We start from the raw sequence: 55,861 nt of genomic DNA on the forward strand, positions 1-55,861 counted from the left end.
CGCGTCGATCCGCGGATCGGATCGGATAGAAAGCGGGGCTGTTGCGATTGCGTTCGAAAACGGCGCGACGGGCACTATCAGTTTTGCCGACACCGCACCCAGCCCTTGGGGATTTGAAGCCGGAACCGGCGAAAACCCGAACATCGGCACGACCCATCAGGACATGATGTGGATCACGGGAACCAGCGGCGCTGTGAGTTTTCCCTCCATGACTCTGTGGCGTGGAAAGGATTGGGGCACTGCGGCCCAAAAAAACCAACTTACACGACCGGAACAACAACGCGCACCGCTTGAAGCGCAACTGGATCACTTCCTTGACGTGATCAACGGCGTCCCTCCACTAATCGATGTCGAGGATGCAGCCCGGACGCTCGAGGTCACATCATGGATCGAACAGGGGCTGAAGGCGCGAACGGCTCGAGCGCGGGCGCCGGCCTGATTGACATGCGGCCCGGCAAAATACCGGACCACCCAAAGACCAATGATTATCCGTCGGGCAATATGAGCATTCAAACTGCAAAGCCGCGCGCGCCAGACACAAGAATGAAAACCAGACACATTCACGGAAAGGGAAACCAATGAGCAAACCATCAATCGGGTTTATCGGCTTGGGACTAATGGGCGGAGCCATGGTGAGCCGACTGTTGGACCAAGGATACTCGGTCGCTGTATTGGGAAACCGCGACCGCACATACCTGGACGCCGCGATTGACCGTGGCGCCCGCGAGATGCAAAACGCCCAAAAACTGGCTGAAGCCAGCGACATCGTGATGTTGTGCATGGGCACCTCGGAACAGGTCGAAAGCCGTATGCGCGGCGCAGATGGAGTGATCGCGGGATTGAAACCCGGGGCGATCGTCATCGACTTTGGCACCTCGCTTCCAGGCAGCACACGCGCCTTGGCCGAGGAGGTTGCCGCAGCCGGCGGAAGCTATCTTGATGCGCCGCTTGGCCGTACGCCTACGCACGCGCTAGAGGGCAAGCTCAACATTATGACTTCCGGCGACAAGGCTGCCTTTAACAAGGCCGAGCCGACACTGAAAGACTTGGGCGAAAACGTTTTTTATCTTGGCCCCGTTGGGTCCGGACACACGATCAAGCTGATCAACAACTTCTTCGGAATGACCGTTGCGAACGCGATGGCCGAAGCCTTTGCCATGGCTGATATCACCGGTGTTGACCGTAAACAGGTGTATGACGTTATGGCCGCAGGGCCTCTGCATTCTGGAATGATGGATTTCGTCAAAGCCTACGGCGTTGAGAGCGACCCAAATCAGCTGGCCTTTGCCATCAAGAACGCGGCAAAAGACCTTGGGTATTATGACCGTATGGCACGCGATGCAGGCGTTTCCAGCGTGATGTCGCAGTGCGCGCTTTCGGCGCTGAATGATGCGCGCGACCACGGTCAGGCGGATGATATGGTTAGCCAGATGGTTGACTACTACGTCAAGCGTTTCAACACCTGATCGATGGCCGTCTCCGCCAACCCCACCGCTGACCTGCCGCGCCTTGGCATTGTGCTGATGCTGATGGCGTGGCTATTCTTTTCGTTGGTTGACCTTGGGGCCAAGTGGTTGGCGTTGGCCGGCGTGCCGGCATTTCAGTTGGCGTTCATGCGCTACGCGGGGCACTTTGTGATCTCTGTGGGTGTGATCGCCAAAGGCGGGATTGAGGCCAGCCGATTCAAGACCGACCATCCATGGCAGGTCATTAGCCGGGCCTTACTGCTGATCTCGGCGACCGTTTTCAACTTTTATGCCTTGCGGTTTTTGCCTCTGACCGTCGTGTCGGCAATCATGTTCTCAAGCCCGGTCATCGTGTGCTTCCTGTCCGTTTTCGTGCTGAAGGAGAGAGTAGGACCATGGCGTTGGGCGGCTATCATCCTGGGCTTTCTGGGGGTGTTGGTTGTCGTGCGGCCGTTTGGTTCGGCCTTTCATCCGACCATGCTGCTGATCGTCTATAACGCCACTGCGCTGGCCTTGTATTCGATCATGACGCGCAGGCTGTCCGGGGTTGTTGCGGTGGATACCATGCAATTCTACCTCGGGCTTACCGGGACGGTGGTCCTGCTGCCCTTCGCCATCTGGTTTTGGGTCCAGCCGGAAAACACCTGGAGTCTGATAGTCCTGATTAGCCTTGGCGTCTTTGGCTGGTGCGGGCATCAACTGCTGACTAACGCGCATCGGTTCGGAACGGCGAACCAGTTGATGCCATTCACCTATTCGTTCCTGATCTACGTTGCGATCTGGGGCTATCTGTTCTTTGACACTGTACCGGACGCATTCACGTTGGCAGGGGCTGCGCTGATCATGGTTGCCGGGCTCATCATCTGGAAAAGAGAAAAGAAATGACGCGAATTGCCTGCATCGGCGAAGCAATGATCGAATTGTCCATGCTGGAGACCGGCGCGAAGTTGGGCGTCGCCGGGGATACGCTGAACACAGCCATCTACATGCACCGCGCGGCTCCTGATCTGCAGGTGGAGTATGTGACATGTCTGGGCGACGACCCGTTCTCAGGGCGCATCGCGGACTTTGTCGCCAGCCATGGCATCGGGACATCCGGCATCCGCATCATTCCCAACGCTTCTCCGGGACTATACGCGATCACGACCTCTACGGACGGTGAACGCAGCTTTACCTATTGGCGCAGCGAGGCGGCCGCCCGCCAGCTTTTTGCCGATCATGACTTCAGCTCGCTGAAAGGTTACGACGTGCTGTACTTGTCAGGGATTTCCGTGGCCATTCTTCCGCATTCAGTAAGGCTTGCGCTTCTGGACTGGCTCGAAGGCTCTTCAGTCCGGTTGGTCTATGACAGCAATTTTCGTCCGCGTCTTTGGGACAGCGCCGAACACGCCCGGCAGATCAACCAACGGCTTTGGCAGCGTGCAGATATTGCCCTACCATCCATCGACGACGAGATGGCACTGTTCGGGGAAAGCGCGGATCAAGTGGCGGCACGCTTTACCGATCATCACGGTGTCGGTGCATTGAAACGCGGAGAGGATGGCCCTCTGCCCATTGGTCAGAACATTGACCAAACCTATGAGCCTGCCAAAAACGTGCTGGATACCACAGCGGCGGGCGACAGTTTCAACGGTGGGTACCTCGCAGCCTTGCTGACAGGAAAATCGCAGGCCAAGGCCCTGATGGCCGGACACAATCTGGCGTCCACCGTTGTTCAGTTCCGCGGCGCGATCATTCCCGGATAAGTGACGCGAGATCCTCAGCGCCAACAAGGTCCAAAAGTGGCACTACCGGATCTGGCTGTTTGACAGCCGAGGCGATTTCCAACGCGCAAGGATCGTTCAGCGTCCTGCCCTTGGCGGTCTCGGACATGCAAAAGGAGATCCAGGCCCGCATCCCTGCAATCACCGCCTGAGAGCTGGTCTCACGGAGTGTGGGAACAAACCGATACGGCAGCTTTTGGCTGCCATCCATCGCGATTTGGTCCAGACGGTGCGCCAGCTCGAGGTTTTCAAAGCGGCGCAACAAAGCCTCGGCATAGTCCGGAACCTGTACTTGCAGTGCTGCGGGCAGCGTTGCGCCCGCATCCTTCATCAACTCGGAAACCAGCGGGCGCAAAACCGGGTCTCGAACCGCTTCGTGGACGTAGGTCAGGCCTCGCTCCAAGCCGCCATAAGCCAACAGGGAATGGGCACCGTTCAACATGCGCAGTTTTCGCATCTCGTGCGGGGCTACGTCATCGACCAGTTGCACGCCCGGCCAATCTGGGTGCGGACCGGCGAAACTGTCTTCGATCACCCACTCCGAGAACGCCTCGGTCGGAACAGCCATAGGATCGCCGCTGATTGCGCGAACGGCGTCCGTGGTAGCCGGGGTGATCCGGTCGACCATCGCGTTTGGAAAGCGAACGGCATTCCAATTCACGTCCAGGCCGGCTGCATTCGCAAAATCGGCAACTGCCGTTCCGAGCGTTTTGCCGTTTTCCATGCGATTGTCACAGCTTAGCACCGTTACTGGCTTGCACCGTTCCGCAAGGCCATAAGCTAAAAAACCGATCAGCGTCACAGGCCCTTGCCCTGCCAGATCGGCGGCAATCGCTGGGTCCTGAAGATTCAGATTGCCCGCGGCGTCCAAATGGTAACCTTTCTCGGTGACGGTCGCCGAGATGATCTCGGCATCCGCCATCACATCGAAAATCTCTGTGCGATCATTGGGCACGACCAGAACGTCACGCAGAGCTTTGATGCGCCGGACGCCCTGCCCCTGTACGCACAAATCGTACTCGAAACCTTGTTGGGCCAATCCATCCCGAACCGAGGATGAACGCAGGCTGACGCCGACAACGTCCCATCCGCCAGCTTGATCCGTGTAGTCCAGCAAATGCGCCCGGGCGAAGTTTCCAAGGCCGAAGTGAAGAATTGTACCCATCTAGCTTTGCAATCCGTAAACTTGTTTCGCCAAATCGACAGCCAGCAACCGCGCAAGATGCTCAGCACTATCCCGACCGAAATAGCCGCGCGCAACCTGATCGGCCAAATGAATCGCCACTCCCCGTCGCCACAGGTCGTGCCGTGCAGGAATGGACAGAAAAGCCCGCGTGTCGTCATTGAATCCGGCCAGATTGTAATATCCGGACGTTTCAACAATCTGATCGAAATACCGCGCTATACCGGCTGGGCTGTCGTGGAACCACCAAGGCGGCCCGATCCTAAGGCACGGCCAATGTCCCGCCATGGGCGCCAGTTCACGGGCATAGGTGCTTTCGTCCAATGTGAAGAGTATGATGCGCAGTTCCGCCGAGTTTCCGACCCGGTTCAAAAGCGCCTCAAGGCCCGTGACCCAATTCATCGCGATTGGAATGTCGGCCCCCTTGTCCCGTCCGAAGTCCCGCATTACCGCGTCGTTCGTGTTGCGCTTGCTGCCAGCATGTATCTGCATGGTCAGACCATCATCGATAGACATCTGCGCCATTTCGATCAGCATATGTCCATAGAACCGGCGCGCGCCTTGTTCTGTACCTTCCCGCCGTCTCAGCCGTTGGTACAGCGCATCCGGGTCGTCCAGCCACTCGGTCTGCACACGTTCGATACCGTGGTCGGTGGCCGTACAGCCCAGCTGGATGAAATAAGCCCGCCGCATTCGCAGCGCGTTGAGGTAGCCATCGTAGCTGCCCAGATCACAGCCCGTCAGCTCGGCCAACTTTTTCAGGTTTTGTACGAACTCCGGGTCCGCCCCATCCAAAACCCCGTCTGGGCGGAACGTCGGAACAACTCGCCCACCCCAATCGCTTGTACGAATCTCCCGATGCTCAACGAGGCTGTCGAGAGCGGAATCTGTGGTGGCCAGAACCTCGATCCCAAATCTGTCGAACAAAGCCCTCGGACGAAATTCAGGTCGCGCCAACTTTTCTGAGATCTCATCGTAAACCTGGTCTGCCGTGCGCGAAGACAACTCCTCAGACACGCCCAGCGTTTCATGCAGCACGTAATTCATCCAGATCCGGGATGGCGTTCCCAGGAACAGATGCCAGTGCTCGGCAAAAGTGCGAAAAACGGCGCGAGGATCCTTCTTTCGCCCCTCTTCCCCAATGCCAAGTTCGGACAAGGGAACGCCCTGCGAATAGAGCATACGGAACACGTAATGGTCGGGAACCACCAGCAGTTCTGCCGGGTTGGGAAACGGCGCATCGGTTGCAAACCACCCCGGATCGCAGTGACCATGCGGAGATACGATCGGCAGGTCCCTGATGCCCAGGTACAGGTCTTCTGCCATGCCATTCAAATTACCGGTCAATTCTGCCTCCGATACTGCTGCCCGAAATTGTTAACACAGTTTTTAGTGGTTGCATCTTTCCCGTTCGAACCCGCAGACTGACCGGGTGATCCGGGGGAATGAATGAATATTGCGCTGATTGGTTTGGGAATGGTTTCGGGTACGCATTTGGCTGCAATTCGGGCATCGGATCAAGGCCTCAATCTTGCTGGCGTCCTTGGGCGCAATCCTGAAAAAGCAGCTGAGTTCGCGCAGCGAAACGACACCCGCGCGTTCAGCTCGGTCGAGGAAATCGCAAACGACCCAAACGTCGACTTTGCGATCATCGCAACCCCGCCCGATCAGCGCACAGAGTTGGTTCGGGTTCTTTCGACCGCTTCGAAACCGATCCTGATGGAAAAGCCCATCGAAAGAACGCTGGCCGCCGCGACAGCCATTGTCGAGCAGTGCGAGGCCTCTGGCGTGCCGCTGGGTATCGTCTTTCAGCACCGCGCCCGCGCCGCCTCGCAGGCGCTGAAATCAGCCATTGAACAGGGTGAGCTGGGCTCGATCGCCACGGTGGAGATCCGTGTCCCTTGGTGGCGTGATCAGAGCTACTATGAAGAGCCGGGTCGCGGCACTTACGCACGCGACGGAGGCGGTGTCATGATCTCGCAGGCAATCCACACGCTTGACCTTGCGATGTGGCTGCTGGGGCCGATCTCGGGCATTCAAGCCATGATGAGAAAAACTCCGTTACACGATCTCGAGGCCGAGGATTGGGCAGGTGCAATCTTTGAAACAGATAGCGGCGCAGTGGGTACCTTGATGGCGACAACGGCCGAATATCCCGGGGCCGCAGAGTCCATCACCATCCAGGGCACGAACGCCAAAGCGAATCTGGAGTCAGGTGTCCTGACCTTGACCACTTTCGATGGTCAGAAATCCACGTTTGGCGAAACGTCCGCCACAGGCGGCGGGCCCGATCCCATGGCGTTCACCCATGAATGGCACCAGGCGATCATAGAGGATTTTGCCAACGCACTCGCCGGTGTAACGCGACCCATGGCCACCGGACGCAGTGCCCTTTTGACCCACGCCGTCATAGACGCGATGCAGATCGCCAATCGAACCGGCCAGAAAACACGAGTCATCTCATGAGCCTGACCTGCGTCGCCCTTGGCCTGGACCACCGCCATATCTATGGCATGACCGAAAACATGCGCAAAATCGGAGTGGACTGCGTTGGCTATTGGACAAAAGGCGATCCGGAAACGCTGGCGGGCTACGTCAAAAGGTTTCCCGATATTCTGCGGCTGGCCCGACTGGAAGACGCCTTAACTTGCGGGGCGGATCTAGCGCTGATTTCGGCAATACCGGCAGATAGGGCCGCTTTGACAATCCGCGCCATGCAAAACGGCATGGACGTCATGAGCGACAAGCCGGGCTGTACGACGTTCGAGCAACTCGACCAGATCAAACGGGCGGTTGCGGACACCGGTCGCATCTGGTCGGTGAATTTTTCCGAAAGGTTTGAAACGCCCGTCAGCACCCGGGCGACCGAGTTGGTCGAGGCCGGTGCCATCGGGCGCGTGATCCAGACGGTCGGACTTGGCCCGCACCGATTGAACCGGGCAACTCGTCCGGAATGGTTTTTTCAGCGTGAACGCTATGGCGGTATTCTGACCGACATCGCCTCGCATCAGATCGATCAGTTCTTGCACTACACAGGTTCGGAAACCGCGGAAATCACAAACGCTTTTGTGGCGAACTACGCAAACCCCAAAGATCCCGGATTGCAGGATTTCGGAGAGCTCAATCTACGAAGCGAGAACGGCACCGGGTACATCCGGGTTGACTGGTTTACGCCGGATGCCCTGCCAAACTGGGGAGATGGTCGCCTGACGATCCTGGGCACCGAAGGCTATATCGAGTTGCGGAAATACGTTGATGTGGGTGGAGCCTCGGGAACAGACCATCTGATCCTAGTCAATGGTGAAACCTGCCAAAAGATCGACGCATCTGACGCCGGCCTTCCCTACTTTTCGCGCCTGGCCGATGACATCCGTAACCGGACCGAAACCGCGATGATCCAAACCCACTGCTTTACGGTCATGGAACTGGCATTGCACGCGCAGGAAATGGCGGAACGCAAATGATCAACATTGCGATCCTTGGCGCAGGTATCGGTGCGCAACATATAAGCGCACTGGAACGGCTTGACCGCAAATTCCGCGTAACCGCTGTGGTCGATCAGAATACGGACCGGATCGAACAGATTCGACAGAACTCGGATTTTCGATCTCTGACCAGCATTCAAGACGCACTGGATGATCCGGAGATTGATGTCATCGACATCTGCCTGCCGCCCCATCTACATGTGCCGACCACTCTTGCGGCATTGGCCGCAGGAAAACACGTTGTCTGCGAAAAGCCCCTTGCGACCTCGATGCAGGATGTGGATCGGATCGCGGCAGCCGCCCACAGCACGGGCAAGCATGTGTTTCCGGTTTTTCAATACCGGTGGGGCCCGTCACTGGCCCAATTGCGCCACCTGCAACGCGCCGGCCTGACCGGAGCGGTCCAAACTGCCGCGCTTGAAACCCATTGGTCCCGAGGGGCAGATTATTACGCGGTGCCGTGGCGAGGAACATGGGCCGGTGAACGCGGCGGCGCAGTGCTTGGCCATGCCATCCACAACCATGATCTGCTGACACATATCGCGGGTGATATCGCCTGGGTGTCAGCAATGACCACAACGCGGGTCAACCCGATCGAGACCGAAGACTGCGCCGCGATCTGCTTTGGCATGGCTTCCGGAGCTTTGTGCACAAGCAATATCACACTAGGCGCCGCCACGGACGAAACCCGCCTGCGGTTCGTCTTTGAAAAGGTGACCGCCACCTCTGGCACGGAACCCTATGCGCCGGGTCAAACGCCTTGGACATTCGTTGCGCGGGACCCGGTGGATCAAGCCGCTATCGACGAGGCCCTTGCAGCCGCCGCTGCCGAACCAACAGGTTTCGAAGGGTTCTTTACCGAAATCGGCAAGGCGCTGCGGTCCGAGGCAAATTCGGCCGCTACGCTGCAGGAAGGCGCCGCGTCCATCGGCCTCGTGACTGCGATTTATTACGCGGCGCGCACCGGGCAGCGTGTTGCCCTTCCCATCAAGCCCGATCACCCGCTGTATGAAGGATGGCTGCCATGAAACAATGCTGGCGTTGGTTCGGACCCGATGATCCGATCGCTCTGGCCGATCTACATCAAGTCGGGGTTCAGGGCATCGTTACTGCGTTGCATCACATCCCGCCTGGACTGCCCTGGGACGAACCGAGCATCGCCGATCGGCAGGCAGTTCTGGCCGCTGCCGGGTACAGTTGGGACGTTGTCGAAAGCCTGCCCGTCTCCGAGGCGATCAAGACGCAGTCCGCAGACATAGCCGAACATCTGCAGGCGTATAAGTCCAGCCTCAGGGCCCTGTCCGCCCGTGGCGTCAAAGTCGTGTGCTACAACTTTATGCCGATTCTGGATTGGACACGCACCGCCCTTCGCTCCCCGCAGCCGCATGGCGGAACGGCCATGCTGTTCGACCTGACTGATTTTGCAGTTTTCGACATATATATTCTCGAACGTCCGGGCGCGTCGGAAGACTATTCCAACGACGTCCAGCAAACGGCCGAGGATCGCTTCTTACGCCTGTCGGATGAATCCAAAGCCCAGTTGCAGCACAATGTCACTGCGGGGCTGCCCGGCGCCAACGATCAGTGGAGCGTGCAGGACGTGCGCTCTTTGTTGCGGACATATGCCGAGATAGACCGTGACCGGCTGCGCACAAATCTCATCGACTTCCTGTCTGAGGTCGCCCCGGTAGCTCAAGAATTGGGGTTGCGCTTGTGCTGTCACCCGGATGATCCACCCTTCTCGTTGCTCGGTCTGCCGCGGATCATGTCCAGTACTGAGGACTACGGCGCCGTGCTGGATGCGGTTGATGTGCCCGCGAACGGCGCAACCTTTTGTACCGGATCGCTGGGTGTTTCCTCCGAATTCGATGGGCCGGACTTCGTACGCAGGCATGGCGGCCGGATTCACTTTGTTCACTTGCGAAATACCCGACGCATCGCGGGGTCGGACAGACAGAAGCCGGATTTCTATGAGGCTCCGCATCTGGAGGGAGACACCGACATGGTCGGCACCATTCGCGAGCTGATGAACGAACAACGCCGCCGCAAATCTCAAGGGCGGGACGACTGGCAAATTCCGATGCGACCCGACCACGGACAAGAGCTGCTGAGCGATCTGGGCGGACACAGCACTCCTGGCTATCCGCTGATCGGACGAATGCGCGGGCTGGCGGAACTGCGCGGCATCATGACGGCGTTTTCCTGACACGTCGGATCAGGCTGTTTCTTTCCGTCCGTAACACTTCTTTGCTTGCCTGTGCGCGGTATTCCTCGTTTACTTACGTCACGTAAACGGGCAGCGGGGTGTCTTCCGGACTCGCCCGACGTCTGTTCAAGACGCGTGAAACTCCCGCGAAAACCGATGCCTGGAGGCATCAATTTTCGAAACGTCTACCAGACAGCAAAGACGGAAGAACGGGAGGAGTCCAAATGAAAACCACAGGCGTAATAGGTCTTGGCGACATGGGCAGCGGCCTTGCCAAGAACCTGATCAAGAATGGCTTTGAAACATCCGGTTTCGACCTGAGCGAGACACGCATGGCGGCATTTACCGACATGGGCGGCCTGCCCAAGGACAGCGTGGGACAGGTCGGTCGTCACGCCGCCAGCGTGTTTGTCATGGTGATGCACGGAGATCAGGCCCGCGATGTCATTCTGGGTGAAAACGGACTGGTTGCGAACATGGCCGAAGGCGGAACTGTCATCCTGTCGGCGACCATTACCCCGGCCGAAGCAAGCGCCATCGGGCATGACATGGAGGGCTCCGGCATCCACCTGATCGACACTCCGGTCTCGGGTGGGTTTCCCGGCGCGCAGAACGGCACATTGACGATGATGGCTGCCGGTGCCGCTGATGTGCTGGACCAAAACGCCGAAGTCATGCAGGCAGTGTCGGCAACCATTCACCGGGTCGGAGAAAACGCCGGTGACGGGCAAACCGTGAAAGCCTGCCTGCAATCCCTTATCGGGTCGATCTTTTCCGCCACATTCGAGGCTGCGGCCCTGGCGGCCAAAGCCGGTGTCACCGGTCAGGCATTGCTTGACGTGTTCTCATCCTCCAGCGCGGGGTGCGGCGTCGTGAATACCGCCCTTGAAAACATCATTGATCGCAAGTTCGAGGCTACCGGTAGTCATATCGCAACTATGCACAAGGACCTGACGATCTCTCTGGCACTGGCCGGTGCGTTGGGCGTTCCTATGCACACTGCCTCGTCCGCAATGCAGATCTTTCACGCCGGAAAAACCAAATACCCGAACGGCGACAACTGGGTGTGTACCCGCGTCATCGAAGAGATCGTTGGCGCAGAATTGCATCGCTGAGAGGACAGGATATGAAACTAGGTGTGATTTGCGACGGCATTTCCCGCGATCTGCGGCAGGCCGTGGACGTAATGGACGAATTCGGCCTGGACTATGCAGAGCTACAGTTCGTGGGCGACACCGAGGTCGGGGACCATTCCCCGCAGGAAATTGCCGAGATCGACGCGCTCTTGCGCGACCGGGGCAAGCTTGTGTCGTGTCTGTCGCGCCATATCTTTGCGGGGATGACAGCTGCCAACAGGCCCGGCGACAACCTGCACACCCGACACATGGACGCCTTGAAACGCGTGATCGACATGGCGCATATCGTGGGGTCTCCGCTGGTTCGGATCATGACCCAACGAAAAGAGCAGATACTCTGGGGAAAAAACGGCGCCGAGAAGTGGAACGTGGCGCATGGGGTATGGGACTCGATGCCGCCGCTGATCGCGCCGGCGGTTGAACTTGCCAGGGCTGAGGGCGTGACGCTTGTCGTAGAAACCGGAAACGGCACGCTGGTCAATTCCAACTATACAGCCCGCAAACTGATCGACGAGTTGGATGCAAAGGATGCGTTGAAAATTCTTTGGGACCCCGGAAACAATTGCTGGTGCCATGAACTGGCATACCCGGACGGTTACGAAGAACTGCGCGGCGGCTATCTGGGGCACATTCACATCAAGGACGTAAAGGTCGACACGCCACGGGCAACGCTGGAAGTGCGCCGCATGGGGGAAGGTCAGCTTGCGCCTCTGTTCCAACCCATCGCGGACGCGCTCAGATCCGACGGCTATGATGGCGTGATTTCCTTCGAAAGCGTTTATCATCCCGGCAACGGAAATTTCGAAGATGGGTTTCGTCTGTGCATAGACAGGTTCAAAGGCCTGTTTGCATGAATGAAAGCTTTAGCGTGTTACAAATTAAATTCTTAAGCCTCAAAGTTGAATGCCGAATGGGGTGCGGAAAGCTGGGCGTATTCGCGCAAAATCAAGGAAAGGATCGGATGGATGAAGCAAGAGTTTTTTGACTTGTCCATTGAAACGCCCGGCAAATCCCTCACCGACATCAGCGGGGTGGTTCAGCGTACGGTGTCTGAACATGGATTTGGCTCGGGCCTACTGACCCTTTGGTGTGTCCATACAGGTGCCGCGCTGTTGGTACAGGCCAATGCCGATCCCGAGGTGGTCAAGGATATCGAGACGTTCTTCGAAGAACTGGTCCCCAAGTCACCAGGCAAATATCACCACCGCCCGACCGAAGACGACAACGCGCCATCGCATCTGCGCGCGCTGGTGACGCAAACGCAGGTGTCCATCCCGGTCGAACAGGGGCAACTTCCGCTGGGCCGCGTACAAAGCCTGTACCTGTTCGAACACCGCGAGGCACCCAAGACGCGGCGATTGAAGGTGCACTACATCGGGACGTGATGCCTTGGGTCCCGTGGCGCGTTGACGGTGTTACCGCCCCATCCAGCCCCCGTCGACAACAAGGATTTCACCGTTGACGTAGTCCGACGCTGCAGAAGCCAGAAAAACCACGGGTCCGGCAAAATCACCAGGCGTACCCCAACGGCCCTGGGGTGTTCGTTCCAGAATCGACTTCGACCGAACCGGATCGTCCTGCAAAGCTTGGGTATTGTCGGTCGCGATGTAGCCGGGGGCGATTGCATTCACGTTCACACCCTGCCCGGCCCATTCATTGGCCAAGGCCTTGGTCAGCTGTCCAATCCCACCTTTCGACGCCGCATATCCGGGAACGGTGATGCCGCCCTGAAACGTCAGCAGCGATGCGGTGAAGATGATCTTGCCCGAGCCGCGCGCCAGCATTTCCTTACCGATCTCGCGAGACAGAACGAATTGCGAGGACAGGTTGACCTCAATCACTTCGTCCCACCAGTCGTCCGGGTGTTCGGCGGCTGGCTTGCGTTTGATCGTGCCGGCATTGTTGACAAGGATATCAGGGGTTTGTCCGTCGGCCCTCAACTGATCAATGAACCCATGCAGCGCGGAGCGGTCCGAGAAGTCGCATTGGTAAGCCCGGAAACTGCGCCCCATCGCCGTGACGGCTTTTTCGACCTCCGAGCCGGACAGCTCGAGCGAGGCGGACACTCCGATAATATCAGCTCCGGCCGATGCCAATGCCTCGGCCATGCCGCGCCCGATGCCGCGTTTGCACCCGGTCACAAGTGCCGTTTTTCCCGTCAGGTCGAAACTTTGCAAAACACTCATGAACGCGGTCCTACTTCGATCAGGCTTTTCATTGCGGTTGGGCTGCGATCCAGTGCTTCGAACGCAGCCTGAATGTCTGACAGAGGGCTGACGTCGGTAATCACAACATCCGCGTCCACTCCGCCCGAAGCGACAACTGCGATCGCCTTCTCGTAATCCTCCGGCTCATAGACCCGAGCACCGATCAGTTGCAGCTCTCGCCAGAAGAATTGGAACAGGTCGATATGGGGTTTTTGAGCATGGATCGCGACCATCACGATCCGGGCCCGCGTCGCGGCAACCGCTGTCATCGCATCAACACCGGGCTGCGTTCCCGATACCTCGAAAACTACATCCGCCCCTTTGTCGCCCGTGCGCCCGTTGATCGTGGCCACCAGATCGGTTTCGATTGGGTTGATCGTGTCAAAACCAAGCTTTTCGGCAATGGCCAAGCGGTTTGGGTTCACTTCGGAAATCACGACGTTTCCGCCCGCGTCCCGCGCAACCATGGCAACCAGGATGCCGATCGGGCCGCCGCCGATGACGACGACGTCCTCGCCAGGTTGCAGGCCAGACAAGCGCACATCGTGGCAGGCAACGGCGACCGGCTCGATCAGCGCCGCGTGATCCATGCGCAAGTCATCCGGTAGAACGTGCAAGGTGTGGGCCGGAACGGTCCAGATCTCTTGCATGGCACCATCGGTATCGAGGCCGAGAAACTTGAGGTTCTGACAGATATGCTGATGCCCCCGTTTGCAGACCGGGCATTCTCCGCAGTGATCCAGCGGTCGGACCACGACCTTCTGGCCGGGTTTTACCGTATCGACGCCCTCGCCCACCGCTTCGACGACACCTGACATTTCATGTCCAATCACCCGATTCAGGCCGACACGGGCATCCATGTTGCCGTGGTAGACGTGCATATCCGTCCCGCAAATCCCACAATAGGCAACGCGAACAGCAGCCTCGCCGGGGCCCGGATCCGTCGCTTGGGCTTGCTCTACAACAAAGCTCTTGTTGCCCCTGTAGTATGCCGCACAGATCGTCTCGGTTGTCATGTATGCATCTCCATGTGTTCCGCATTCAGTTTGTCCCAGTCGAATTCCACTCCGGTTCCCGGTGTATCCGGGGCCACGGCCATACAGTCTTCCACAACCAGCGGACGGGTCGTGTACTGATCTATCGGGAATGAGTGTACTTCTAGCCACCCTGCGTTGGGTTGCGCGGCAACAAGGCTGACGTGCAGCTCCTGCATCCCATGACTGCAAACCGGAATGTCGTACTGTGCGCTTAGCCCGGCCACGCGCAGCCAACCGGTGATCCCACCGCAGTTTGAGGCATCGGGCTGGATGAAACTCAACTTCGCGTCATCAAAGGCGTATTCGAATTCGTGAATCGTGTGTAGGTTTTCACCCATGGCAAGGGGAACGCCCGTGGCTTCGGCAATTCGGCCATAGCCTTTGTAATCGTCTGGAATTGTCGGCTCCTCGAACCACAGGATATCGCAGTCGGCGAACCCTTGGGCGGCCTCGATGGCCTGCTCGACGCTCATGGAGTAATTCGCATCGACCATGAAGAACCGGTCCGGCCCCAGCATCTCGCGCACTGCCCGGGCACGTGCAAGATCGTCGACCAGATCCGGTTGCCCAACCTTGATCTTGACCGCGTTGAACCCACGCGCAAGGTAGCCTTCGGTCTGCCGCAGCAGTTTCTCCAACGAGAAATTCAGGTCGATCCCGCCGGCATAGGCCTTGCACCGTTTGGACGCTCCACCAGCCATTTGCCACAGTGGTGCATTCTGCGTTCTGCCACGAATGTCCCAAAGGGCAATATCCACGGCCGAGATGGCGAACGATGCGATCCCGCCCCGTGCAACGTAGTGCACATGCCACTGCATGGCATCGTACAGGCTTTCGATCTGTTCGGCGTCTTGCCCAACCAGGAACGGCGCCAGGTCATGCTGGATCATCGCCAGAATGGCATGACCGCCCTTGCCGCCCGTATAGGTATACCCAACCCCCTCGACCCCATCCGTCGTTTGAATGGTGACGGTGATCAATTGAAAGAACGTGTGATCCCCATGTTTGGCATCGACCAGGACTTCGGCGAGCGGGACGTTGAACAGCCGCGCTGAAACACTTTCTATGCGATTCACGAACCCAAGACCTTCTGCTGCCTGGCAATAACCCGAGACTGTAAAAGGATGACCGCAAAAAGAAAGCCTCCACGTATGACCATCTGCCAATAGGCGCTGAAACTGATGGTCCCCTGACCGTTTTCAAAGTTCAGAACGTTGAAGACCAGCCCCAGCAGCAGCGCGCCGGCCACCGTCGCGGGGATCGACCCCATTCCACCCGTCAACAGAGTGCCGCCCACAACGACGGATGCGATGGCCGACAATTCCCATCCGATGCCCTCAAGGGGTTGTCCGGCTCCAAAGCCCGAGGCCAGAAAGACGCCAGCCAGCCCTGCGCAGCCGCCCGAAAGCAGGTAGACGAAAGCCTTGGCGCGATTCACCTTCAGACCCATGAGGTTCGAGGCATCCTCGCTGCCACCGATCGCCAAGACGGTCCGTCCGATGGTTGTTCTTTCCAGCACCAGCCACAGTACCAGCGTCAGTCCGGCCACTATGACTATTGCCCATGGAAACAGACCAAACGCCTGCCCCATGCCAAGCTTGGTAAAGTTCGACCCCCAATCAACCGAAATTGTCTGGGCGCCCGAAATCACCAATGCGCCGCCTTTTGCGGCAAGCATGGTCGCCAGTGTGGCGATGAAGGGCGGAATCCGAAGGATGATGATGCAAAAGGCGTTGATCGCTCCGAAGCCCACCCCGGCAAGCACGGCCCCCGGCAGCGCAACCTGAATCCCGTATGGGCTGAGATAGGCCGCAACAACCGACGTAAAGGCCGCAACGGATCCAACCGACAGATCAATCCCGCCGGTCATGATCACAAAACACATACCCAGCGCAATCGCGATGAACATCGCGTTGTAGTTCAGGAAAGACGAGAAATTGTAGGCGCTACCAAAGTTGTCATAGCGCATCAGCCCAAACAGGATCAAAGCCAGCAGTGCGATCCACACCGTCACCGAAGCCGAATTGCGCCGAAGGTACTTTCGCAGGTCAAAAGCCGTTTCATCCAACATCGATCAAGCCCTCCGGAACTGCTGGACCCAGACGGCCAGGATAATAATGACCGCTTTGGCGATCAGTGCAACTTCGTCCTCCACCCCGTTGGCCAGCAATGTATATTTGACCAGCTGGATGATCACGGCGCCCAGTATGGCACCAAAGATCGGCGCCCGTCCGCCTTGTAAAAGAGCCCCGCCAACGACAGCGGCCGCGATGGCGTCAAGCTCCATCAGATTGCCGTTGCGCGCGGCGTCCGAGGCCGAGTTGATCGCAACCACGATCAGACCAGCCAAGCCCGCAAGCACCGCGCAGATGACATAGGCCCCGATCTTGACCCGCCGGACGGGACCACCCGCCAGATAGGCCGCGCGTTCATTGCCGCCGATCGCCAGCAGGTAGCGGCCCCAAGTGGTTCTGGTGATAACCCAGAACAGCACACAGGCAATGGCCAGCGCCAGCCAACCCTGGAACGGCAAGCCAAGCACCTTGCCGGTTCCAAGATAACTGAATGAAGGGTTTGAAAATGTCTGCAGGTTGCCATTCGTCAAAACCTGGGCAATACCGCGACCCGAGATGAAAAGAATGAGCGTCGCAATAATGGGCTGCACGTTCAACACGGCAACCATCACGCCGTTGAATACCCCGCATAAACCCGCGACGAACAGAGGCAGGACAATGGCCAAAATGACGCCAAGCATCGGATTGGCGGCGCCCAGATCCGACAGAAAGATCAGCGGGGCCAACGCCCCCGCCAGAGCCATGACAGCGCCAACCGACAGATCAATTCCACCCGTGGCGATGACCAGCGTCATACCCATGGCCACGATGGCGATCGTGGCAACCTGGCTGATATTCACGAACAGGGTCTGCAGCTGCAGGAAATTGGGGGTGAAAAACGCGTTGAACACCAGCAGGGCGACCAACGCGGCGATACCGCCATGAAAGCGGAAGGGCATCGATGCGACCCGTTGCGGCAACTTCATTGCGCGGTCCATGAACCAGTTCCTTCTTCATGATGCGCAAGCGCGCGCACCAATATGTTCTCGGTAATCCCGGGGTTGGTCAGTTCCTTGACCGAGCGCCCTTCGTGCATGACCACGATGCGGTCGGCGCCTTCCACCAGTTCTTCGAATTCCGAACTGATGAGGACGACGCCAAATCCTTTCTCGACATAAGACCGAATGAACGATTGGATCTCTCGCTTGGCGCCGACATCTACGCCTCGGGTCGGTTCGTCCAGTATCAGGATGTCTGGCTGCGTCGCCAGCCAACGGGCAAGCAGCACCTTCTGCTGGTTGCCGCCGGACAACTCGCGAATGGGTTGGTCCATATGCGCCGCCTTGATGCCCAGATCGTCGATGAAGGCCTGAACGATCTCGCGCTCGCGGGCAAAATCGATCTGACCACGGCTGGCTAGTTTCGGCAACAGGGCCAACGTTATGTTCTCACGCACGGACATGTCGGGAATAATCCCTTCGGCCTTGCGATCTTCGGTCAGAAAGCCGACCCCGTTTGCTATCGCTTCACCCGGTCCGGACGGTTGCCCGACCGCACCGTGTATCTCGATTGCGCCGCTGAGTGCTCCGTCCACTCCGAACAAGGCCCGCGTCGCCTCAGTCCGGCCTGAGCCCAGCAGCCCGCCCAGCCCAACAATTTCCCCGCGGTGGAGCGTGAGGTCGAAATGCGTCAGTCGTGGGCCAGTCGAAACAGAGTCGGCCCGCAGAACGATATCGCCTTTCTTAGCCTTGGCGCCGGCGAAGTCCGTCAAACCGTCTGCCGCAATCTCGTCCTTGTTGCGGCCCAGCATGTCCGCGATCATTTCCAGCTTGGTCGTGTCCTGGACATTGCGAGTGCTGACAGTGCGCCCGTCGCGCATCGTTGTGACCCGATCGCAGATCTGGAACAGCTCATCGAGGAAATGCGAGACATACAGAACGGACACGCCCTGTTTCTTCAACTCGCGCACCACACCGAACAAAACCTCGACCTCGCTGGCATCAAGCGACGACGTCGGCTCGTCCATAATGACCAGCTTCGCGTCCAGCGACACCGCTCGCGCTATCGCGACCAACTGCTGGATCGCAGTCGAGAAATTCCCCAGAGGCTCGGTTACGTCGATATCTATGCCAAAGCGCGCAAGAACCTCGCGTGCGCGCCTGTTACACTCGCGCCAGTCGACCAGAAAGCCCAGGCGTTTGGGCTCGTACCCCATGATGATGTTCTCGGTCACTGACCGCAGCGGCACCAGGTTGAGCTCTTGATAGATTGTGGCAATTCCGTATTTCTGCGCTTCGCGCGGGGTAGAAATGCGGCTTGGCGCGCCCGTCAGATAGACGTCACCGGCATCCCGGCCGTAAACTCCGGTAAGGACCTTGATCATCGTCGATTTGCCGGCACCGTTCTGCCCGATGAGTGCGTGAACTTCGCCGGGTGCTATTTCCAGACTGGCCTGGCTGAGTGCTGGAACCTCAGCAAAAGACTTGTCGATCCCCGACATCGAAACGAGCGCGTTCATGATATCTCGTACTCCAATTGCTTGCGGGCAGCGCTGACACTCAGCCAGCACCACCCAACAGGGAGAATCAATAGGCTTCGTCGATGTGATCAGCGGCGTTGTCTTGCGTAAAGATCCGGTCTTCGACCTTTACCCACTCAGGGATCTGCTCGCCCGCCGCATACTTCTTCATGACATCACAAGCCAATGGGCCAAAGAAGGGGGAGCTTTCTACGGTCACGCCCATCTTGCCATCGATAATTGCCTGAAGCGCATCACGCGTTCCATCAATCGAAACGATGGTCACGTCCTCGCCTGGCTTGCGGCCGGCCAGTTCCAGAGCCTGGATCGCGCCGATCGCCATCTCGTCATTGTGGGCGTAGACCACGTTCACGTCGGGGTGCGCCTGTAGCAGGGTTTCCATCACCTGACGACCCAGATCGCGCGCAAAGTCACCGGTCTGAGAAGCCACGATCTCAAAGCGGTCGTCCGCTGCGATCGCGTCGTCGAAACCCTTTTTACGGTCATTTGCAGGTGAAGAACCAGTTGTGCCCTCCAACTGGACGATAACGCCCTGGTCGCCGTCAAAATTGTCCATCAGCCATTGCGCGGCCCGGTTGCCCTGATCAATGAAGTCCGATCCTAGGAATGCTACGAAATGCTCGCCTGGCTTGGCGACGGCCGGATCAACCGAGCGGTCCACGAGAAAAGTCGGAATGCCGGCGGCGCGTGCTTTCATAACGGCCGGAATCAGTGGCTTTTCTTCCCTTGGAGGCAGAAACAGAACGTCGATGCCTTGTGCGATCATGCTGTCCACATCTGCTACCTGCTTGGCCGCTGATCCAGCTGCATCCGTCGCGACAAGGTCCCAGCCGCAGGCCTCGGCCGTGTCATGGAACGATTTGGTCTCGGCAATACGCCACGGATTGTTCGACTCCATCTGCGCAAAGCCGACTTTGTAGCGCTCCTTCTGCTCAAGCTGTGGCAGATCCTGCGCTATCGCAGTCGTGCCCAACAGCGCACCCGCGACAACCGTCGAGATCAAAAGAGTTCTGCGTTTCATGGTTATTCCTCCTCCATTGGTGCGGTCGCCTCCGTTTTGACCGCGAGTTTTAGGTCATGCCCAATTCATGTAAGTCGTCTGCTTCCTCAGATAGCCATCGAAGCCATAAGCGCCGTCTTCACCCCCAACCCCGGACATACCCCAACCGGTATGAAATCCCTGCACGGCCTCGCCATTGGAGCGGTTCAGGTACAATTCGCCGAACTTCAAACGGCTCGGGGCTTCCATCAATCGCCGGTGCGATGCCGTAAAGAGATAGGCAGACAGCCCGAATGATGTGTCATTCGCTGCGTCTATCGCCTGATCAAAATCATCGACTCGCATTGCTGTCGCCACGGGGCCAAAGACCTCCTCTTGCATCGCGGCATTGCCGTTGTCTGAGACCTCAAGAACCGTCGGGGACATCCAGTGCCCCTTATGGTGCGCCCCGTCCGTCAGGGGCCCGCCTGCAAGATGAACCGTGGCGCCTTCGGCGATGCTGCGCTGGATGATCTCGACGACCTTGGTCACTTCGGCCTTGCTGACTTTGGGACCCAAATCGCAGTCGTCCATCGGATCCCCGATCGACAAAGCGCGGGCCGCGGACACGAATTTTTCCAGGAACTGATCCGCAATGCCGCGATGCAGATACATACGCTCGTTGCAGGTGCAAATCTGGCCGCAATTGGCAAACCGGGCGGCAATGGCGGCCGAAACGGCGGCGTCAATATCCGCATCCTCCATCACGATGAACGGAGCCTTACCGCCAAGCTCGAGCCGGACAACCTTGATCCGGTTGGCCGCAGCGCGAAAAATCTCTTTCCCGGCGCGTGTGCTGCCGGTCATTGTAATCAGTGAAGTATCGGGGTGTTCGACCAACCGCTGCCCTACCACCGGCCCCTTGCCTGTCAGAACATTAAGAACACCAGGCGGAAACCCGACCTTGTTGGCAAGCTCGGCGACCGCAAGACCGGACAGCGGCGTGATTTCGTGCCCCAACAGAACAACGGTGTTGCCCGCGACCAGCGCGGGTCCGACCTTCCTGGCGGCCAATGCCAACGGATAGTTCCAGGCTGTCAACGCAACAACAACGCCATAAGGATGACGCCGGATCTGGATTTCCTCGGACTCGTTGTCCGATGCAACTATGTCACCCGAAATCCTCCGGGCCTCTTCAGCCGCATGGCAAAGAAAGGTGACGGCAGCATCCACTTCACCTCGGGCTTGCGAGATCGGCTTGCCCTGCTCGGCGGTTATCAGAGCAGCCAAACGACCGGCGTCGACCCGGACGGCCTCAGCGAGTCTCAGGACCAGCCGAGCCCGCTCGATCGCCGGGCGCGAGGACCACGAGCCAAAAGCCCGATGGGCCGCCTCGACCGACGCATCCGCGTGAGCGGCGGCGCCATCTGGAACCAGCGCAACGATCTCTTCATTTGCAGGGTTTTCGACAACAACCGTGTCCGCGTCAAAGTCGACAAAGCGGCCATCGATGAACATCGAATGCCGAACGACTGGACCCAGCTCCCCTACTACAGACCGCAATTTCGCCTCCCGCGCTTGCTCGGTCAAACCACAATGGCGACCGCACCACCGATCAAAACACTAATAATATTATTTCGTCAACACTAATATTAATTACTATCAACTAATATTAGTTGCACGTCCTCCGCATAGTCGATAAAAAGGATACGAACAAAAAGGTTGAACGATGAACGATCAAGCGAACAAGGCCGGGCAACACAGGGGTGTAGGACGAGTCGCGGGCCGGCAGCGCATAACGATGCACGACATTGCACGCGTCGCCGGATGCTCACAAACGACAGTATCGCTGGTTCTGAACAAGAACGATTCCGTCAAAATCTCCGAGGACACAAAGCAACGAGTCCTGGATGCCGCCAACACGCTTGGATACGCCATGCCCTCTCAACTCAGGAAACCCCAGGACAGCGCGCGCCGGCCCGCGGCGCTGGACGGGACCATCGCTTTCGTCGTGGATGATCTGGCGTCAAGCCCCGAAATGGTGAACGCTTTTAACGGGGTGAAACAGGCCGTTCGGGACACCGGTAATCTTGTATTGCTGGCAGAAACCCAAAACGACCCCGAGGTCGAGCCCAATACGCTCCGGTATTTCCTCGACCAACAGGTTGCGGGCATCATTTACGCAACCGTTTTCACCCGGCGGGTGGTCGTTCCGGAAATCCTCAGGCAGACCGCAACCCCGGTTATGCTACTGAACTGCTTTTGCGACGACCTCTCCTTTCCTGCGGTGATCCCCGGCGAAGTCGCTGCTGGACATACGGCGACCAACGCCCTGATCAAGGCCGGGCACAAACGGATCGCCACAATAACCGGTGAGCCGTTCATGGAATGCGCCGCTGGACGAACGACCGGGTACAGAAACGCCTTGGCTTCCGCCGACATTCCGTTCGACGAGGACTTGGTTGTCGAAGGCAATTGGTTGCCCAGCGCCGGATATGCCGCCACGCGTGAATTGATGGATCTGCCCTCTCCGCCAACCGCCATTTTCTGTCAGAATGACCGCATGGCAATCGGTTGCTATGAGGCACTCAAGGAACTTGGCCTTTCAATCCCCGAGGACATCTCGGTCATCGGATTTGACGATGACGAAACCGCGCGGCACCTGTCGCCACCCCTGACCTCGATGATCCTTCCCACCCGGGCGATGGGACGCTGGGTCGTCGAACAGCTATTCCACGGGCCGACGGATGGTCAGAGGCACCCACTCGTAAAGCTTGAATGCGAACTGGTCGAGCGCGACTCGATCAGCGAACCCAAACGCCGGACCTGAAGGCGAAATCATGACGGAAACCTTCGATCACATCGTAATCGGCGGCGGCTCTGCCGGCGCCGCAGCTGCAGCGCGACTGGTCAACCAGGGCAAGTGCAGGGTTCTGTTGCTGGAGGCCGGGCATTCGCACCGCCATCCGTTGCTGGACATGCCGCCGGGTATCTTCAAGATGATCAACGGGTCCAAGTTCATGACCTATCACCAGACCGAACCGCAGGACCACCTTGACGGCCGCGTGCATGACATTCCGCAGGCCAACGTACTTGGCGGCGGGTCGTCCGTGAATGCGCAGGTCTATATGCGCGGTCGCCCTTCCGATTATGACGCTTGGAACGACCTACTCCGAAATACCAACGACAGGGTTGGTTGGGGATGGGACGATGTGCTGCCCTATTTCCGCAGGATGGAAGACAACAACAGACTTCACAATGACCTGCATGGCAGCAACGGTCCGCTGCAGGTCTCGGATCCGGGGCATATCGACGAAATGTCCCGTTGGTTCGTTCAGTCGGTGCAGGCCCTTGGCGAACCATTCAACACTGACTTCAACGGCGCAACACAGCGCGGTGTCGGCTTCTATCAATTCACCAATCGCGCCGGAAAGCGCAGCTCGTCAGCTTATGCTTTCCTCGACCCTCTCGAGAAAAACTCTAATTTGATCGTCCGGCTTGGCGCAACGGTCAGCAAAGTCATTGTCGAAAACGACAGGGCTGTCGGTGTGCAGTATCGCGACAAACACGGGTTCCACACCGTCCAGTGTGATGGTGAGATTGTCCTTGCGGCGGGCGCTCTGGTCACGCCGAAAATCCTATTGCTGTCGGGTATCGGACCGGATGCACATCTTGCCGAACACGATATTCCCGTGGTCTGCTCAGTGCCTGGGGTCGGCCAGAACTTGATCGACCACCCCGAAGTTCCAATCACCGCCTTTGCAAACGGTCCATACGGATATTTCAAACAAGGTGAAGGCTGGCGGATGCTGCGAAACGGCATACAGTTCAAACTGTTCGGCAGCGGCCCCGTGACTTCGGCCGGGGTCGAAGCCGGCGCGTTCGTCAATCCTTCGGCTCCTGATGGAGAACCAACCATCCAAGCCTTTTGCGTTCCCATCGTATATCTGGATCGCGACGCGCTGGACGAGGTGCAGGATGACTTTGGCCTGACCGTTACGACCGTCGTGGTGAAACCGAAATCACGCGGAGAGGTTCAGCTTCGTTCGAACGATCCTCTCGCCATGCCTGTGGTCTCGCCCAACCTTCTGAAGCATGAAGACGACATGCAAGAGATGATCCGGGGACAGCGGTTCTTTCGCCAGGCATTCACGTCCGGCCCGCTTGCACAAAGGATCCGCGAAATCGTCATTCCGATAGCGGACGACGAACAGACGCTGCGAGCACATTGTAAGAGATTCGTAAAAACCAACTATCACCCGGCGGGCACTGCCAAAATGGGCCGGGACGGCGACGGTATGGCAGTGCTGGACGCCAGAATGCGTGTGCGCGGGATCGAGCGCTTACGGGTTTGCGACATGTCCGCAGTGCCTGACATCAACGCCGGCAACACAAACGCACCTGCCATGATGCTTGGCGAACGATGCGCCGACCTGATCCTTGGCATCGGATCAGCACGCGAGGGACGCAATTCTTAACCTAAGCTGCGGCGTCGTCCGTCATTGATCCGATTTCTGGCGCAAAAAATGGCGTCGCGCTGCCCGCCCGACCGAAAACGGATTTTCCTAGATGTTTTCCGACTAATTCGAACTAGCCTCAGTTTGCCGCGGAAACCGCGAACCTATCCGGAACAAAGTTGACGCCACTCTCTAAGGGCGGCGGCGCGGGTCAGCTTGAATGTATCTCTGCTGGTGAGATCGCTCCTTGTTAAAGTGGTTGTAGACGGAGGAATGGACGGAGGCGAATGTCTGTAAACTTCGCACCCGCCTGAACCGCTGCATTACGCGTTCGCGTCGTCGAAACGGCAGGTGCGAATTCTCGACGCGGTTGTTGAGCCACCTGCCCGTCTGTTGTTTTTCAAGCGCGCCCAGTTCTCTGAGAGCGGCTCTGTATGAGGCAAAGCGATCCGTGACGATGGTTTCCGCTTTGCCGTGTCGCTTCATCAATTTCTCAAGGAATTTCAATGCTGCAGCATTGTTTTGGCGCTTGGTGACAACAGCTTCCAGTACCTCGCCTTCCTGATAAACGGCCCGCCAAATATAATGCCGCTTGCCATTTACCTTCACGAAGACCTCGTCGACGTGCCACTTCCATTTGGAGAACGCGCGCAGCAGCTGAACACGTTTCCGCCTTATATCAGCAGCAAACATCGGGCCAAACCTGTGCCACCAAAATCGAACAGTTTCGTGGCTCACGTCGATGCCTCGCTCGTGCACCAGATCTTCGACATTCCGAAGCGAGAGCGGGAAAGGATGTACAGCATCACCGCAAAGCGGATGATCTCGGGACTGGTTTTGAAGCATTTAAATGGTGATCGTCTTTCCATCCACAAAGGCTATGAATGCCCCCTGCCCGCCTCAAGCCAAGTTCTTCTGACAAAACCTACATTGCAGCGATTCAGACATCAGTCAGAGAGCCTTGCGCGCCAGACCTCAAATCGTTCAAGAACGTCTGGGTCGGTTGCAGGATAAAGTCCGATTACGGGGGTGTTTTTTCGCACTTCTTCCAGAACGAAGCGTTCGAACAACTCCATTGGGCCTGCCTCGATCGCAATGTCATCGGCGAGGTGACGTGGGATAATCATGACACCATCGCTGTCACCCAGAACGATGTCACCAGGATAGACCGCCACGCCGCCACACCCGATTGGCAAACCGACATCAACCGCATGATGTTTCGTAAGGTTGGTTGGGGCAGATGGTTTTGCGGCAAAGACTGGCATCTCAAGTGCTGCGGCACCGTCGGCGTCGCGAATGCCACCATCCGTGACAACGCCCGCTGCTCCGCGCATTTCTAGTCGCGTCAAAAGGATCGAACCTGCCGAGGCCGCCGATGCATCCTGCCGACAATCCATGACCAATACCGCGCGTTCAGGACATGTTTCCACGGCCACGCGCTGCGGGTGATCTGGCTCACGAAACGCCTCGATCGGGTCGGTGTCAGGCCGTGCAGGAATGTAGCGCAGTGTAAAAGCCGGGCCGACAAGGGAGGGCCTACCCTTGCCCAATGGGGCAACGCCTTGAACATAGGCGTTTTGATAACCGCGTTTGTAAAGCAGCGTGGCTACAGTCGCTGTGCTGACCTTTGACAAGCGATCAAGCGTATCCGGATGCAGTTTGATCATTTCGGCAGGCTGAGGGTTCGGCAAGGGCTGGATCCTTCTGCTAAGGCTGTAGGCAACTATCGAGCAGGCTTTGGTTGATGGGAACAAGTGCACCTTTGCCTTGCACGACATGCCCTGCCAGTTTGCAGGCCAGTGCTAAGCTGTCAGGTAAGGGTGTATCCGTTGCCAGCCCCGCCAGAATGCCAGCGTTGAAACTGTCGCCTGCAGCAGTCGTATCCACAACCGAGGCCAGAGGCGGAACATGGACAGAGCCCTCTGCGCCGCGAGTACGATAAAGGACCGTTTCTGCGCCATTCTTGACAACGATCGTTTCCGCGCCCGCCCTTGCATAGCGCTGCAAAGTGGCCGCGGGTTCCTGGTCGCTGAACCAACGTGCCTCGTCCTCGAACGATGGCAAAGCGATATCGCTAACTGCGGCGGCCTGCATGATGTTCTCGGTCATCTCAGAGGGGCTGTCCCAAAGATGCGGGCGCAGATTGGGGTCGAAGGCAATCCGTTTTCCGGCGCGCCGCGCTGACTGAGCAACGTCGAGCAAGGCGGCGCGCCCTTCAGGGTTCAAGATTGCCAGAGTGATGCCCGAGAAATAGATGAGATCTGATTGCGTCATGGCGCGGGCAAGTGCTTGCTTGTCTTGGGCCAACAGGCGTGCGGCCGACTGGCCGCGCCAATAGGTAAAGCTGCGTTCTCCATTGTTTAGCGTGATAAGATACAACCCCACTGAACGGTTTGGCACGATCCGCACCTGCTGGGTGTTGACCCCGCTTTCGCGCATCGCAACCAGCATCCGGGACGAGATGGCATCATCTCCGACGGCGGTAAAATAGGACAAGGGCGTTTCGGGTGTGAGTTGGGCCAGATACCAAGCTGTATTGAACGTGTCTCCGGCGAACCCCATTTGATACGTGCTTGGCGCGTCAGTTGGAGCCATTTCGGCCATGCATTCACCTATCGCGAGAATTCGCATATTCCGGTTTCCAGTACTTCGAAGTTTGACAAACGGTAGCGTTCGACAATTAGGTAACCTGTTCTGCAGTGGTCACGAGAACAGCATCCCACCATTAATATCGACATTGGTCCCGGTCAGATAAGCCGAGTCCTCGCTTGCCAGAAACGCCACGAGGTTCGCAACGTCCTGAGACTGGCCTTGCCGCTTGAGCGGCGCAGCAGCTTCTAGCCCCCGACGGCCTGCATCGGGAGTATGTATGTTATGGAAATCCGTGTCGATCATGCCTGGGCAGATTGCGTTGACACGGATATCAGGACCCAGTTCTTTTGCAAGACTACGGGTGAGCGTCATGACCCCGCCTTTTGACGTTGCATAAGCCGACGCACCCGGGCCACCACCGTCGCGACCCGCCTGACTGGCGATGTTTACAATGGCCCCGGATTTCATATGCAGCAGTGCCGCTTTGACCATAAGAAACGTGCTGGTCAGGTTGAGATCCATGACAGCCTGCCAATGCTCAAGCGACATCTCGGCGATTTTCTTGCGCGCGATCAAACCTCCGGCATTGTTCACCAGAATGTCCAGGCTGCCATAGGTATCGACCGTCTTGGCGATCAACGCATCGACCTCTTCGGGTTTGTTCAGGTCGCCTTGCATTGCAAACGCCTGTCCACCGATCTTTTTGATCTCGGCTACGGTTTCCTCGGCGCCGGCACTACTGGCGAAGTAGTTCACCGCGACATTCACCCCTTCGGAGGCGAGTTTGACAGCGCAGGCGCGCCCGATATCGCGGCCACCACCCGTGACAATTGCGGTCTTTCCCTGAAGTTTCATGGTTGCTTTTCCCGTTCAATTGGTGCTGCTATGCGTGACTGATGGATCTGACGCTAAAGCTTGGCAAAATAGTCGAAGATTTCCGGCACGTTGCCGTCGCCCATGCCTGCGTCCGCGGCTGCCTGAAGGTTGTTCGCGGTTCCTTCAGCGATCTCGGCACGAGTGCCCACGTCCTCGGCCAGCTTCAGGAAGTAACCAAGATCCTTGTTGGCGTTGTTAATCGAAAACCCCAAATCGCTGACACCATCCACCGCGTAGTTCTTACAAAAGTGCATAAAAGGGGAATTGGACGGTCCAGCTGACATGATGTCAAAAAGCTGCTGTTTGTTTACACCTGAGCGTTCAGCCACAGCAAAGGCTTGGCTCATGGTGCAAGCTGTCGTCATGCCCATATAATTGTTGATGAGCTTGGTCACATGGCCCGCACCCAGCTCGCCGAGGTGAAAGACATTTTCCCCCAGTACATCCAGGACAGGTTTCACCTTCTCAAAGGTGGCTATATCGCCCGCTGCCATAATGTTCAGCAAACCATCCTTGGCGTGCGCGGGTGTGCGTCCCAGCGGCGCATCAATCATACCAGCACCTTTTGCGGCCAAGTCTGTGCCGATTTTGCGTGTGGACGCTGGGATCGAGGTACCAAAGTCAATGACCACAGCACCATCTTTGATGCCTGCCAGGATGCCGTCATCGCCGTAGATCAGGCTCTCGACGACATCCGATGTTGTTACACAAAGCATCACGATATCGCTGTTTTCAGCAAGCTCTCGTGGCGTTGTAACCTCTACAGCACCGCGGTTGACTGTGGCTGCGACGGCTTCCTTGTTCCGACCCATAACAACCAGATCAAAACTGTTGTTTTGCAGGCACTCTGCCATGTTACCGCCCATAAGACCGAGGCCGATGAAACCGATGACGGGTTTTGTCATATCTGACTCCTTAAACTCTTTCCAATTAGGCTTCGCAGAGTGCCGTGACCCCTGCCTGTGCAACTTCGAGATCCTGAGCTGGCGAACCCGAGCTGACACCAATCCCCCCAACCACCTGTCCGTCGACCGTCACGGGAAGGCCACCTGCAACGGTCACCATTCGTCCGCCCAGCGTTGAGGATATTCCGTGTGCGGCCATGCCAGGCTGATTTGCTTCACCAAGAGCATCGGTTCCTTTTTGGATACCGGTTGCAGTGAAACTCTTGTCGATGGCCAAAATGATGCTGGTAATCTTGCCACCATCCATCCGCTCAAACGCGATGAGGTTGCCGCTTTCGTCTGTGACGGCAATACACATCGGTACACCAATTTCCTGCGCCTTGGCTCGCGCTCCTGCGATCAACTTGCCCGCGTCATCTATGTCCAGGCGTCTTAGTGTCAGCATCGCCTCATTCTCCTTTGATTTAGGGACCAATGATCAAGTTCGGCAGTGTCAGCGATATTGCCGGTACAAAAGTGATCAGCATGAGCGCGGCAAAGATGGCGAGGTAGAAAGGCCAAATCGTTTTGACCGCTTTCTCCATCGGTAGTTTTCCAACAGCACACCCCACAAAGAGACAGGTCCCGACAGGTGGTGTGCAAAGACCAAGACCGAGGTTCACCAAAAGGATCATGCCGAACTGTAGCGGGTCGATGCCCAGCATGTTCATCACCGGCAGGAAAATCGGTGTGCAGATCAGGATCAACGCGGCCATGTCCATGATCATCCCTAAGAGCAACAGCACAGCGTTGATCATCAACAAGATCAGGATCGGGTTTTCTGTGATACCCAACAGGAATTCGACTGTTTTTGTCGGCACCCGGTTGAACGTCAGCATATAGGCAAAGGCACCGGCACAGGCGATCAGGATCATCACCATAGACGTTGTGCGCACCGAAGAGATAACGGCGGTTTTGAAGTTTTCCCAGGACAGGCTGCGATAGACAATAAGCGTCACCACAAAGGCATACATTGCCCCGAACGCGCCGGATTCAGTGACCGTAAAGACGCCTGACAAGACCCCTCCAACAATGATCACGGCCGTCAACAAGCCAGGGATCGATCCAACAAAGGCGATGGCCAGTGCGGTCCAACCCGGAAACTGTTCGGCCTGATAGCCGCGCTTGACCGCCACGACATAGGCGGCAATCGCAAGGCAGCAACACATAAGGACACCGGGCACAACTCCGGCCAGGAACAGTTTTGAGATTGAAACTGCACCGCCTGTTGCAAGGGCAAAGATGATCATGTTGTGGCTGGGAGGGATGATGATCCCGGCAATTGATGATGTCACTGTGACGTTCACCGCATAGTCGGCATCATAACCTTTGTCTTTCATCACCGGGATCAGGATTGACCCAAGCGCCGAGATATCTGCAATTGCCGATCCGGAAATGCCACCAAACAACATGGACGAGAAGACATTGACGATACCAAGCCCACCGCGCACAGCGCCTACGGCGGCCTGCGCAAACCGAACCAACCGGATCGCGATTCCACCGTGAAACATCAGCTCGCCCGCAAAGATAAAAAACGGGATCGCCATTAGGGAAAAGACGTTGATCCCGGACACGATACGCTGGAACCCAACAAACATCGGCAATCCTTCAAACCAAAAGGAAGCCAATGCAGCGATACCAAGGGCGTATGCCACTGGAGCGCCGATGATGACACATAGGGCAAAAACCCCCAACAGAATCATGAGTCCCATGACTATCCCTGATCTATGTTGTCTTGGCGTTCGTCTCGGCCCAGAAACAGGCGGATCAGATGGCCAGTGGAAAAAAGGAACACCAACGCGCCGCTGATTGTCAGTGGCAAGGAGCGCAAGCCCTCTGACCATTGGATGAGCGGGATCAGGGTGTTCCATTTGAATATTGTCAGCTCGATCCCGTACCAAAACATCATGCCACCGAAACCTGCCATCAGGACATCAGTGAGCACGACGAATACCGTTCGCACAGAGGGTGGGACTAAATTGCGGAACACGACAACAGAGAGGTGCGTGTGATTGTGCACACCCGCAGCCGCCCCGAGAAACGCGATGACCATAACCAAAAGCAGTGAAACCTGCTCAACCCAAGTGGGCGTGTTGTTCAGAACGTAGCGCCCGAACACCAGCCAGGCAAAGATCGCAGTCATAACCACAATGGCGACGCCAGACAGCAACATGCAAACTCGTGCGAGCAGATCAAGAATCCTGTCCATGTTGCGCATGGCGGCAGGGGAGGTATCGGGCTCTTGCATTGGATTTCCTCTGAGACAAAACGCCCGGCATCCAATTGGCGGAGCCGGGCGCTCAAAGTTGAACTGTTAAGACAACTTATTCAGTGGCTTGCGCCATTTCTACCAACGCTTTCATATCAGGATTTGCAGCCAAGTAGTCTGCATAAACCGAATCCATTGCGGACTGGAATGGGCCTTTGTCGGCGATTTCATTTACGGTGATGCCGGCCGCTTCAACATCTTTACGCGCTTGTTCAGAACCAATTGCCCAAAGCTCACGCTGGACCAATGCGGCTTCTTCTGCGGCACCGCGCACAGCGGCTTGCAATTCAGGAGAAAGCGCATTGAATTTGGTCGTGTTCACGCAGATACACTCGGGGATAATCAGGTGTTCGGACAAAGAATAATTTGTGGTCACTTCATAGTGACCGACATTCTTGAACGACGGGAAGTTGTTCTCCGCACCATCAACAACGCCGGTTTTCAGCGCTTGCTGAACTTCGGAGAATGCCATTGGAGACGGGTTACCGCCCATAGCTGAAATCATAGATGTATAAAGATCGTTGTTCATCACACGGATTTTCAGACCTTCGACATCTGCGGGCGTGTTGATCGGCTTTTGGCTGTAGAAAGAACGCGCACCGGCATCGAACCATGCCAGTGGCAGAACACCTGCTTCACCCATCGCAGCTGAAACAACCTCACCGGCGTCGCCGTCCAGCACGCGGAACATGTGCGGCACATCTTTGAAGATGAAAGGAAGCGATACAAGGTTAGCTTCTTTCACCATTGGGCCAATGGGACCGAGGTTGAAGTTACCAACCTCGATTGCGCCGATACGAACCTGTTCTAGGGCATCCGGTTGGGAACCAAGAACACCACCGTGGAACACATCGACGGTAACTTCGCCGTCTGTAGCGGCGTCAACCAGTTCGGCAAACTTGTCCATTGCAGCCGTGTTGGGATGGCCGTCGTTGTGGATATTCCAGGCACGCCAGGTGTCAGCTGAAACTGACGTTGCAATGAATGCCACAGCGGTCGCAGTCGCAAAGAACGATTTCGTGAAAGTCATGGGTTCTCCTCCCCGGTTATTTTTGGACAGGATTTGGCTTTCATGGAATTTCAGAGACCGTAAGCCACGTAGCTTTCGATTTCCCCCAAGAACCAGAATCGCTGCTGCCCTTAAAGGGACACTAGTATCCAAGTTATGTCAACTGTAGGCTTTTAGTATGTCAGATTGCTTGACAGTCGAAAGCGCAGGGCATTTGATAGGTGACAGGCCTACATTGGTTCACTCAAGCAAAACAAAATAGAATATTCTATTTGTTTCAATGCCATAACAGTGGATCTGTAATTTGAAACGTGACTAAGACAGAGGGCGCAAGCAACATACCGTGGAAGAAATTGTCAGACGAACCACAACCGATGCGGTCTATGAAGCGCTACACGACGAGATCGTTTCGCTTGAAATTCTTCCCGGTACAAAGCTATCCGAAACAGAGGTAGCCAGCCGATTCGGCGTATCACGCCAACCGGTTCGCAACGCATTCACAAGGCTCGGCAACGAAGATCTGCTCTTAATACGACCACAAAAGGCGACCGTAGTTCGAGGGTTTTCTATGGAGCGTGTGGCTCTCGCTCGATTGGTTCGAATGGCGGTGGAGCTGGAGATCGTCCATCGAGCAATGGAAGTCTGGGACGCAACACGTGAAGCAAAACTTGCGGAAAATCTCGCCTTACAAGAGCAGGCGATCAGTGACGGTGATCTATCGGCGTTTCACGCGCTGGACTATGATTTTCACAAACTGATCTACGTGCTCAGCGGCAATCCGATGGCATTTGATGTAATGCTAGAATCCAAGCAAAAGGTTGACCGGCTTTGTATGCTCAGTCTTGAAAAGGGCAGTGCCGCAGACGCCATCCTCGCCGATCACCGAGAGATTGCACAGGCCATGGCGGCAGGAGACCATGATCAAGCGCAAGCCGCTGTCAGAACACACCTGTCCCGCCTCGACGAAACCATCGACTTCATTCACAAGACGCACCCAGGCTACTTTGAGTAACCGAGGCCATGCGATCTGTTGGTCTCAGGCCGTTCCTCGTTCCGGACGGTCATTATCAATATTGAATTTCATGCCGTCCAAAAGCTCTTCCAAATCGGGGCGTGCTGCTGGGCCGTTTGAGATATCGACCAACATCAGCGTCCCGTTCGGACGGATACCAAACGCACCAGGTTCGGCGAATAGACCTGTAGTTTCTGCATCAGACAGAGGTGATGACACAAAAAGACCAAGCGAGCGCATTTGCGCTTCGGTCATTCCATAACAAAGATCAAAATCCCAGCCAAATTCTGCTTTGTCCGCCGCAGCTTTTTCTTTGGTGTCGGCAGAGACAACGATAACGTCCATAACGTCAGCCCATGCTGACAGCGCCGCATTCAACTTGTTCAAGAAGCGCTTGCAGCGAGGACAATGCTTGCCTCGATAAACAAACAACATGGTCCAGCGGTCTTTTTGTTGACCGATCGTAACCTTGCCCTCAGACCCCAGCCTAAAAAAACTCATTTGCTCGATTTGCGCGCCAACATTTGGTTTGGCTGAGGTCATGAGTCGTTCCTTTCTTCTACAAACAAAGGCTTTGCGCGGATACCGTTAGCTTAGTTCATGTCACGTCAAGGCAATTATTGAAACCAAGATCGCGATATTATTTAGTGCTTGAAAGGCACGCTCGATCTAAGATTGCTGTCAGTTAACGAGGAATCACCGATACTTACCCGCCGTCACTCTACGGCCCTCGTTGCAGCCGCGCTTCTAATGCCGTAACAGGTGTGAGCGCAACCAGCGTACTTGTGTCGAATTCAACGCGAGCTGATCACCTGTGGCCCCCAAGAAACCTTTACAATCGAGACCAGAACGATCAAACGATCTGCCTGGTGAAATCCACAACGTCACCGTTACTACTTAACTGTAACTTTAGGCTCACCGCAGTCATTGGACCGATTCTCTCAAACGTCAGCTTTGACGCGTTGAGCTGCCGTTCACGACCGGAAATTCGAAGTTTTTGTCCTGAACGACTGCTTTCACCAAAAGCGGACACTTACGGAAAACCGGTCCACTTCCGCTGTGCGGACGAAGCGGTCCTTCATAAGCGTTGCTTCAATGTTAGCTTTGCCCCGCCAAGCTTCCGTTAGCAATCTCTTGCGGATACCAATTCCTCAAGACGGGACTCCGGCTTTTTGCAAGCTATCGAGAACCAGTCGCCGCGCCTCGGCACTCCTAATTGGCAGTACTTGCTCGTATCGCGTCGTCGTCACATCTGGGTGTTTTCCTAGCAGTTCTTCAGCAGCATTTTTTGCATCATCTAGTCGTTCGAGCTTCGCGTAAATTGTTATCAAGACCCAATAAGTAGAATCCCATCCAGAGCTCATCGCCAGAGCACGCTGTGCCAGTTCCAGTGCTCGTTCTGGTGCACCTGCAACCAGGTGACCAAAGGCAGTGACAGTTAGGTAGCCGAAATAATTCGGATCTTTCGGGCAAAGATCAAGTGCACGGCCCAGTAGATCAAGGCCGTCGCTGAGTTCGTCGCCAAATACAAGAGCGCAGCCTGCCATCGCATTGACGAAACCGGAACCCGGATTGATTTCCACGGCCCGCTTTACGGCGTCTAAGCCTGACAAATAGTCCGTGCCAGTCATAGCAAGGACGAACCCACCAAGAACAATCGAATGCGCATCATCGCTTTCGTTGGTTAACACTCGGCGAGCCTTTGAAACCGCCAGGCCAACATCATCATCACCAAATGGCGCCCACAGTCGAGTCGCACGCTGCACTAAACACCAGCCGATGTGTGCCAAGGCAGGCGAAAAATCTGGATCTATGTCGGTCGCCTTGGTCAACAACTCAAGCGCTTTAAGGTTGGCATCAGAATGAGATGCATAGACATGAGGCAGCGCCTGGAGATAGAGATCGTAAGCCGCCATGTGCTCCACCGGTTTTCGGCGTGCGCGTTCAATTTCAGCTTTACGTATCGTCGGTTCTAAGGCGCCTACGACCTTGGCGGTGACTTTGTCTTGAAGTGCAAAGACATCATTGAACACTCCGTCAAACTTCTCGGCCCAAAGGTGATTTCCCGTCTTTGCGTCAATTAATTGACCTGTAATCCGAATTCGGTCACCCGATCTTCGGGCGCTGCCTTCCAGCACATATCTCACGCCGAGATCGCGTCCAACCTGCGTTATGTCAACGGCGCTGCCTTTGTAAACGAAACTGGAGTTCCTCGCGATTACAAAAAGCTGCTCGAATCTGGACAAAGCCGTGAGGATGTCTTCTGCCATTCCGTCCACGAAGTATTCCTGATCGGCGTCTCCAGACATATTTGAAAAAGGCAGAACTGCGATAGATGGCTTATCAAGAGCATTCCGGACATTATTGGCATATTCGCCGGTTGGAGGGTCAGCGGGACTTCCGACTTCCAACGCATAGACCTTTAAGGGTTCGCTGATGTTCTTTAGCGATTTCGTTCCCAAGTCCGTAACTGACAAGTCGAGCCGGGCCCGAACCTGACGATAGGCGTCTTCAGATATGCAGATGGCACCAGGATCAGAAATACTTTCCAGACGCGCAGCGATGTTGACGCCGTCCCCCATAAGATCACCGTCGCCTTCTTCGACGACATCTCCGAGATGAATCCCCATCCGGAAGTCTACGCGGCGCTCCTGAGGTACACCGGCATTTCTTTCGTTCATCGCACGTTGGATTGCGATAGCGCATCTTACAGCCTCTACCACACTTCGGAATTCAATGAGCGATCCGTCTCCGGTTCGCTTCACCAGGCGACCTTTGTGTACATCGATTGCCGGCTCGACGACCTCGCTACGAAGGGTTCTTAGTCGGGCGAGAGTGCCTTCTTCGTCAGCACCCGTCAGACGACTGAAACCAACTATGTCAGTTACCAAGATCGCTGCAAGCTTGCGATTCTCCAGCATTGCTTCGCACCCCACCGGTTCGTTTGGAGTTCTGGATTAAACTCAACAAGAACAACGTCTAGCGCGCTGCTGTGCGCGACCTTTTCCGAGGCTTCGCAGTCACGGTTTGCGATCACTCGGTGATGCCTGATCAGCCCTGTTGGCTACCGGACATAATCCATCGGGCACATTCCACTCCAAGTTGAGTTTTTGCAGTCTCTTCATACTTATCTATGAGGGATTGCGGCAATGTATCCCGCCACCGGCCATTCATCCCTTTGTGAATAAATGTGCGGGCGCCTCCCTGCCAAAATGCACCTCCTAAAGGCGCCGATTGAGCTGCGTTTGTTTTCATATAGTCGAACGAGCAGTGTTCAAGAGCGCGTTCCATTGTCTCTTCGTCAACGGTCACATCGATGAAGTCGGCTATCCGAGACATTTGTCCTTCCAGATCAGCCTTCAAATCAGAAAAATGAACCAGCAACACATTTGGCAGGTCCCTTATCTCCCACCACGAGCGGACGCTTTCCCAGAATGACCAAAACGGCGCGCCGTCGTTTTCCAACCAATGCTGGAAATACTCGATCTCTGAGCGTGCAGGCGCGCCAATAGCCGGCCCTACGCGCCCCGGCGAATTGTTCAGCGCGTCGTACCAAGCTTCGTTTGCGTTTGCATGATGGTTATACAACGACCAGACAATATCGCGCCCGTCGCGCCCAACATAAATGTACTTGCATTTGTCATGGAACACGAGCGCATCGACGGGTAAATGCGTTTTCATAAAGCGGCGATGGGTCTGCGCCTCGATCATTGCGAGTTTCACTTCTTTTGGCGGGACGCGCAGGTCGACCCAAGGGCTCATTTCTGAAACGGCAATTCCTTCTTGTGCATCAAACAAAAGCTGACCCACGATCTGTTGCATCCAAGTGGTTCCTGACTTTGCATAAGTCCCAATGATGATGTCGTCGTCGCGAAACCTTACGTCTTCCCACACTGTGCTATCGATGTGATGATTATGAATGTCTCGGGTTTTTTCCGGTAAGCCGCGCACTGCAGGATCCTCGCAAGTTCAACAGTTGGGTGCTAGGATACCTACAAGCCCCCTCTGCACAAATACAGAATAGTGATGTGCTATTCTGCATTCCTGCAGACTGACGTGTGAGAGACCGGCGATGTTCAATTGGAATGACATTAGAGTTTTTCTCGCGGTAGCTGAGGAAGGGTCGACACTCGCAGCAGCCAGTGTTGTTGGACTGAACCAAACAACAGTAGCTCGCCGTATTGATGCGCTTGAGCACTCTTTGAAGTTAAAGCTATTTGATCGTGACAATCGCGGATATGAAATAACAGCTCAGGGCATGGTGCTACTGGATGTAGCTAGAACCATGCGGAATTCAGCAACATCGGTAATTTCGACCGCCGAACAGCTGACGCGTGATGATCAAGGTGTGATCCGTTTTGCCGGTAACGCTGAGGCTATGCAGCGATTTGGCGTTGGTTTGGTATCAAGCTTTCGGGAAAAGAACGCGGACATTGCATTTGAGTTGATGATCGACGTCGCTTGGAAAAAGGATCAGCCACCTCTCGAGACCGGAAAGGCCGATCTGGCACTTCGACCATTGGACGAGATTTCGGGTGATGCGCTCGTCGCCAAGAAACTTGCCAGGTTCCCCTTAGGCGTTTACTGCAGCCAGTCCTACGATCAAAAATACACGGCGCCAAAAACACTTAAAGAGATAAAAAACCATAAGTTCCTAGTTTATTCAAACGATGTCGCGAAAGTTATGAAAGCGGTCGATTGGTTAAACCTGCAACTCAAAGACAGTCAGGTTCTTTATCAGGTTAACGCCGTAGCCAGCATGGTTGCGGCTTTGCAAACAGGGGTCGGTCTAGGGTTGCTACCATGTGTGACAGGTGATGCGCATCCCGATCTCGTGCGGTGCTTCCAGCACGATGAGCTTCACCATACTCTTTGGTTGGTCGCTTCTCAGGAAAGTTACAGACGCCCGGCGGTTCGAAGCTTCATGGCTTTTGCCGGCCAACACTTTAAAAAGTTTGAGCGTAATTAATGTTCGGTTAGATCAATGTAGAAGGCAGCATCTTTTTGGATTTCATAAATTGGTCCAATACGTATTGAGCGGCAAGGCCTGCAGCTGAGCTTCGCATCCCGAAGACGCACCGGTGCTGTCAGACGAATTCGAACCAGTCTCAGTTTGCCGCAGAAACCGTGAACCTATCCGGAACAAAGTTGACGCCACTCGCTAAGTGCGGCGGCGCGGGTCAGCTTGAAGGTGTCTCGGCTGGCTAGCGATCTTTCCTGGTTGAAGTGGTTGTATACGGAGGAATGGACGGAAGCGAATTTCTGTAAACTTCGCATGCGCCTGAAACGTTGCATAGCGCGTTCTCGTCGTCGAAACGGCAGGTGCGAATTCTCAACCCGTTTGTTAAGCCACCTGCCCGTCTGCTGTTTTTCCAGAGCGCCCAAATCTCTGAGCGCAGCCTTGTAGGATGCGAAGCGATCTGTGACTACTTCTTCAGCTTTGCCGTGGCGTTTCACTAATTTCTTAAGAAATTTCAACGCTGCAGCTTTGTTTCGGCGTTTGGTAACAACCGCTTCCAGCACTTCACCTTCGTGATCGACCGCACGCCAGAGATAGTGGCGTTTGCCATTCACCTTCACAAAGACCTCGTCCACGTGCCACTTCCATTTTGAAAAGGCTCGGAGTTGCTGAACACGCTTTCGTCTGATCTCGGCAGCAAACATTGGGCCAAACCTGTTCCACCAATTTCGGACAGTTTCGTGGCTCACGTCGATGCCTCGCTCATGCAGCAGATCTTCGACATTCCGAAGCGAGAGTGGAAACCGAATATACAGCATCACCGCCAGGCGGATGATCTCAGGACTGGTTTTGAAGTACTTGAAGGTGGCAGGTTTGGTCATTCCTAAATGCTATGCACCCGCCCAGCCCCGCTCAAGCAAAGTTCTTCTGACAAGACCCCCGGCGCCTTTATCCGTACCTGCGCTCAGCTCGCCTTTCTCTCACCGAAGATTCAGGCCGCGATTCTCGACGGCACCCAGCCGCCCGAACTCACACTCAAGCGTCTGGTCAGCAAGACCCACCCACTTGATTGGACCGAACAGGAGCGACAGCTCGGTTTCTGACACCTCCAGATCCGGCGTCCCTGATACAGGGTTCGCCCTCCCTGATCCGTCAGCACAATTCCCTGTTCCCACGAGAAAATTCCCTGTTCCACCTTTTAGGGAATTTGCAACATAAACCTCTGAAAAACATGCATTTCCGATAGGAGAAATGACGGAACTCAGACCTGTTCAACGAATATTCCGTGTAAATCGCCGCTTATCAGGGAAATCCCGCCCAAAGCGACCCCGCCGAAATGCGCCACTGAGACTGCCGCCGGAAGTGCGCTCTGAGTGTACGGTCTGCTCTGTCTCTGATTGAAAGCGCATGCTCCAACTCGCGGGAATTGCGGCACAATTCCGGGTCAGAAAACACAACTAAACTGAGACGGGTATGAGTGGCGGGGAGACAGGGATTCGAACCCTGGGAACGCTCTCACGTTCAACGGTTTTCAAGACCGCCGCATTCGACCACTCTGCCACCTCCCCGCGTGGGGCCGGGTCTAAGGCCATAGCGAACCGGTGGCAAGACCAAATAGGGAATTCTTGCCGAAGCGCCTGCTGCGGTCTTTCCATGACACATTGGCCGCGTTATGATCCGCAGGAAAGACCGAAGCAGGCTGGCAATACAGAACCAGCAATCGGCAGCGGGTCTCGGGAAACGAGGCCCAATCAGGCAAGGGATGACAAGATGAAGCGAGCGACAGAGACACGCGCACATCCGCGAGCGTTAGCGGCTTTGGCCGTTATGTCCGTGGTTTTGGCTGGTTGCGATGAGGTGCTTTCCCCCGACAATGTCTCAGCAGATAGCCAAAGTTCTGATACCCAAGCAGACGGCCGGACCGACCTTTTCCCCATTCCTGACGGCAGCCCGAAAGATGATGTCGAAGCCCCTGAGGTGTTTCAGCTGTCTGAGGCAGGCTTATGGGACGGCCGCCCGTCATTGGGGGGCATTTGGATTGCCCACCCGGATGTGACACAGCCCGAACGTGTGCGCGTCAAAAATCCCAAGAACAACAAAACGGTCACTGCCGCGCTATTCCGCCGCGAGCGAAACCTGCCGGGACCCGAACTGCAGCTTTCCTCTGCTGCGGCCGAAAAGCTGGGTATTCTGGCTGGTGCACCTACAAATGTTGATGTCGTCGCCCTGCGTCGCAAAGCGCCCGAACCGAAACCTGAGCCGGTCGAAGAAAAGCCCGCAGCCGAAGAAACCCCTGTCGAAGAAACGCAAACCGCAGCAGCGGATGAGTCCAAGACCGTCATCGCCGAAAATGAGGCCGCGGAAGCTGAACAGCCAGCTAAGCTCAAGTGGTGGCAACGCAAAAAACCTGCTGCAGCGGCCGGTGCCGCGACTGCGGCTGCTGTAGCCACAGATGCCGCGACCGACACGGCAACCGACACAGCGGCGGAAATAGCCACCGAGGCAGTCGAAAACGTCACAGAGACTGAAAAACCGGCCAAGCCCAAATGGTGGCAGCGCAAAAAAACTGCCGAGGCGGCCGTGGCCGCTGATGCCGCAACCGATACGGCGACCGACACAGCGACTGAGGTGGTAGAAACGACGGCAGAAGCAGCATCGGCTTCACTGGTGGACCCTGAGGTTACCCCGCCGACTGAACAACCAGCCAAACGTAAATGGTGGCAAAAGAAGAAGCCCGATGAAATCACCGAAACGCCGCTGGATCCGATCGCGGGCGCGGCTGCGGCGATTGACGCAGCCGAACCCACACCGGTCAACACCCCCTCTGCCACAACCGCCGACGCATCGGTAGCCACCGCGGCCACGGTGTCGTCTTTGTCAAAGCCGTTTGTTCAGGTCGGCACTTTCGGGGTTGAAACCAACGCCAATAGCGCTGCCAACAAGATCCGCCGCAACGGAATGCCTGCCGAAGTGCGAGAACTGACCTCGGACGGCAAAACGGTCTGGAGGGTCCTGGTCGGCCCAGCAACGTCGCGTTCGGAACGCAATGCCATGCAACGCGATGTCAAAGACCTGGGCTTTAACGACGCGTTCACCGTCAAAAACTGAAACAAAGGAGGCCCCCATGCTGTCCTCACTGCGATCATCTGTTTTGACCCTCGGGCTGGCGCTGATTGCCCTGCCCGCACACGCTTTCGACACAACCGCCCGCGCGGCCTATGTGATCGATCAGACGACCGGAACGGTTCTGCTGTCAAAAGAAGCCGACCAGCCCCTGCCGCCTGCGTCGATGTCCAAACTGATGACGCTCTATGTCGCGTTTGAGGCGTTGCGCGATGGCCGTCTAACCCTGGGTGAAACTCTGCCCGTTTCGGAACACGCCATGAGCTATGGTGGCTCGACCATGTTCCTGAACACGCAGGATCGTGTTAGCGTCGAGGATCTGCTGCGTGGCATCATCGTATTGTCTGGTAACGACGCATGCGTGGTGATTGCCGAGGCGCTAAGCCCCGATGGGACCGAGGCCGGGTTTGCCCGCTACATGACACAGCGCGCCAAGCAGATGGGCATGGACAACTCGAACTTCGCCAACTCGAACGGATGGCCGGCGGCAGGCCACATGATGTCGGTCCATGACCTTGCCGTATTGGCCAACCGGCTGATCAGCGACTTCCCCGAATACTACCCTCTGTTCGCAGAAGAAGAGTTTGAGTTTGATGGCCGTGCGCCGTCTAACAAACGTAACCGCAATCCGCTGCTGAAACTGGGGATCGGAGCCGACGGCCTGAAAACCGGGCACACGCAAGAGGCGGGTTACGGCCTTGTCGGCTCGGCCAAGCAAGGCGACCGTCGGGTTGTCTTTGTCCTGACCGGCCTCGATAGCACCGCCCGTCGCGCAGAGGAGGCTGAGGCCGTGGTTAACTGGTCGTTTCGCAATTTTGTCGAGAGGACCATTGCCGACGCCGAAACGCCGATAGCCGAAGCCCAGATTTGGATGGGCGCCGAAAAAACTGTTGGGCTGGTGCCCGAAGGTGATCTGACCTTGTTGTTCCCAGTTCTCAATGACAAGGACGTCAAAGCTGAGGTCGTCTACGAAGGTCCGATCAACGCGCCTGTGGAAAAGGGGCAGAAACTGGCTGAGCTGGTGATCACACCAGAAGGCTTGCCGGAAATCCGCCGCCCACTGTTCGCGGCCAAAGATGTGCCTGTGGGCGGGTTTGTCGTGCGCATGAAAACCGTAGGCGGTATTGTTCTGGAAGACGTGATCGGCAATCCGCTGGAGGCAATGTGACGAAGGCTGGGTTGTTTCTGACCTTCGAAGGCATTGACGGGTCCGGGAAATCATCACAAGCGCGCATGCTTGCAGATCATTTGCGCGGCCTCGGTCACGATGTGGTTCTGACCCGCGAACCCGGAGGGTCCGCAGGCGCTGAAGAAATCCGAAGCCTCGTTCTGGAAGGCGACCCGGATCGCTGGTCAGCGGAAACGGAAATTCTGCTGTTCACTGCTGCGCGCCGTGATCATCTGGAACGCACGATCAGGCCCGCGCTGGCCGAAGGCAAAGTTGTGATCTGCGACCGCTTCGCTGACAGCACCCGGATGTATCAGGGCCTGTCGCGCGGCGATCTGCGGGGATTGGTCGATCAATTGCACGACCTGATGATCGGGCGCGAACCCGACATGACCATTTTGATTGACATGGATCCCGAAACCGGGCTGTCCCGCGCCAAGGGGCGTCAGGGAACAGAAGAACGGTTCGAAGATTTCGGTCTGGATCTGCAGCAGCAGATGCGTGCGGGGTTTCTGGCCCTTGCGGATGAGTATTCCGACCGTTTCCGCGTGGTTGATGGCAACCGGGACATGGACAGTGTTGCACAGGATGTGACAGATATCGTTCTGCAAGCTTTGCGATAGACGATAGATGAGCGACGACACCCCAACCCCGGATCAGGCACCCGGTGCCCCACACCCGCGCGAGACACTGCGCCTGTTTGGTCAGGACGCGGCGGAACAGGCTTTTCTGAGCGCCTATACCTCGGAACGTCTGCACCACGGCTGGTTGATTACCGGTCCACGTGGCGTTGGCAAGGCGACGCTGGCCTGGCGGATCGCACGGTTTCTGCTGGCAACACCTCCGACCGAGGAGGATGGGCTGTTTGGCGCACCGCCACCGCCCGATAGCCTTGAGATCGATCCGGAACACCCCGTCGCGCACCGTATTCAGGCTGGGGCCGAGCCCGGCTTGGCGGCAATTACCAGATCTCTGAATGATCAGGGGCGGTTGCGTAGTGAGATTGTGGTTGATGATATCCGCAAGCTTGGCAAGTTCTTCGGCCTCTCCTCAACTGACGGTGGACGTCGCGTTGTGATCGTGGATGCCGCAGATGAGATGAACGTCAGCGCGGCCAACGCGTTGCTGAAAATGCTTGAAGAACCTCCGGCCCGTACCACACTGCTGCTGATCTCGCACCAGCCGTCGCGCCTGCTGCCGACAATCCGGTCGCGGTGCCGGACACTGCGCCTGTCTCCGCTGGGATCTGAGGATATGGAAGCCGCGCTGATGCAGACCGGCACAGAAATGCCGGGAAAGGCGGATCATTTGGCTGCACTGGCTGCCGGGTCCGTGGGTGATGCGGTGCGCCTGATCAATCTGGGCGGGCTGGAAATCTACGCCGAGCTGATTGCCATTCTGGGTACCCTGCCCCGAATGGACCGTCAGCGCGCGCTGGCCTTGGCCGAGGCTGCTGCCCAACGTGGCGCGTCCGAGCGGTTTGATCTGTTACTGACGTTGATCGACGTCGCCCTGTCCCGGCTTGCGCTGACCGGTGCAACCGGCGCGGCCCCGATGCCCGAAACCGCTCCGAACGAGGCAGAAACCCTTGCCCGCCTGTCTGCCTCACCGCAGCAGGCCCGCAAATGGGCAGAGGTCGCTGCAGTGATCACCGCACGCGCGCGTCATGGGCAGGCGGTGAACCTTGACCCTGCCGCTCTGGTCCTAGATACGGTGTTCAAGATACAAGAAACCGCCGGTCAGAGCAGATGAGCAATACGCCCGAAATCACCGACAGCCATTGCCATCTGGACTTCCCCGATTTCGAAGGTCAGCTAGATCAGATCGTGGCCAATGCCGCCGTGGCTGGCGTGACCCGCATGGTAACAATTTGCACCCGCTTGCGGAACGAACCAACCGTCCGCGCCATCGCCGAGACCCACGCGCCGGTCTTCTACGCTGCCGGTACCCACCCGATGAGCGCCGCTGATGAGCCGATGGCATCGGTCGATGAACTCGTCGCCTTGTCCCGGCACCCCAAATTTGTAGGTATCGGCGAAACCGGGCTGGACTATCACTATACCGCTGACAGCGCAGAGGTGCAGAAGCAATCCTTGCGGGTTCATATCGAGGCCGCCCAACGCACCGGTCTGCCCCTGATCATCCACGCCCGTGCCGCCGATGACGACATGGCCCGCATTCTGGCTGAGGAACACCGCAACGCGCCCTATTCCTGCGTGATGCATTGCTTTTCGTCCTCTGCCGAACTGGCCAAAGCCGCCCTTGAGCTGGGGTTCTATTTGTCGATGTCCGGCATCACAGCATTCCCCAAAAGCCAGGAGCTGCGCGACATCTTTGCCAGCGCCCCAGTCGACCGCATCCTTGTTGAAACCGACGCGCCATACCTGGCCCCACCCCCGTATCGCGGCAAGCGGAACGAGCCCGCCTATACCGCCCACATAGCGCGCAAGGGGGCCGAGGTGTTTGGGATGGACTACGTCGATTTTGCTGCCCAAACGCAGGCAAATTTTGACCGGTTGTTCACCAAAGCAGCGACCTACAAGGCGGCTGCATGACCGAATTGCGATGCACCATCCTTGGCTGCGGATCATCCGGCGGCGTCCCCCGGCTGGGCGGGCATTGGGGCGATTGCGACCCCAAGAACCCCAAAAACATCCGTCGCCGCTGTTCAATGCTGGTGGAACGGGACGGGCCGGACGGTACAACCTCGGTGCTGATTGACACCACCCCCGACATGCGTAGCCAATTGCTCGACAGCGGGACCGGGCGGCTGGATGGCGTGATCTACACCCATTCGCACGCGGATCATGTTCACGGCATCGATGACCTGCGTATGATCGTGTTTAACATGCGCGAACGAGTGCCCGTGTGGGCCGATGGCGACACGCAAAACGCCTTGCTGGGACGGTTCGGTTACGCCTTTGTCCAGCCCGAAGGCTCGCCCTATCCGCCAATCCTTGACCTGAAGTCCATCGACGGCCCGTTCGAGGTAGACGGCCCCGGCGGCCCGATTCCGTTCCATCCATTCAAGGTCAACCACGGCTCGATCGACTCGCTTGGTTTCCGGATGGGTAACTTGGCGTACCTGCCGGATGTGGCGGAAATCTACGAAGAGGCCTGGCTGATGATGGAAGGGTTGGATTGCCTGGTCATCGACGCGCTGCGTCGGAAACCTCACCCGACCCATGCACATTTGGAAAGGACGCTGGGCTGGATCGAACAACTGAACCCCAAGCGCGCGGTCCTGACCAACATGCATATCGATCTGGACTATGCCACGGTTGACGCGGAAACCGCCGACAACATCACCCCTGCCTATGACGGAATGGTGATCCATCAGGCGCTCTAAGACCCCACGCAACCGACCTGAGACGCAGCAATCCTGCGTCGGCCCAGCCTGCAAAGCGGTGCTATGCTTCAAAGTCTGATCGACGTCATTCTACCGGTTTTCCTTGTGATCGGAGCAGGTTATGCCTCGACCCGGTTGGGGTATTTCAAGGAAATTCACATCGATGGATTGATGAAGTTCACCCAGGGCTTTGCAATCCCATGCCTTCTGTTCCTTGCAATCTCGCATCTGGATCTGAGTGCCAGTTTTGATCCTCGGCTTCTGGTCAGCTTCTACTCAGCGGCTGGATTATGCTTCACGGCCGGTCTGTTCGGTGCACGGTTTATCTTTGGCCGGGATTGGGAAGATTGCGTCGCCATCGGGTTTTGCTGCCTGTTCTCGAACTCTGTCCTTTTGGGACTGCCGATCACCGAACGCGCCTACGGCCCCGAAAACCTGACCGGCAACTATGCGATCATCGCCTTCCATTCGCCCTTTTGCTACGGCGTTGGCATCACGGTGATGGAGGTTATTCGAAATCGCGGCCAGGGCGGTCCCCGCATGGTCAAATCCATCTTGTCGGCCATGTTCCGCAATGCACTAATCCTTGGCATCGCGCTGGGTTTTGCAGTGAACCTGTCTGGTATTGGCATACCTGCGGTCGTGGACGAAGCCCTGGGCCTTGTGACCCGCGCCGCCCTGCCCGGGGCGCTGTTCGCGCTTGGCGGAGTGCTGGTGAAATACAGGCCCGAAGGCGACCTGCGCGCCATCGCCTTTGTTGGCGCGATATCACTGATGCTGCATCCCAGTCTTGTCTGGCTATTCGGCTCAACAGTTGGCCTGCCACAGGACCTGTTCCGCTCAGGTGTGCTGACGGCAGCGATGGCGCCTGGTTTCAATGCTTACATCTTTGCCAATATGTACGGACGCGCAAAACGGGTCGCGGCCTCGTCCGTTCTGGTCGGAACCGGCGTCTCGATCCTGACAGTCTGGCTTTGGCTGACATTATTAGGATAGCGTGACGTCCCATGGATTGACTTTGCACCAGCCGGACACACCTAACTGAAAAGCCACAGGATACTCCTAAATGCCGCACGCCCTGATCGTCGCCCACGGCCAACCCTCGGACCCGGCCCCTGCTGAAGCGGCGCTAGCTTCCTATGCGGCAGAGGTCGATGCGTATTGCGATGGCGTCAACGTTCAATCAGCTACACTTGCTGCGCCTGGAATGCTGGAGGCTCGTTTGGATGAACTGCCCGACGACACTGTCATCTATCCCCTTTTCATGGCCAAGGGGTGGTTCGTGACACGTGCGCTGCCCAAGCGTCTGGGTGATAGAAATATCCGAATTCTGGACCCGCTGGGCGTTGACTCTAAACTCCCCGCTTTGGCTGCGGGCGCGTTGCAGGATACGCTGTTGAGCAAGGGGTGGGACGCGGACAAAACCGATCTGGTTCTGGCTGCACACGGATCGGGTCGCAGCCGCAACCCATCAGCTGTCGCCATTGAATTTTCTAAGGAATTGGCCGGGTGCGTGACCTTCCAATCCATCCGCGTCGGGTTTGTGGAAGAGGCCCCGTCCATTGCTGAAGCCGCGACCGGGGCTGGCGATCAATCTCTGTGCCTGCCCTTCTTTGCTTGCACGGGCGGGCATGTTTTGGAGGACGTGCCACAGGAGCTAGAGCGAGCGCGGTTCAATGGGCACGTGATGCCGGTTGTCGGAGAGCTTCCCCCAATCAAACGCCATATTGCGAGAACTCTGACACGTGCTTTTACGCAGGATTAGCCTAAATAACTGACCGCGTGGGATCAGATGTTATTACGAACTGGCCGATTTCAGCCCATAGGCCGCAAGCTCCGAGAACAGACAATGCCGCGACCGTCCCTGCCGCTTTGCCTCGTACAGCGCCTGATCGGCTGCATTCAGCAGCTCTGCCGCTTCCGGATTGCCGAACTGCGTGGACAAGGCCGTTCCGATGCTTGCCGAAATCCTACACGGGGCACCCTGAAACATCATGGGTTGGCATAGCCGACTGATCAGGCGTCCTGCTATGTCAGAGAGGACATTTTCGTCGACCAGACCTTTAAAAATTATTACAAACTCATCACCACCGACCCGAGCGACCGTGTCCTCATTTCGGGTCTCTTCCTCCATTATGCACGCAGCCTGTTGCAACACAAAGTCCCCCGCCGCATGGCCAAGGCGGTCGTTGACACTTTTGAAGAAGTCCAAGTCCAAATGCATAAGCGCAAAGGCGCAATTGCCCGAGATCAGGTGGCCAAGGACCACGTCCATCGCGCGGCGGTTTTTCAACCCGGTCAACATGTCTGTCACCGCCTGCTCTTCAGCGGCCAACATGGCCCCCTGCAGCCGCAGGTTCAGTGAGCGCGACGCCTCCATCGCGGCTGTTTTCGCCTCAACCAGATACAGCAGTTCAATCGACAGATCCGTGCCAGAGAAATCCGCGCTGGTCAGAGCATAGTCACGAACAGCGTCCAGGATAGAAATCCCGAAGGACAGGTTGATGATTGCCCCGCTCTCCTTTGGCAAAGGAGCGACCAGCCCCGTCAGCGCGGTCCGGGGTTCGTCGTGAAACTTCAGATGCACCTTGCCACCGGGCAGAGACAGCAGCGCGGAAATCGTTGTCACTGCTCGTGGTCTTACCAGTTCAAAAACGTCCAGAAAACCGCGACCCCGCATCGGATGGTCCGGGCGAAGCTTTTGCAGCGTTGGTCCCGCGTTTACGATCCTGCCTTTGTTGTCCACCATCACGAACATGGGGCACAACGTGTCCAAAAGAGCCGAGAGTTCAGAGGCTTGCATCATGACTTGCGCGCCCCAAGATCGAAATGACGCCCTTCGGCAAAGGCACTTTCCACGAGGACGATTGTGATGACTTCAGCCTCGCCCTGCGCCCCTTCATGCGACAGCATGGCCAATGCGCCATAGTCATCCGCTATGGCCCGCAATACGCCCACCATCACGCTGGAATAGCCCGGCAGGCCAGAATAGCAGTGCAGACGATACTCTGCTGGTGACACCTCTTGCAGCTCCAGCATCGGCAGGCGCAGATCCGAAACCGCTAGTCGGGCACGGTCTGACAGGTCATCCAGTGAGTGCAAAAACTCGACATATGTCACACCGCCGAATCGAAGCAGTCGGCGCAAACCTTCCATATTCGGGTGCGACACCAAATAGGTTCCAAGATCTTCCAGTATCTCGGCCCGTGGGCGATTCAAGTCAGCACTTAGCGCGTCCAAAACCTGCGCGGTCATGGCGTCGTCATAAAGCAGCATTGCCTCAAACTCGGAAAAACCCAGGCCCGCGGCCTCGGTCACCCGCTGCCAGCAGGGTTGTCCATAGGTCGCGCAAACAAATGACTGTATTGCCCGATTGATCAGACCATGCATGAGATGCCCCAAATTGGTTACACCCCAATCTGCTCAGATAATCCTTAACAAATACCCAAAAAACACGATGCGTGGATGACTATCCGACAGAGTCTCAATCTGGAAGTTATTGTTGTTACATTAGAAATCCGTCGGCGCGCCACCCTCGTCCTTTCGGCGGGCAACAAAATCCTCCAGCTCTTCACGAATCCCGTCATCTATCGGCGGGGGCTCAAAGCTGGTTACGATTTCCTTGAACATGTGGTGGGCGCGCTCGGCCGTCCAGATACCACCTGCAACGTCCCAGCCTTCGTAATTTTTCCAATCGCTTAGGAACGGCTGATAGAACGCGGTCGTGTAGCGGTCCTGGGTGTGCTGAATACCAAAGAAATGGCCATCGTTCCCAACGGCCTTGATTGCATCCAGCGCGATTTCGTCCGGGCCTGTCGCTGTGATCTCGGGCTGCATGTATCGCTGGATTTGCTGCAGAATTTCGCAATCCATGATGAATTTTTCGGGGCTAGCAATCAGCCCGCCCTCAAGCCACCCGGCCGCGTGGTACACCATGTTGCTACCCGACTGCACCGCAGCCCAAAGTGAGTTCGACGTCTCCCACACCGATTGCCCATCCGGCACGTTTGCCGCACACACACCTGACGACCGCATCGGCAAACCATAGTAACGTGCCATCTGGCCGGTCATCTGGGTTGAGCGCATATATTCGGGCGTTCCAAACGCAGGTGCGCCAGATTTCATGTCAACGTTGGACGTGAACGTCCCGATAACACAGGGAATTCCGGGCCGGACATATTGGAACAGCGCAATTGCGCACAATGCCTCGGCCAGAGATTGCGCAACCGCGCCCGCCATCGTGACTGGCGCCATCGCACCTGCCAGTGTGAACGGCGTCACGACAATCGCCTGCCCGCGCCGCGCTAGGCGCAAACAGCCGTCAATCATCGGATGATCATGTTTCAACGGCGAGGTCGAGTTGATGTTGGTATACATCCGCGGAGTCGCCTCGAACTCTTCATGGCTGTGACCCCCAGCGATCCGGACCATTTCCATCACGTCCTCGACCCGTTCTTTGCCCAGCGAATAGGCATGCATTGCCTTGTCGGTCAGCGTCAGCTTGTCATAGAGAACGTCCAGATGCCGAACGCTGGCGTGGATATCGACCGGCTCGACCGGGTAGCCCCCGGCAAAGTGGATACAGTTGAAATACTGTGTCAGCTTCAGCAGATTCCGGCACATCTCGCGATTACCTGCCACCTTGGTGCCGATCTCAAGATCCCAGTAGTTCGGCGGAGAGGAGACGTTCCCGAACAGCAGGGTTTTGCCACCAACCTCAATCGTCTTGTCAGGATTCCGTGGAGTGATCGTGAACTTTGATGGCGCTTTGGCCACCATTTCCATCACAAAGTCACGACCCATACGAACGTTGTCGCCATTGATCGTACAGCCCGCCTCTTTCAGGATACCAAGCGCTTCTTCGTTGTAGAACTCGATCCCGATCTCTTCGAGGATGCGCATGGCCCCCTCGTGGATCGCTTCGATGCCAGCTTGATCCAACGGTTCGGTGGGTTTGTCGATGTTGATCGGCGGATTCCACGGCATTTGGTCGATCACCGCGCTGCCCCTGCGTGCCGCCGCACCTGCCCGTCCCCCTCCGCGCCGTTTGCGAGTTTGTGTGTCAGCCATTGGAACCCTCCGGAACTTGCTTTCTTCAAGCAAGCCCCGAAGTCGGCCCAGTGGCCGCTCTATCTGCGACAAGGTTTGTCGGTTTTATTACTTGGGCAGTCGAATTCAGCCGAAGCTGGATCAGTTTTCAGCCAACCAGGCGGGAATGTGACCGATGTCCGGCAGCACGACATCCGCCATCGGCGCAAGTGCCTCGGCCGGGGCCAGCCCGGTTAGTACCCCAATTGTGGTCATTCCCGCTGCACGCCCGGCCTGCAGATCATGCAGGCTGTCCCCCACCATGGCCACGCGTGACGGGTCGACACCAACATGGGTCGCAAATGCAATCAATTGCCCGGGTCCGGGTTTGAACCCATGGCCGCTGTCGTAGCCAGCAACAAAATCGAAGTGGTCGCGAATCCCGACTGAGGCGAGATGTTGCAGCGCAGGCATCTCTCCGTCGTTCGTGGCTACACCTAGTTTTAAACCCGCCTGCCGCAAAGCATCGAGGAAGGGAACCAGAGGAACAGCCGGCGCCTGTGTCGCCGTCGCCGATTCCGTGTTCAGAATGTCGATCAGCTCATCGCTGGGCATATCCGGGAAATAGGGTGCAAGGGCTTCGGCGATCTCTTCAACGGTCCCCGCAATCACGATGCTGTCGTCAGCATATTCTTCCGAAACCGGATCAAACCCTATGGCCTGGCCCAGTTCGGCAGCCCGCTTTTGGTCGCCATCTGACAGCTTTTCCAACACGCTGCGCCCGAAACCACCCCATGTGTCCGCAAAGTCAAACAGTGTTCCGTCCTTGTCGAACAAGATCGCATCGATGGGCATTACATGCTCCTGTCAGTGAATTGAATCAGGTCCAGTGAACGTCGCCACCGGACAAAACAGCCCGCGCCTGACCCGGCAGATCATAGGGCACGGAATTGGCGTCACAAAAGGCGATCACCCACGAATCGTCAAGCATCAAGAATTCAAGAACCGAACTCAGAAACTCCGACTCTGATGCGCGAACCCGCAGATCCTCGGTGGATGCACCCGTCGAGCCCAAAAAGATCGGCAGCAATTCGTCATTCCCGACCAGCCAGCCAAGGACGTTCAGGGCAAGCGTTTCGGCGGATTGGGCGGTGATCGGCATAAAGAGGCCTCGGGTATGCACTTGGAAAGGGTTTGTTAACCAGACTCATAAACACTTTGGCAACGCATGCAATCAACGGTGATAGATATGTCCGTGCAGGGAACCATTCTTGTCCTCGACGGGACTTCGACCAATCGCATTATGCTAAAAGTTCAGCTGACGGCGGCGTGGTATCACGTGGTTCAGGCCGAAAAGCTGCAGGGGCTGGCCGGGCTGCTAAGTCGTACGCGCCCCGATCTGGTGCTGGTGGCACAAACGCTGCCTGATGGCTCGGCTGCGGACGTCAAAAGACTGGTGATGGCCAATCCGGAACTGGCCGATGTACCGGTCGTTGCAATCGCGCCGCAGAACGACAAGGCGGCAAGGTTGCAGGCATTGTCGGATGGGTTGGACGACGTGTTGGCAACCCCGTTCAAGGACACCCTGCTTCTGGCGCGAGTTCGCAGCCTGCTGCGCGCGCGCGCAGATACGCAAGAGCTTCAGCTGGGCGGCGGATCACATCCAGTCGGATTTGCAGAACCCGCGACCGTGCTGATTACGCCGTCGAAATCGGCCCATGTGGCCATACTGACCCAAAGCGCCCGGATCGGGACATTGTGGAAATCCGCGTTGTCCGAGAAATCGCATCACAGCCTAAGCACGCATGCAGCTTCGAACATGCGTGCTTTGCTGTCAGGGCCAGTGCCAGACGCGATCCTAATCGAAATAGATACGACGGCCGCGGGCCTGAATACGTTGGCGGACCTGAAGTCACGCGGGGCAACTCGGCGTACCGTATTGATCGCCGTCTTGGCCGATGAAAATGCAACAATGGCGAGCGAGGCGCTGGATCGTGGCGCTGACGCCGTGTGTATGGGGGGGTTCTACGTCGAAGAGGTTCAACTACATCTGGATAACCAGATCACGCGAAAGGCCCGAATGGACCAAATGCGCGCCTCATTAAAGCGCGGGCTGGCCGAGTCGTGGGTCGACCCCCTGACTGGGTTGCACAACCGTCGCTATGCTATGCAAGCTATGGATCAGATGGCACGACAACCATCGCATACCGGTCACGGTTTTGTTGTCATGCTGGCAGACTTGGATCATTTCAAAACCATCAACGACCGTTTTGGCCATGTCAGCGGCGACCAGGTTTTGACCGAGGCCGCAAGGCGAATGAAACGCACGGTTGGCGCGGCGGGTTTTGTCGCGCGCATCGGGGGAGAGGAGTTTATGATAGGTCTGCCTGACAGCTCTCAGGCTGGGGCGATGGATCTGGCTAAAACCCTGCGCGACTGTATCAGCAAGACACCATTTTCTCTGCCCGATACCTCGGCCCCTGTGCCAGTCACCATTAGCATCGGCCTGACGGCGCCGATCCCGCCCCTGCCCCCTGGTGACCCGGTGGAGCGGTTGCTGAAATCCGCCGATACTGCGCTTTATGCAGCCAAGAAGGCTGGTCGCAATCAAGTAAGGATCAGGCAGAGCGCCGCCTGAAACCCTCAGTCCTTTTTCTTGTGGCCACGCGGGCCTCGTTTAACAACCTCCTCCAGCCGGTCGGCATAGACCAGACGCTCTTCATCGCTCATGGCTTCAACCCGGGCCAACCACTCTTGCTGCAGGGCATCCTGCAGGTCCGCCATGGACTGCGCTTGTTGGTCCAGCAGGGCCTGAACCGCTACTGCGTCAAAGGGATTTGCCCGCAAAGCAGTGCTGAGTTGGGCAAAATCCTGGGATCGGTTGTGTGCACCCTTTTTGTGTCGGTCGAACAGCTCGCCCCGCATGGCTTTACGCTCTTCCTTTGGCAGCGCACGATACAGCGCCGAACCAAAACCTGGCGGAGATTTTGCATGATCCCCCCCTTTGACCCGCAGCGCGGTCCCCAGGGCAACGCCGACGATCAACAGGTTCAAGGCCAGCGAGATGACCAGCAGAACCGACATCCAGCGGTTTTTGGGTTTGGGACTATCGCTCATTCGGCGTCCTCCAGAAAACTCGTATCCAGACTTAGGTCAGCGACCACGAAACTAACATCCTGCGCGTAAATGTAATTGGCAGGATCAGGCAGAAATGCCGGTGCTGAAAAGCCGATCCAGACACCCGCCATACTGGCAGCAACCAAACCGCCCATTCCCTGCCAGCCGCCAAACCCGGCCAGAAGGCGCGCCCAAAGCGAGTTTGTCTTTGGCTCATCTGGCTTCAGGCGACCCAGCCGAACAGATTCCGCGTCGGTGAGAATGCGCACAGCCAGATCATCCGGCAACTCATGCCGATCCTGCCGGGCTTGGGCGAACAACAGATCCAGATTGTCTTTGTCGTCAGTCATCGTCGTACCCCAGTTCATCTCGTCGCCCGGCCAGAATTGCCGCTAACGACCGTTTTCCTCGTGCCGTAAGGCTTTCCACCGCTTCCACCGAAATACCCATGATCCCAGCGATTTCAGGGTTGGGCAATTCCTCAATATGCCGCAAAACAACAGCTTGCCGCTGACGTTCGGGCAGTTGTGATAGTGCCATTTGCAGTGCATCCTTTCGGGCTGCGTCCTGTAGACGGTCGGCTGCACTGGCCTTTTCATCTGCTGGCTCTGGCACATCCGCCAGCCGGTCCGGCGTCTTTTTGCGGCGCAGATCAACACACAGATTCAGCGTCACGCGATAAAGCCACGTCGATACTTTAGCCTGACCAGGTACCCAATCAGGTGCCATCTGCCACAGGCGCATCATCGCATCTTGTGTCACATCTTCAGCCTCGGCGCGGTTGCCCAGAAACCGAAGGGCCACTGATAAGCTGCGCGGCGCAAGCCGATCGGTGAGAACGCGCGCCGCCGCGGCATCGCCATTGGCAAACTGCCTGAGCAACACATCGTCGCCCAACTCGTCCGCGGCGTAATCCACGCCGCGAACGTATTGTGGAGCAGAGGTCAGGTCCTCCATCCCGCGTCAGCTGTCGTCAGAGTCCGCTTTCCCATGTTTCTTGTGGCGCTTCCCCATTCTGTCTTTTGCATCGGCAAATTCCTCTTCCGAGATAGCGCCGTCCTCGTTCGCGTCGATCCGGTCAAACATCTTGTCAGCACGGCGCGGCTTGGGCAACTCGTCCTCGCTCAGAAACCCGTCCTTGTTGGCATCGTTGCGTTCAAACATCTTCGTAACACGGTCGTTGGCCTTCTTTTGACCTGCTGCCTGCATCTCTTCGACGCTCAGCTGGCCGTCGCCGTCGGTGTCGGCATTGGTGAAACGCTGATTCCGATGAGCCTGCATTTCTTCCTTAGTCACCTGCCCGTCACCGTTCGCATCGAGCTGTTGAAAGGTCACAGGTTCGCGATCTTTACCGCCTGCGGCGAAAACGGATGTGCCAGTGATTGCCAGTGCTGACACAATGATTGCCGGAATGAATTTGGCGCTTTTCATAACGTTTTTCCCTTGTTTTCGCGGCGCCATTGCCGCTGCTTACATAGGTTCAAACGGGGCAGGCATCCCATTCCGTCGCAGGAAGTGAAACTTTTTTAAAAACGTCATGGCGATGCAAAGCGACGCACCCCCTTTCCCGAAGCCACAAACAAGCGTTATATCCTCATCATTGGAACGCGCGAGTATCAACATGACAGATCAGACGATCGAAACCCACGATGTAGAAGACCGCCCGACAAAGCCAGCACTGGTCAAAGGGTTCCGTTGCCGTTGCCCAAATTGCGGCGAAGGCAAACTGCTGCACAGCTACCTCAAGGTTAACAACGAATGTTCGAATTGCGGACAGGAGCTGTTTCACCATCGCGCCGATGACGGGCCGGCCTATCTGACCATTCTTCTGGTGGGTCACCTGCTGGCACCGGCGCTTCACTTATCTTATGTCCATTGGCGCCCTGAGCCCCTGACGATGTT

Annotated in this window: 56 protein-coding genes, 1 tRNA gene and 2 pseudogenes (2 of these 59 only partly in view); 26 read left to right on the top strand and 33 right to left on the bottom strand. The window is 56.9% G+C overall.

Annotated elements, in window-relative coordinates; genetic code table 11:
* From AC2FFP_RS00270 to AC2FFP_RS00285, 4 genes and pseudogenes are all read left to right on the top strand, one after another.
* Positions 1 to 439: the final stretch of a Gfo/Idh/MocA family protein gene (locus tag AC2FFP_RS00270; protein ID WP_496843499.1), read on the top strand. 566 nt of this gene lie to the left of the window's left edge; the window shows 439 of its 1,005 coding nt (coding positions 567-1,005); its start codon lies off the left edge, out of view; it ends in the stop codon at positions 437 to 439.
* A gap of 100 nt (positions 440 to 539) precedes the next feature.
* Positions 540 to 1,466: pseudogene (locus AC2FFP_RS00275) on the top strand (NAD(P)-dependent oxidoreductase); the annotation flags it as partial.
* 3 nt (positions 1,467 to 1,469) lie between these two features.
* Positions 1,470 to 2,351: a DMT family transporter gene (locus tag AC2FFP_RS00280; protein WP_496780457.1), complete on the top strand. Its 882-nt coding sequence runs from the start codon at positions 1,470 to 1,472 to the stop codon at positions 2,349 to 2,351.
* On the top strand, positions 2,348 to 3,211 hold the full coding sequence (locus AC2FFP_RS00285; protein WP_496880607.1) for a sugar kinase: 864 nt from the start codon (positions 2,348 to 2,350) through the stop codon (positions 3,209 to 3,211). Before AC2FFP_RS00280 ends, AC2FFP_RS00285 begins: the two co-directional genes overlap by 4 nt.
* Here the strand turns inward: AC2FFP_RS00285 and AC2FFP_RS00290 are convergent.
* Both AC2FFP_RS00290 and uxaC read right to left on the bottom strand, forming a co-directional pair.
* Positions 3,198 to 4,394: a mannitol dehydrogenase family protein gene (locus AC2FFP_RS00290; RefSeq protein ID WP_496880608.1), complete on the bottom strand. Its 1,197-nt coding sequence runs from the start codon at positions 4,392 to 4,394 to the stop codon at positions 3,198 to 3,200. The two genes, AC2FFP_RS00285 and AC2FFP_RS00290, sit on opposite strands and share 14 nt — an antisense overlap.
* Complete coding sequence (uxaC, locus tag AC2FFP_RS00295; protein WP_496880726.1) at positions 4,395 to 5,738, bottom strand: glucuronate isomerase; 1,344 nt, start codon at positions 5,736 to 5,738, stop codon at positions 4,395 to 4,397.
* Positions 5,739 to 5,861: 123 nt separating this feature from the next.
* On the opposite strand from uxaC, the gene AC2FFP_RS00300 reads away from it, so the two are divergent.
* The 7 genes from AC2FFP_RS00300 (at position 5,862) to AC2FFP_RS00330 (ending at position 12,624) form a co-directional block, all read left to right on the top strand.
* On the top strand, positions 5,862 to 6,878 hold the full coding sequence (locus tag AC2FFP_RS00300) for a Gfo/Idh/MocA family protein (protein WP_496880609.1): 1,017 nt from the start codon (positions 5,862 to 5,864) through the stop codon (positions 6,876 to 6,878).
* On the top strand, positions 6,875 to 7,876 hold the full coding sequence (locus AC2FFP_RS00305; RefSeq protein WP_496880610.1) for a Gfo/Idh/MocA family protein: 1,002 nt from the start codon (positions 6,875 to 6,877) through the stop codon (positions 7,874 to 7,876). The genes AC2FFP_RS00300 and AC2FFP_RS00305 overlap by 4 nt, the downstream gene beginning before the upstream one ends.
* Positions 7,873 to 8,925, top strand: a complete 1,053-nt coding sequence (locus tag AC2FFP_RS00310; RefSeq protein WP_496880611.1) for a Gfo/Idh/MocA family protein — start codon at positions 7,873 to 7,875, stop codon at positions 8,923 to 8,925. Before AC2FFP_RS00305 ends, AC2FFP_RS00310 begins: the two co-directional genes overlap by 4 nt.
* Complete coding sequence (uxuA, locus tag AC2FFP_RS00315) at positions 8,922 to 10,103, top strand: mannonate dehydratase (RefSeq protein WP_496880612.1); 1,182 nt, start codon at positions 8,922 to 8,924, stop codon at positions 10,101 to 10,103. The genes AC2FFP_RS00310 and uxuA overlap by 4 nt, the downstream gene beginning before the upstream one ends.
* A gap of 224 nt (positions 10,104 to 10,327) precedes the next feature.
* On the top strand, positions 10,328 to 11,218 hold the full coding sequence (locus AC2FFP_RS00320) for an NAD(P)-dependent oxidoreductase (RefSeq protein WP_472723369.1): 891 nt from the start codon (positions 10,328 to 10,330) through the stop codon (positions 11,216 to 11,218).
* Positions 11,219 to 11,229: 11 nt separating this feature from the next.
* Positions 11,230 to 12,093: a sugar phosphate isomerase/epimerase family protein gene (locus tag AC2FFP_RS00325; RefSeq protein WP_058274695.1), complete on the top strand. Its 864-nt coding sequence runs from the start codon at positions 11,230 to 11,232 to the stop codon at positions 12,091 to 12,093.
* 111 nt (positions 12,094 to 12,204) lie between these two features.
* Entirely contained in the window at positions 12,205 to 12,624 is a 420-nt protein-coding gene (locus AC2FFP_RS00330) for a secondary thiamine-phosphate synthase enzyme YjbQ (protein WP_496780454.1), read from the top strand.
* Positions 12,625 to 12,654: 30 nt separating this feature from the next.
* Here the strand turns inward: AC2FFP_RS00330 and AC2FFP_RS00335 are convergent, their stop codons facing one another.
* From AC2FFP_RS00335 to AC2FFP_RS00370, 8 genes are all read right to left on the bottom strand, one after another.
* Positions 12,655 to 13,425 (bottom strand): SDR family oxidoreductase, encoded by a 771-nt coding sequence (locus AC2FFP_RS00335; RefSeq protein ID WP_496713107.1) that lies wholly within the window; start codon positions 13,423 to 13,425, stop codon positions 12,655 to 12,657.
* Positions 13,422 to 14,462 carry a zinc-dependent alcohol dehydrogenase gene (locus AC2FFP_RS00340; RefSeq protein ID WP_496713105.1) on the bottom strand — a complete coding sequence of 347 codons (1,041 nt, stop codon included), beginning with the start codon at positions 14,460 to 14,462 and terminating at the stop codon, positions 13,422 to 13,424. The genes AC2FFP_RS00335 and AC2FFP_RS00340 overlap by 4 nt, the downstream gene beginning before the upstream one ends.
* The gene (locus AC2FFP_RS00345) at positions 14,459 to 15,559 is read right to left on the bottom strand and encodes a mandelate racemase/muconate lactonizing enzyme family protein (RefSeq protein ID WP_496780453.1); all 1,101 of its coding nucleotides are present in this window, start codon (positions 15,557 to 15,559) and stop codon (positions 14,459 to 14,461) included. The genes AC2FFP_RS00340 and AC2FFP_RS00345 overlap by 4 nt, the downstream gene beginning before the upstream one ends.
* A complete protein-coding gene (locus tag AC2FFP_RS00350) occupies positions 15,556 to 16,554 on the bottom strand; it encodes an ABC transporter permease (RefSeq protein WP_170586048.1) in 999 nt (332 codons plus the stop codon). The genes AC2FFP_RS00345 and AC2FFP_RS00350 overlap by 4 nt, the downstream gene beginning before the upstream one ends.
* 3 nt (positions 16,555 to 16,557) lie before the next feature.
* Complete coding sequence (locus tag AC2FFP_RS00355) at positions 16,558 to 17,535, bottom strand: ABC transporter permease (protein WP_093961696.1); 978 nt, start codon at positions 17,533 to 17,535, stop codon at positions 16,558 to 16,560.
* Positions 17,520 to 19,055, bottom strand: a complete 1,536-nt coding sequence (locus AC2FFP_RS00360; protein WP_496880613.1) for a sugar ABC transporter ATP-binding protein — start codon at positions 19,053 to 19,055, stop codon at positions 17,520 to 17,522. The genes AC2FFP_RS00355 and AC2FFP_RS00360 overlap by 16 nt, the downstream gene beginning before the upstream one ends.
* Before the next feature lie 67 nt (positions 19,056 to 19,122).
* Positions 19,123 to 20,097: an ABC transporter substrate-binding protein gene (locus tag AC2FFP_RS00365; RefSeq protein WP_496769796.1), complete on the bottom strand. Its 975-nt coding sequence runs from the start codon at positions 20,095 to 20,097 to the stop codon at positions 19,123 to 19,125.
* Between the two features lie 54 nt (positions 20,098 to 20,151).
* A complete protein-coding gene (locus tag AC2FFP_RS00370) occupies positions 20,152 to 21,618 on the bottom strand; it encodes an aldehyde dehydrogenase family protein (protein ID WP_496769800.1) in 1,467 nt (488 codons plus the stop codon).
* Between the two features lie 166 nt (positions 21,619 to 21,784).
* On the opposite strand from AC2FFP_RS00370, the gene AC2FFP_RS00375 reads away from it, so the two are divergent.
* Both AC2FFP_RS00375 and AC2FFP_RS00380 read left to right on the top strand, forming a co-directional pair.
* On the top strand, positions 21,785 to 22,885 hold the full coding sequence (locus AC2FFP_RS00375; RefSeq protein WP_496769802.1) for a LacI family DNA-binding transcriptional regulator: 1,101 nt from the start codon (positions 21,785 to 21,787) through the stop codon (positions 22,883 to 22,885).
* A gap of 10 nt (positions 22,886 to 22,895) precedes the next feature.
* Positions 22,896 to 24,533 (top strand): GMC family oxidoreductase, encoded by a 1,638-nt coding sequence (locus tag AC2FFP_RS00380; protein ID WP_496769804.1) that lies wholly within the window; start codon positions 22,896 to 22,898, stop codon positions 24,531 to 24,533.
* A 143-nt stretch (positions 24,534 to 24,676) separates the two neighbouring features.
* On the opposite strand, the pseudogene AC2FFP_RS00385 reads toward AC2FFP_RS00380, so the two are convergent.
* The 9 genes and pseudogenes from AC2FFP_RS00385 to AC2FFP_RS00425 form a co-directional block, all read right to left on the bottom strand.
* Positions 24,677 to 25,381: pseudogene (locus AC2FFP_RS00385) on the bottom strand (IS6 family transposase).
* Positions 25,382 to 25,459: 78 nt separating this feature from the next.
* The gene (locus AC2FFP_RS00390; protein ID WP_496880614.1) at positions 25,460 to 26,179 is read right to left on the bottom strand and encodes a ribonuclease activity regulator RraA; all 720 of its coding nucleotides are present in this window, start codon (positions 26,177 to 26,179) and stop codon (positions 25,460 to 25,462) included.
* 40 nt (positions 26,180 to 26,219) lie between these two features.
* Positions 26,220 to 27,143, bottom strand: a complete 924-nt coding sequence (locus AC2FFP_RS00395; protein WP_496843510.1) for a sugar kinase — start codon at positions 27,141 to 27,143, stop codon at positions 26,220 to 26,222.
* Positions 27,144 to 27,215: 72 nt separating this feature from the next.
* Positions 27,216 to 27,959: an SDR family NAD(P)-dependent oxidoreductase gene (locus AC2FFP_RS00400; protein WP_496780446.1), complete on the bottom strand. Its 744-nt coding sequence runs from the start codon at positions 27,957 to 27,959 to the stop codon at positions 27,216 to 27,218.
* Positions 27,960 to 28,012: 53 nt separating this feature from the next.
* Entirely contained in the window at positions 28,013 to 28,948 is a 936-nt protein-coding gene (locus tag AC2FFP_RS00405) for an NAD(P)-dependent oxidoreductase (protein WP_496741691.1), read from the bottom strand.
* Complete coding sequence (locus AC2FFP_RS00410) at positions 28,911 to 29,330, bottom strand: GlcG/HbpS family heme-binding protein (protein WP_496721849.1); 420 nt, start codon at positions 29,328 to 29,330, stop codon at positions 28,911 to 28,913. The genes AC2FFP_RS00405 and AC2FFP_RS00410 overlap by 38 nt, the downstream gene beginning before the upstream one ends.
* A gap of 19 nt (positions 29,331 to 29,349) precedes the next feature.
* Entirely contained in the window at positions 29,350 to 30,636 is a 1,287-nt protein-coding gene (locus tag AC2FFP_RS00415) for a TRAP transporter large permease (RefSeq protein WP_010437285.1), read from the bottom strand.
* A gap of 2 nt (positions 30,637 to 30,638) precedes the next feature.
* Positions 30,639 to 31,172 carry a TRAP transporter small permease gene (locus tag AC2FFP_RS00420; protein ID WP_496721847.1) on the bottom strand — a complete coding sequence of 178 codons (534 nt, stop codon included), beginning with the start codon at positions 31,170 to 31,172 and terminating at the stop codon, positions 30,639 to 30,641.
* A 76-nt stretch (positions 31,173 to 31,248) separates the two neighbouring features.
* Positions 31,249 to 32,223 carry a TRAP transporter substrate-binding protein gene (locus AC2FFP_RS00425; RefSeq protein ID WP_496769811.1) on the bottom strand — a complete coding sequence of 325 codons (975 nt, stop codon included), beginning with the start codon at positions 32,221 to 32,223 and terminating at the stop codon, positions 31,249 to 31,251.
* Between the two features lie 322 nt (positions 32,224 to 32,545).
* On the opposite strand from AC2FFP_RS00425, the gene AC2FFP_RS00430 reads away from it, so the two are divergent.
* Positions 32,546 to 33,214, top strand: coding sequence for a GntR family transcriptional regulator (locus tag AC2FFP_RS00430; RefSeq protein ID WP_480793256.1), 669 nt, complete (start codon positions 32,546 to 32,548; stop codon positions 33,212 to 33,214).
* A 24-nt stretch (positions 33,215 to 33,238) separates the two neighbouring features.
* Here AC2FFP_RS00430 and AC2FFP_RS00435 read toward each other — a convergent pair whose 3' ends face one another.
* The 3 genes from AC2FFP_RS00435 to AC2FFP_RS00445 form a co-directional block, all read right to left on the bottom strand.
* On the bottom strand, positions 33,239 to 33,757 hold the full coding sequence (locus AC2FFP_RS00435) for a redoxin domain-containing protein (RefSeq protein ID WP_496769812.1): 519 nt from the start codon (positions 33,755 to 33,757) through the stop codon (positions 33,239 to 33,241).
* 608 nt (positions 33,758 to 34,365) lie between these two features.
* A complete protein-coding gene (locus AC2FFP_RS00440) occupies positions 34,366 to 36,135 on the bottom strand; it encodes an adenylate/guanylate cyclase domain-containing protein (RefSeq protein ID WP_496843513.1) in 1,770 nt (589 codons plus the stop codon).
* A gap of 130 nt (positions 36,136 to 36,265) precedes the next feature.
* Entirely contained in the window at positions 36,266 to 37,165 is a 900-nt protein-coding gene (locus tag AC2FFP_RS00445; RefSeq protein WP_496880615.1) for a sulfotransferase domain-containing protein, read from the bottom strand.
* Positions 37,166 to 37,286: 121 nt separating this feature from the next.
* Between AC2FFP_RS00445 and AC2FFP_RS00450 the strand changes: the two genes are divergently transcribed.
* The gene (locus tag AC2FFP_RS00450; RefSeq protein ID WP_496843515.1) at positions 37,287 to 38,183 is read left to right on the top strand and encodes a LysR family transcriptional regulator; all 897 of its coding nucleotides are present in this window, start codon (positions 37,287 to 37,289) and stop codon (positions 38,181 to 38,183) included.
* Between the two features lie 164 nt (positions 38,184 to 38,347).
* Here the strand turns inward: AC2FFP_RS00450 and AC2FFP_RS00455 are convergent, their stop codons facing one another.
* Entirely contained in the window at positions 38,348 to 39,055 is a 708-nt protein-coding gene (locus AC2FFP_RS00455) for an IS6 family transposase (protein WP_496880616.1), read from the bottom strand.
* A gap of 6 nt (positions 39,056 to 39,061) precedes the next feature.
* Here AC2FFP_RS00455 and AC2FFP_RS00460 point away from each other — a divergent pair, with 6 nt between their 5' ends.
* Positions 39,062 to 39,277 carry a hypothetical protein gene (locus tag AC2FFP_RS00460; RefSeq protein ID WP_496880617.1) on the top strand — a complete coding sequence of 72 codons (216 nt, stop codon included), beginning with the start codon at positions 39,062 to 39,064 and terminating at the stop codon, positions 39,275 to 39,277.
* Between the two features lie 375 nt (positions 39,278 to 39,652).
* On the opposite strand, the gene AC2FFP_RS00465 is transcribed toward AC2FFP_RS00460, so the two are convergent.
* Positions 39,653 to 39,742, bottom strand: a tRNA-Ser gene (locus AC2FFP_RS00465).
* A 202-nt stretch (positions 39,743 to 39,944) separates the two neighbouring features.
* On the opposite strand from AC2FFP_RS00465, the gene AC2FFP_RS00470 reads away from it, so the two are divergent.
* The 8 genes from AC2FFP_RS00470 (at position 39,945) to AC2FFP_RS00505 (ending at position 47,579) form a co-directional block, all read left to right on the top strand.
* Entirely contained in the window at positions 39,945 to 41,282 is a 1,338-nt protein-coding gene (locus AC2FFP_RS00470) for an SPOR domain-containing protein (protein ID WP_496880618.1), read from the top strand.
* A gap of 16 nt (positions 41,283 to 41,298) precedes the next feature.
* Positions 41,299 to 42,465, top strand: a complete 1,167-nt coding sequence (locus tag AC2FFP_RS00475; protein ID WP_496768095.1) for a D-alanyl-D-alanine carboxypeptidase family protein — start codon at positions 41,299 to 41,301, stop codon at positions 42,463 to 42,465.
* On the top strand, positions 42,462 to 43,088 hold the full coding sequence (gene tmk, locus AC2FFP_RS00480; RefSeq protein ID WP_496768093.1) for a dTMP kinase: 627 nt from the start codon (positions 42,462 to 42,464) through the stop codon (positions 43,086 to 43,088). Before AC2FFP_RS00475 ends, tmk begins: the two co-directional genes overlap by 4 nt.
* 7 nt (positions 43,089 to 43,095) lie before the next feature.
* Positions 43,096 to 44,217, top strand: coding sequence for a DNA polymerase III subunit delta' (locus AC2FFP_RS00485; RefSeq protein WP_496880619.1), 1,122 nt, complete (start codon positions 43,096 to 43,098; stop codon positions 44,215 to 44,217).
* Positions 44,214 to 45,020 (top strand): TatD family hydrolase, encoded by an 807-nt coding sequence (locus AC2FFP_RS00490; RefSeq protein WP_496768090.1) that lies wholly within the window; start codon positions 44,214 to 44,216, stop codon positions 45,018 to 45,020. The genes AC2FFP_RS00485 and AC2FFP_RS00490 overlap by 4 nt, the downstream gene beginning before the upstream one ends.
* Positions 45,017 to 45,814, top strand: coding sequence for an MBL fold metallo-hydrolase (locus tag AC2FFP_RS00495; RefSeq protein WP_496768088.1), 798 nt, complete (start codon positions 45,017 to 45,019; stop codon positions 45,812 to 45,814). Before AC2FFP_RS00490 ends, AC2FFP_RS00495 begins: the two co-directional genes overlap by 4 nt.
* A 63-nt stretch (positions 45,815 to 45,877) precedes the next feature.
* On the top strand, positions 45,878 to 46,810 hold the full coding sequence (locus tag AC2FFP_RS00500) for an AEC family transporter (protein WP_496768084.1): 933 nt from the start codon (positions 45,878 to 45,880) through the stop codon (positions 46,808 to 46,810).
* Between the two features lie 70 nt (positions 46,811 to 46,880).
* On the top strand, positions 46,881 to 47,579 hold the full coding sequence (locus AC2FFP_RS00505) for a CbiX/SirB N-terminal domain-containing protein (RefSeq protein ID WP_496768082.1): 699 nt from the start codon (positions 46,881 to 46,883) through the stop codon (positions 47,577 to 47,579).
* Between the two features lie 33 nt (positions 47,580 to 47,612).
* Here the strand turns inward: AC2FFP_RS00505 and AC2FFP_RS00510 are convergent, their stop codons facing one another.
* The 5 genes from AC2FFP_RS00510 to AC2FFP_RS00530 form a co-directional block, all read right to left on the bottom strand.
* A complete protein-coding gene (locus AC2FFP_RS00510) occupies positions 47,613 to 48,620 on the bottom strand; it encodes a diguanylate cyclase domain-containing protein (RefSeq protein ID WP_496768080.1) in 1,008 nt (335 codons plus the stop codon).
* Positions 48,617 to 49,204, bottom strand: coding sequence for a heme NO-binding domain-containing protein (locus AC2FFP_RS00515; protein ID WP_496724526.1), 588 nt, complete (start codon positions 49,202 to 49,204; stop codon positions 48,617 to 48,619). Before AC2FFP_RS00515 ends, AC2FFP_RS00510 begins: the two co-directional genes overlap by 4 nt.
* A gap of 120 nt (positions 49,205 to 49,324) precedes the next feature.
* On the bottom strand, positions 49,325 to 50,884 hold the full coding sequence (locus tag AC2FFP_RS00520; protein ID WP_496737975.1) for a trimethylamine methyltransferase family protein: 1,560 nt from the start codon (positions 50,882 to 50,884) through the stop codon (positions 49,325 to 49,327).
* Positions 50,885 to 51,004: 120 nt separating this feature from the next.
* Positions 51,005 to 51,697, bottom strand: a complete 693-nt coding sequence (locus AC2FFP_RS00525; RefSeq protein WP_496768078.1) for an HAD family hydrolase — start codon at positions 51,695 to 51,697, stop codon at positions 51,005 to 51,007.
* A 25-nt stretch (positions 51,698 to 51,722) separates the two neighbouring features.
* Positions 51,723 to 52,004, bottom strand: coding sequence for a DUF3572 domain-containing protein (locus AC2FFP_RS00530; RefSeq protein ID WP_058279646.1), 282 nt, complete (start codon positions 52,002 to 52,004; stop codon positions 51,723 to 51,725).
* An 87-nt stretch (positions 52,005 to 52,091) separates the two neighbouring features.
* On the opposite strand from AC2FFP_RS00530, the gene AC2FFP_RS00535 reads away from it, so the two are divergent.
* Positions 52,092 to 53,480, top strand: coding sequence for a diguanylate cyclase (locus AC2FFP_RS00535; RefSeq protein ID WP_496768073.1), 1,389 nt, complete (start codon positions 52,092 to 52,094; stop codon positions 53,478 to 53,480).
* Positions 53,481 to 53,485: 5 nt separating this feature from the next.
* On the opposite strand, the gene AC2FFP_RS00540 is transcribed toward AC2FFP_RS00535, so the two are convergent.
* The 4 genes from AC2FFP_RS00540 to AC2FFP_RS00555 are packed head-to-tail and all read right to left on the bottom strand — an operon-like array spanning position 53,486 to position 55,390.
* The gene (locus AC2FFP_RS00540; protein WP_496768071.1) at positions 53,486 to 53,959 is read right to left on the bottom strand and encodes a periplasmic heavy metal sensor; all 474 of its coding nucleotides are present in this window, start codon (positions 53,957 to 53,959) and stop codon (positions 53,486 to 53,488) included.
* Positions 53,956 to 54,309 carry a hypothetical protein gene (locus AC2FFP_RS00545; protein ID WP_109310457.1) on the bottom strand — a complete coding sequence of 118 codons (354 nt, stop codon included), beginning with the start codon at positions 54,307 to 54,309 and terminating at the stop codon, positions 53,956 to 53,958. The genes AC2FFP_RS00540 and AC2FFP_RS00545 overlap by 4 nt, the downstream gene beginning before the upstream one ends.
* Entirely contained in the window at positions 54,302 to 54,916 is a 615-nt protein-coding gene (locus AC2FFP_RS00550) for an RNA polymerase sigma factor (protein ID WP_496768069.1), read from the bottom strand. Before AC2FFP_RS00550 ends, AC2FFP_RS00545 begins: the two co-directional genes overlap by 8 nt.
* 6 nt (positions 54,917 to 54,922) lie before the next feature.
* Positions 54,923 to 55,390: an EF-hand domain-containing protein gene (locus tag AC2FFP_RS00555; RefSeq protein WP_058279674.1), complete on the bottom strand. Its 468-nt coding sequence runs from the start codon at positions 55,388 to 55,390 to the stop codon at positions 54,923 to 54,925.
* A gap of 190 nt (positions 55,391 to 55,580) precedes the next feature.
* Here AC2FFP_RS00555 and AC2FFP_RS00560 point away from each other — a divergent pair, with 190 nt between their 5' ends.
* Positions 55,581 to 55,861: the 5' portion of a DUF983 domain-containing protein gene (locus tag AC2FFP_RS00560; protein ID WP_113788484.1), read on the top strand. It continues 118 nt past the right edge of the window; only the first 281 of its 399 coding nucleotides appear in the window; its start codon is at positions 55,581 to 55,583; its stop codon lies beyond the right edge, outside the window.

It is taken from the genome of Ruegeria sp. YTSC004 (assembly GCF_059609805.1).

Excerpts from the sequence above, each read along its gene's own strand:
- AC2FFP_RS00280 (WP_496780457.1), top strand. The coding sequence starts at position 1,470 with ATGGCCGTCTCCGCCAACCCCACCGCTGACCTGCCGCGCCTTGGCATT.
- AC2FFP_RS00285 (WP_496880607.1), top strand. The coding sequence starts at position 2,348 with ATGACGCGAATTGCCTGCATCGGCGAAGCAATGATCGAATTGTCCATG.
- AC2FFP_RS00290 (WP_496880608.1), bottom strand. The coding sequence starts at position 4,394 with ATGGGTACAATTCTTCACTTCGGCCTTGGAAACTTCGCCCGGGCGCAT.
- uxaC (WP_496880726.1), bottom strand. The coding sequence starts at position 5,738 with ATGGCAGAAGACCTGTACCTGGGCATCAGGGACCTGCCGATCGTATCT.
- AC2FFP_RS00300 (WP_496880609.1), top strand. The coding sequence starts at position 5,862 with ATGAATATTGCGCTGATTGGTTTGGGAATGGTTTCGGGTACGCATTTG.
- AC2FFP_RS00305 (WP_496880610.1), top strand. The coding sequence starts at position 6,875 with ATGAGCCTGACCTGCGTCGCCCTTGGCCTGGACCACCGCCATATCTAT.
- AC2FFP_RS00310 (WP_496880611.1), top strand. The coding sequence starts at position 7,873 with ATGATCAACATTGCGATCCTTGGCGCAGGTATCGGTGCGCAACATATA.
- uxuA (WP_496880612.1), top strand. The coding sequence starts at position 8,922 with ATGAAACAATGCTGGCGTTGGTTCGGACCCGATGATCCGATCGCTCTG.
- AC2FFP_RS00320 (WP_472723369.1), top strand. The coding sequence starts at position 10,328 with ATGAAAACCACAGGCGTAATAGGTCTTGGCGACATGGGCAGCGGCCTT.
- AC2FFP_RS00325 (WP_058274695.1), top strand. The coding sequence starts at position 11,230 with ATGAAACTAGGTGTGATTTGCGACGGCATTTCCCGCGATCTGCGGCAG.
- AC2FFP_RS00330 (WP_496780454.1), top strand. The coding sequence starts at position 12,205 with ATGAAGCAAGAGTTTTTTGACTTGTCCATTGAAACGCCCGGCAAATCC.
- AC2FFP_RS00335 (WP_496713107.1), bottom strand. The coding sequence starts at position 13,425 with ATGAGTGTTTTGCAAAGTTTCGACCTGACGGGAAAAACGGCACTTGTG.
- AC2FFP_RS00340 (WP_496713105.1), bottom strand. The coding sequence starts at position 14,462 with ATGACAACCGAGACGATCTGTGCGGCATACTACAGGGGCAACAAGAGC.
- AC2FFP_RS00350 (WP_170586048.1), bottom strand. The coding sequence starts at position 16,554 with ATGTTGGATGAAACGGCTTTTGACCTGCGAAAGTACCTTCGGCGCAAT.
- AC2FFP_RS00355 (WP_093961696.1), bottom strand. The coding sequence starts at position 17,535 with ATGGACCGCGCAATGAAGTTGCCGCAACGGGTCGCATCGATGCCCTTC.
- AC2FFP_RS00360 (WP_496880613.1), bottom strand. The coding sequence starts at position 19,055 with ATGAACGCGCTCGTTTCGATGTCGGGGATCGACAAGTCTTTTGCTGAG.
- AC2FFP_RS00365 (WP_496769796.1), bottom strand. The coding sequence starts at position 20,097 with ATGAAACGCAGAACTCTTTTGATCTCGACGGTTGTCGCGGGTGCGCTG.
- AC2FFP_RS00375 (WP_496769802.1), top strand. The coding sequence starts at position 21,785 with ATGAACGATCAAGCGAACAAGGCCGGGCAACACAGGGGTGTAGGACGA.
- AC2FFP_RS00380 (WP_496769804.1), top strand. The coding sequence starts at position 22,896 with ATGACGGAAACCTTCGATCACATCGTAATCGGCGGCGGCTCTGCCGGC.
- AC2FFP_RS00390 (WP_496880614.1), bottom strand. The coding sequence starts at position 26,179 with ATGATCAAACTGCATCCGGATACGCTTGATCGCTTGTCAAAGGTCAGC.
- AC2FFP_RS00395 (WP_496843510.1), bottom strand. The coding sequence starts at position 27,143 with ATGCGAATTCTCGCGATAGGTGAATGCATGGCCGAAATGGCTCCAACT.
- AC2FFP_RS00400 (WP_496780446.1), bottom strand. The coding sequence starts at position 27,959 with ATGAAACTTCAGGGAAAGACCGCAATTGTCACGGGTGGTGGCCGCGAT.
- AC2FFP_RS00410 (WP_496721849.1), bottom strand. The coding sequence starts at position 29,330 with ATGCTGACACTAAGACGCCTGGACATAGATGACGCGGGCAAGTTGATC.
- AC2FFP_RS00415 (WP_010437285.1), bottom strand. The coding sequence starts at position 30,636 with ATGGGACTCATGATTCTGTTGGGGGTTTTTGCCCTATGTGTCATCATC.
- AC2FFP_RS00420 (WP_496721847.1), bottom strand. The coding sequence starts at position 31,172 with ATGCAAGAGCCCGATACCTCCCCTGCCGCCATGCGCAACATGGACAGG.
- AC2FFP_RS00425 (WP_496769811.1), bottom strand. The coding sequence starts at position 32,223 with ATGACTTTCACGAAATCGTTCTTTGCGACTGCGACCGCTGTGGCATTC.
- AC2FFP_RS00435 (WP_496769812.1), bottom strand. The coding sequence starts at position 33,757 with ATGACCTCAGCCAAACCAAATGTTGGCGCGCAAATCGAGCAAATGAGT.
- AC2FFP_RS00440 (WP_496843513.1), bottom strand. The coding sequence starts at position 36,135 with ATGCTGGAGAATCGCAAGCTTGCAGCGATCTTGGTAACTGACATAGTT.
- AC2FFP_RS00450 (WP_496843515.1), top strand. The coding sequence starts at position 37,287 with ATGTTCAATTGGAATGACATTAGAGTTTTTCTCGCGGTAGCTGAGGAA.
- AC2FFP_RS00455 (WP_496880616.1), bottom strand. The coding sequence starts at position 39,055 with ATGACCAAACCTGCCACCTTCAAGTACTTCAAAACCAGTCCTGAGATC.
- AC2FFP_RS00460 (WP_496880617.1), top strand. The coding sequence starts at position 39,062 with ATGCTATGCACCCGCCCAGCCCCGCTCAAGCAAAGTTCTTCTGACAAG.
- AC2FFP_RS00470 (WP_496880618.1), top strand. The coding sequence starts at position 39,945 with ATGAAGCGAGCGACAGAGACACGCGCACATCCGCGAGCGTTAGCGGCT.
- AC2FFP_RS00475 (WP_496768095.1), top strand. The coding sequence starts at position 41,299 with ATGCTGTCCTCACTGCGATCATCTGTTTTGACCCTCGGGCTGGCGCTG.
- AC2FFP_RS00485 (WP_496880619.1), top strand. The coding sequence starts at position 43,096 with ATGAGCGACGACACCCCAACCCCGGATCAGGCACCCGGTGCCCCACAC.
- AC2FFP_RS00490 (WP_496768090.1), top strand. The coding sequence starts at position 44,214 with ATGAGCAATACGCCCGAAATCACCGACAGCCATTGCCATCTGGACTTC.
- AC2FFP_RS00495 (WP_496768088.1), top strand. The coding sequence starts at position 45,017 with ATGACCGAATTGCGATGCACCATCCTTGGCTGCGGATCATCCGGCGGC.
- AC2FFP_RS00500 (WP_496768084.1), top strand. The coding sequence starts at position 45,878 with ATGCTTCAAAGTCTGATCGACGTCATTCTACCGGTTTTCCTTGTGATC.
- AC2FFP_RS00505 (WP_496768082.1), top strand. The coding sequence starts at position 46,881 with ATGCCGCACGCCCTGATCGTCGCCCACGGCCAACCCTCGGACCCGGCC.
- AC2FFP_RS00510 (WP_496768080.1), bottom strand. The coding sequence starts at position 48,620 with ATGATGCAAGCCTCTGAACTCTCGGCTCTTTTGGACACGTTGTGCCCC.
- AC2FFP_RS00515 (WP_496724526.1), bottom strand. The coding sequence starts at position 49,204 with ATGCATGGTCTGATCAATCGGGCAATACAGTCATTTGTTTGCGCGACC.
- AC2FFP_RS00520 (WP_496737975.1), bottom strand. The coding sequence starts at position 50,884 with ATGGCTGACACACAAACTCGCAAACGGCGCGGAGGGGGACGGGCAGGT.
- AC2FFP_RS00525 (WP_496768078.1), bottom strand. The coding sequence starts at position 51,697 with ATGCCCATCGATGCGATCTTGTTCGACAAGGACGGAACACTGTTTGAC.
- AC2FFP_RS00530 (WP_058279646.1), bottom strand. The coding sequence starts at position 52,004 with ATGCCGATCACCGCCCAATCCGCCGAAACGCTTGCCCTGAACGTCCTT.
- AC2FFP_RS00535 (WP_496768073.1), top strand. The coding sequence starts at position 52,092 with ATGTCCGTGCAGGGAACCATTCTTGTCCTCGACGGGACTTCGACCAAT.
- AC2FFP_RS00540 (WP_496768071.1), bottom strand. The coding sequence starts at position 53,959 with ATGAGCGATAGTCCCAAACCCAAAAACCGCTGGATGTCGGTTCTGCTG.
- AC2FFP_RS00545 (WP_109310457.1), bottom strand. The coding sequence starts at position 54,309 with ATGACTGACGACAAAGACAATCTGGATCTGTTGTTCGCCCAAGCCCGG.
- AC2FFP_RS00550 (WP_496768069.1), bottom strand. The coding sequence starts at position 54,916 with ATGGAGGACCTGACCTCTGCTCCACAATACGTTCGCGGCGTGGATTAC.
- AC2FFP_RS00555 (WP_058279674.1), bottom strand. The coding sequence starts at position 55,390 with ATGAAAAGCGCCAAATTCATTCCGGCAATCATTGTGTCAGCACTGGCA.